The organism is Photobacterium sagamiensis (assembly GCF_050337085.1).
In the GTDB taxonomy this organism is placed as follows: Bacteria; Pseudomonadota; Gammaproteobacteria; order Enterobacterales; family Vibrionaceae; genus Photobacterium; species Photobacterium sagamiensis.
In genome coordinates, this window is sequence record NZ_JAKJSP010000040.1 from 1 (window position 1) to 57,671 (window position 57,671).

53 protein-coding genes, 1 tRNA gene and 1 rRNA gene (1 of these 55 running past the window's edge) are annotated in these 57,671 nt (G+C 47.1%); 42 read left to right on the plus strand and 13 right to left on the minus strand.

Annotation, left to right across the window (positions count from 1 at the left end; translation table 11 throughout):
* From rrf to mepA, 4 genes are all read left to right on the plus strand, one after another.
* A 5S ribosomal RNA gene (gene rrf, locus L4D76_RS18720) occupies window positions 1–68 on the plus strand; the annotation flags it as partial.
* A gap of 31 nt (window positions 69–99) precedes the next feature.
* A tRNA-Asp gene (locus L4D76_RS18725) sits at window positions 100–176 on the plus strand.
* A gap of 1,063 nt (window positions 177–1,239) precedes the next feature.
* The gene (locus L4D76_RS18730; RefSeq protein WP_428442409.1) at window positions 1,240–2,220 is read left to right on the plus strand and encodes a sugar-binding transcriptional regulator; all 981 of its coding nucleotides are present in this window, start codon (window positions 1,240–1,242) and stop codon (window positions 2,218–2,220) included.
* Between the two features lie 138 nt (window positions 2,221–2,358).
* Entirely contained in the window at window positions 2,359–3,147 is a 789-nt protein-coding gene (gene mepA, locus L4D76_RS18735) for a penicillin-insensitive murein endopeptidase (protein ID WP_428442463.1), read from the plus strand.
* Window positions 3,148–3,227: 80 nt separating this feature from the next.
* Here mepA and L4D76_RS18740 read toward each other — a convergent pair whose 3' ends face one another.
* The 3 genes from L4D76_RS18740 to rdgC form a co-directional block, all read right to left on the minus strand.
* Window positions 3,228–3,482, minus strand: a complete 255-nt coding sequence (locus L4D76_RS18740; RefSeq protein ID WP_428442410.1) for a YfhL family 4Fe-4S dicluster ferredoxin — start codon at window positions 3,480–3,482, stop codon at window positions 3,228–3,230.
* A gap of 4 nt (window positions 3,483–3,486) precedes the next feature.
* Window positions 3,487–4,893, minus strand: a complete 1,407-nt coding sequence (gene trhP / locus L4D76_RS18745; RefSeq protein ID WP_428442411.1) for a prephenate-dependent tRNA uridine(34) hydroxylase TrhP — start codon at window positions 4,891–4,893, stop codon at window positions 3,487–3,489.
* A gap of 208 nt (window positions 4,894–5,101) precedes the next feature.
* On the minus strand, window positions 5,102–6,013 hold the full coding sequence (gene rdgC, locus L4D76_RS18750) for a recombination-associated protein RdgC (RefSeq protein ID WP_428442464.1): 912 nt from the start codon (window positions 6,011–6,013) through the stop codon (window positions 5,102–5,104).
* Window positions 6,014–6,436: 423 nt separating this feature from the next.
* Here rdgC and phoB point away from each other — a divergent pair, with 423 nt between their 5' ends.
* From phoB to L4D76_RS18765, 3 genes are all read left to right on the plus strand, one after another.
* Complete coding sequence (phoB, locus tag L4D76_RS18755) at window positions 6,437–7,126, plus strand: phosphate regulon transcriptional regulator PhoB (protein ID WP_428442412.1); 690 nt, start codon at window positions 6,437–6,439, stop codon at window positions 7,124–7,126.
* Window positions 7,127–7,166: 40 nt separating this feature from the next.
* Window positions 7,167–8,471: a phosphate regulon sensor histidine kinase PhoR gene (gene phoR, locus L4D76_RS18760; protein WP_428442413.1), complete on the plus strand. Its 1,305-nt coding sequence runs from the start codon at window positions 7,167–7,169 to the stop codon at window positions 8,469–8,471.
* 109 nt (window positions 8,472–8,580) lie between these two features.
* Window positions 8,581–9,555 carry a PstS family phosphate ABC transporter substrate-binding protein gene (locus L4D76_RS18765; RefSeq protein ID WP_428442465.1) on the plus strand — a complete coding sequence of 325 codons (975 nt, stop codon included), beginning with the start codon at window positions 8,581–8,583 and terminating at the stop codon, window positions 9,553–9,555.
* A 22-nt stretch (window positions 9,556–9,577) separates the two neighbouring features.
* Here L4D76_RS18765 and ppx read toward each other — a convergent pair whose 3' ends face one another.
* The 3 genes from ppx to L4D76_RS18780 are packed head-to-tail and all read right to left on the minus strand — an operon-like array spanning window position 9,578 to window position 13,725.
* Window positions 9,578–11,083: an exopolyphosphatase gene (gene ppx, locus L4D76_RS18770; RefSeq protein ID WP_428442414.1), complete on the minus strand. Its 1,506-nt coding sequence runs from the start codon at window positions 11,081–11,083 to the stop codon at window positions 9,578–9,580.
* Window positions 11,067–13,172, minus strand: a complete 2,106-nt coding sequence (gene ppk1, locus L4D76_RS18775; RefSeq protein ID WP_428442415.1) for a polyphosphate kinase 1 — start codon at window positions 13,170–13,172, stop codon at window positions 11,067–11,069. The genes ppx and ppk1 overlap by 17 nt, the downstream gene beginning before the upstream one ends.
* A gap of 40 nt (window positions 13,173–13,212) precedes the next feature.
* On the minus strand, window positions 13,213–13,725 hold the full coding sequence (locus tag L4D76_RS18780) for a glycine cleavage system transcriptional repressor (RefSeq protein ID WP_428442416.1): 513 nt from the start codon (window positions 13,723–13,725) through the stop codon (window positions 13,213–13,215).
* A gap of 331 nt (window positions 13,726–14,056) precedes the next feature.
* On the opposite strand from L4D76_RS18780, the gene L4D76_RS18785 reads away from it, so the two are divergent.
* The 4 genes from L4D76_RS18785 (at window position 14,057) to phoU (ending at window position 19,559) form a co-directional block, all read left to right on the plus strand.
* Window positions 14,057–16,285 (plus strand): ABC transporter permease subunit, encoded by a 2,229-nt coding sequence (locus L4D76_RS18785; protein ID WP_428442417.1) that lies wholly within the window; start codon window positions 14,057–14,059, stop codon window positions 16,283–16,285.
* Between the two features lie 69 nt (window positions 16,286–16,354).
* Entirely contained in the window at window positions 16,355–17,992 is a 1,638-nt protein-coding gene (gene pstA, locus L4D76_RS18790) for a phosphate ABC transporter permease PstA (RefSeq protein ID WP_428442418.1), read from the plus strand.
* A 26-nt stretch (window positions 17,993–18,018) separates the two neighbouring features.
* Window positions 18,019–18,837 carry a phosphate ABC transporter ATP-binding protein PstB gene (gene pstB, locus L4D76_RS18795; RefSeq protein WP_428442419.1) on the plus strand — a complete coding sequence of 273 codons (819 nt, stop codon included), beginning with the start codon at window positions 18,019–18,021 and terminating at the stop codon, window positions 18,835–18,837.
* Between the two features lie 11 nt (window positions 18,838–18,848).
* Window positions 18,849–19,559 (plus strand): phosphate signaling complex protein PhoU, encoded by a 711-nt coding sequence (gene phoU, locus L4D76_RS18800; protein WP_428442420.1) that lies wholly within the window; start codon window positions 18,849–18,851, stop codon window positions 19,557–19,559.
* A gap of 39 nt (window positions 19,560–19,598) precedes the next feature.
* Here the strand turns inward: phoU and ppk2 are convergent, their stop codons facing one another.
* Window positions 19,599–20,408, minus strand: coding sequence for a polyphosphate kinase 2 (gene ppk2, locus L4D76_RS18805; protein ID WP_428442421.1), 810 nt, complete (start codon window positions 20,406–20,408; stop codon window positions 19,599–19,601).
* On the opposite strand from ppk2, the gene L4D76_RS18810 reads away from it, so the two are divergent.
* Window positions 20,407–20,640, plus strand: coding sequence for a hypothetical protein (locus L4D76_RS18810; RefSeq protein WP_428442422.1), 234 nt, complete (start codon window positions 20,407–20,409; stop codon window positions 20,638–20,640). The two genes, ppk2 and L4D76_RS18810, sit on opposite strands and share 2 nt — an antisense overlap.
* 83 nt (window positions 20,641–20,723) lie before the next feature.
* Here L4D76_RS18810 and L4D76_RS18815 read toward each other — a convergent pair whose 3' ends face one another.
* Entirely contained in the window at window positions 20,724–21,461 is a 738-nt protein-coding gene (locus L4D76_RS18815; protein WP_428442423.1) for a copper homeostasis protein CutC, read from the minus strand.
* Window positions 21,462–21,724: 263 nt separating this feature from the next.
* Window positions 21,725–22,327, minus strand: coding sequence for a peroxiredoxin C (locus L4D76_RS18820; RefSeq protein ID WP_428442424.1), 603 nt, complete (start codon window positions 22,325–22,327; stop codon window positions 21,725–21,727).
* A gap of 132 nt (window positions 22,328–22,459) precedes the next feature.
* Between L4D76_RS18820 and L4D76_RS18825 the strand changes: the two genes are divergently transcribed.
* The 3 genes from L4D76_RS18825 (at window position 22,460) to aceA (ending at window position 26,952) form a co-directional block, all read left to right on the plus strand.
* Complete coding sequence (locus tag L4D76_RS18825; RefSeq protein ID WP_428442425.1) at window positions 22,460–23,356, plus strand: hydrogen peroxide-inducible genes activator; 897 nt, start codon at window positions 22,460–22,462, stop codon at window positions 23,354–23,356.
* A 604-nt stretch (window positions 23,357–23,960) separates the two neighbouring features.
* Window positions 23,961–25,574: a malate synthase A gene (gene aceB / locus L4D76_RS18830; RefSeq protein WP_428442426.1), complete on the plus strand. Its 1,614-nt coding sequence runs from the start codon at window positions 23,961–23,963 to the stop codon at window positions 25,572–25,574.
* Between the two features lie 73 nt (window positions 25,575–25,647).
* Window positions 25,648–26,952 (plus strand): isocitrate lyase, encoded by a 1,305-nt coding sequence (aceA, locus tag L4D76_RS18835; RefSeq protein WP_428442427.1) that lies wholly within the window; start codon window positions 25,648–25,650, stop codon window positions 26,950–26,952.
* A gap of 160 nt (window positions 26,953–27,112) precedes the next feature.
* Here the strand turns inward: aceA and L4D76_RS18840 are convergent, their stop codons facing one another.
* Together L4D76_RS18840 and L4D76_RS18845 are read right to left on the minus strand one after the other, a co-directional pair.
* Window positions 27,113–27,700 carry an acyl carrier protein phosphodiesterase gene (locus L4D76_RS18840; RefSeq protein WP_428442428.1) on the minus strand — a complete coding sequence of 196 codons (588 nt, stop codon included), beginning with the start codon at window positions 27,698–27,700 and terminating at the stop codon, window positions 27,113–27,115.
* Between the two features lie 24 nt (window positions 27,701–27,724).
* Window positions 27,725–28,174: a CBS domain-containing protein gene (locus L4D76_RS18845; RefSeq protein WP_428442429.1), complete on the minus strand. Its 450-nt coding sequence runs from the start codon at window positions 28,172–28,174 to the stop codon at window positions 27,725–27,727.
* A 216-nt stretch (window positions 28,175–28,390) separates the two neighbouring features.
* Between L4D76_RS18845 and L4D76_RS18850 the strand changes: the two genes are divergently transcribed.
* The 6 genes from L4D76_RS18850 to secF all read left to right on the plus strand — a co-directional run bounded on the left by L4D76_RS18850 (window position 28,391) and on the right by secF (window position 35,205).
* Window positions 28,391–29,476 carry a trypsin-like serine protease gene (locus L4D76_RS18850; RefSeq protein WP_428442430.1) on the plus strand — a complete coding sequence of 362 codons (1,086 nt, stop codon included), beginning with the start codon at window positions 28,391–28,393 and terminating at the stop codon, window positions 29,474–29,476.
* Between the two features lie 101 nt (window positions 29,477–29,577).
* The gene (gene queA / locus L4D76_RS18855) at window positions 29,578–30,630 is read left to right on the plus strand and encodes a tRNA preQ1(34) S-adenosylmethionine ribosyltransferase-isomerase QueA (RefSeq protein ID WP_428442431.1); all 1,053 of its coding nucleotides are present in this window, start codon (window positions 29,578–29,580) and stop codon (window positions 30,628–30,630) included.
* 249 nt (window positions 30,631–30,879) lie between these two features.
* The gene (gene tgt, locus L4D76_RS18860) at window positions 30,880–32,007 is read left to right on the plus strand and encodes a tRNA guanosine(34) transglycosylase Tgt (RefSeq protein WP_428442432.1); all 1,128 of its coding nucleotides are present in this window, start codon (window positions 30,880–30,882) and stop codon (window positions 32,005–32,007) included.
* 22 nt (window positions 32,008–32,029) lie between these two features.
* Entirely contained in the window at window positions 32,030–32,365 is a 336-nt protein-coding gene (gene yajC, locus L4D76_RS18865; protein WP_428442433.1) for a preprotein translocase subunit YajC, read from the plus strand.
* Window positions 32,366–32,391: 26 nt separating this feature from the next.
* The gene (gene secD, locus L4D76_RS18870) at window positions 32,392–34,245 is read left to right on the plus strand and encodes a protein translocase subunit SecD (RefSeq protein ID WP_428442434.1); all 1,854 of its coding nucleotides are present in this window, start codon (window positions 32,392–32,394) and stop codon (window positions 34,243–34,245) included.
* Between the two features lie 12 nt (window positions 34,246–34,257).
* Window positions 34,258–35,205 (plus strand): protein translocase subunit SecF, encoded by a 948-nt coding sequence (secF, locus tag L4D76_RS18875; RefSeq protein ID WP_428442435.1) that lies wholly within the window; start codon window positions 34,258–34,260, stop codon window positions 35,203–35,205.
* A 311-nt stretch (window positions 35,206–35,516) separates the two neighbouring features.
* Here secF and suhB read toward each other — a convergent pair whose 3' ends face one another.
* Window positions 35,517–36,317 (minus strand): inositol-1-monophosphatase, encoded by an 801-nt coding sequence (gene suhB, locus L4D76_RS18880; protein WP_428442436.1) that lies wholly within the window; start codon window positions 36,315–36,317, stop codon window positions 35,517–35,519.
* Between the two features lie 210 nt (window positions 36,318–36,527).
* On the opposite strand from suhB, the gene trmJ reads away from it, so the two are divergent.
* The 21 genes from trmJ (at window position 36,528) to L4D76_RS18985 (ending at window position 56,724) form a co-directional block, all read left to right on the plus strand.
* Window positions 36,528–37,259 (plus strand): tRNA (cytosine(32)/uridine(32)-2'-O)-methyltransferase TrmJ, encoded by a 732-nt coding sequence (gene trmJ, locus L4D76_RS18885; protein ID WP_428442437.1) that lies wholly within the window; start codon window positions 36,528–36,530, stop codon window positions 37,257–37,259.
* A 112-nt stretch (window positions 37,260–37,371) separates the two neighbouring features.
* Window positions 37,372–37,878, plus strand: a complete 507-nt coding sequence (gene iscR, locus L4D76_RS18890; protein WP_428442438.1) for a Fe-S cluster assembly transcriptional regulator IscR — start codon at window positions 37,372–37,374, stop codon at window positions 37,876–37,878.
* A gap of 31 nt (window positions 37,879–37,909) precedes the next feature.
* Window positions 37,910–39,124 carry an IscS subfamily cysteine desulfurase gene (locus L4D76_RS18895; RefSeq protein ID WP_428442439.1) on the plus strand — a complete coding sequence of 405 codons (1,215 nt, stop codon included), beginning with the start codon at window positions 37,910–37,912 and terminating at the stop codon, window positions 39,122–39,124.
* Between the two features lie 45 nt (window positions 39,125–39,169).
* Window positions 39,170–39,553, plus strand: a complete 384-nt coding sequence (gene iscU, locus L4D76_RS18900; protein ID WP_428442440.1) for a Fe-S cluster assembly scaffold IscU — start codon at window positions 39,170–39,172, stop codon at window positions 39,551–39,553.
* A gap of 152 nt (window positions 39,554–39,705) precedes the next feature.
* Window positions 39,706–40,029, plus strand: a complete 324-nt coding sequence (iscA, locus tag L4D76_RS18905) for an iron-sulfur cluster assembly protein IscA (protein ID WP_428442441.1) — start codon at window positions 39,706–39,708, stop codon at window positions 40,027–40,029.
* Window positions 40,030–40,111: 82 nt separating this feature from the next.
* Entirely contained in the window at window positions 40,112–40,627 is a 516-nt protein-coding gene (gene hscB, locus L4D76_RS18910; protein ID WP_428442442.1) for a co-chaperone HscB, read from the plus strand.
* A 38-nt stretch (window positions 40,628–40,665) separates the two neighbouring features.
* The gene (gene hscA / locus L4D76_RS18915; protein ID WP_428442443.1) at window positions 40,666–42,519 is read left to right on the plus strand and encodes a Fe-S protein assembly chaperone HscA; all 1,854 of its coding nucleotides are present in this window, start codon (window positions 40,666–40,668) and stop codon (window positions 42,517–42,519) included.
* A 2-nt stretch (window positions 42,520–42,521) separates the two neighbouring features.
* On the plus strand, window positions 42,522–42,860 hold the full coding sequence (fdx, locus tag L4D76_RS18920; RefSeq protein WP_107284967.1) for an ISC system 2Fe-2S type ferredoxin: 339 nt from the start codon (window positions 42,522–42,524) through the stop codon (window positions 42,858–42,860).
* Between the two features lie 72 nt (window positions 42,861–42,932).
* The gene (gene iscX, locus L4D76_RS18925) at window positions 42,933–43,133 is read left to right on the plus strand and encodes a Fe-S cluster assembly protein IscX (protein WP_428442444.1); all 201 of its coding nucleotides are present in this window, start codon (window positions 42,933–42,935) and stop codon (window positions 43,131–43,133) included.
* Window positions 43,134–43,521: 388 nt separating this feature from the next.
* Window positions 43,522–44,811, plus strand: coding sequence for an aminopeptidase PepB (pepB, locus tag L4D76_RS18930; protein ID WP_428442445.1), 1,290 nt, complete (start codon window positions 43,522–43,524; stop codon window positions 44,809–44,811).
* A 13-nt stretch (window positions 44,812–44,824) separates the two neighbouring features.
* Window positions 44,825–46,105, plus strand: a complete 1,281-nt coding sequence (gene pepB / locus L4D76_RS18935; RefSeq protein WP_428442446.1) for an aminopeptidase PepB — start codon at window positions 44,825–44,827, stop codon at window positions 46,103–46,105.
* Between the two features lie 73 nt (window positions 46,106–46,178).
* On the plus strand, window positions 46,179–46,607 hold the full coding sequence (ndk, locus tag L4D76_RS18940) for a nucleoside-diphosphate kinase (RefSeq protein WP_107284963.1): 429 nt from the start codon (window positions 46,179–46,181) through the stop codon (window positions 46,605–46,607).
* A gap of 291 nt (window positions 46,608–46,898) precedes the next feature.
* Window positions 46,899–48,020, plus strand: a complete 1,122-nt coding sequence (gene rlmN / locus L4D76_RS18945) for a dual-specificity RNA methyltransferase RlmN (protein WP_428442447.1) — start codon at window positions 46,899–46,901, stop codon at window positions 48,018–48,020.
* 61 nt (window positions 48,021–48,081) lie between these two features.
* Window positions 48,082–48,837 (plus strand): type IV pilus biogenesis/stability protein PilW, encoded by a 756-nt coding sequence (gene pilW / locus L4D76_RS18950; RefSeq protein ID WP_428442448.1) that lies wholly within the window; start codon window positions 48,082–48,084, stop codon window positions 48,835–48,837.
* A complete protein-coding gene (gene rodZ / locus L4D76_RS18955; protein WP_428442449.1) occupies window positions 48,827–49,804 on the plus strand; it encodes a cytoskeleton protein RodZ in 978 nt (325 codons plus the stop codon). Before pilW ends, rodZ begins: the two co-directional genes overlap by 11 nt.
* Window positions 49,805–49,816: 12 nt before the next feature.
* Window positions 49,817–50,932, plus strand: a complete 1,116-nt coding sequence (gene ispG / locus L4D76_RS18960; protein ID WP_428442450.1) for a flavodoxin-dependent (E)-4-hydroxy-3-methylbut-2-enyl-diphosphate synthase — start codon at window positions 49,817–49,819, stop codon at window positions 50,930–50,932.
* A 103-nt stretch (window positions 50,933–51,035) separates the two neighbouring features.
* On the plus strand, window positions 51,036–52,304 hold the full coding sequence (hisS, locus tag L4D76_RS18965; RefSeq protein WP_428442451.1) for a histidine--tRNA ligase: 1,269 nt from the start codon (window positions 51,036–51,038) through the stop codon (window positions 52,302–52,304).
* A 13-nt stretch (window positions 52,305–52,317) separates the two neighbouring features.
* Window positions 52,318–52,929, plus strand: a complete 612-nt coding sequence (locus L4D76_RS18970; protein ID WP_428442452.1) for a YfgM family protein — start codon at window positions 52,318–52,320, stop codon at window positions 52,927–52,929.
* Between the two features lie 12 nt (window positions 52,930–52,941).
* Window positions 52,942–54,099, plus strand: coding sequence for an outer membrane protein assembly factor BamB (bamB, locus tag L4D76_RS18975; protein WP_428442453.1), 1,158 nt, complete (start codon window positions 52,942–52,944; stop codon window positions 54,097–54,099).
* Window positions 54,100–54,269: 170 nt separating this feature from the next.
* Complete coding sequence (gene der / locus L4D76_RS18980) at window positions 54,270–55,751, plus strand: ribosome biogenesis GTPase Der (protein ID WP_428442454.1); 1,482 nt, start codon at window positions 54,270–54,272, stop codon at window positions 55,749–55,751.
* A 97-nt stretch (window positions 55,752–55,848) separates the two neighbouring features.
* Window positions 55,849–56,724 carry an alanyl-tRNA editing protein gene (locus tag L4D76_RS18985; protein ID WP_428442455.1) on the plus strand — a complete coding sequence of 292 codons (876 nt, stop codon included), beginning with the start codon at window positions 55,849–55,851 and terminating at the stop codon, window positions 56,722–56,724.
* A 366-nt stretch (window positions 56,725–57,090) separates the two neighbouring features.
* Here the strand turns inward: L4D76_RS18985 and L4D76_RS18990 are convergent, their stop codons facing one another.
* A protein-coding gene (locus tag L4D76_RS18990; protein ID WP_428442456.1) for a LacI family DNA-binding transcriptional regulator crosses the window boundary here: on the minus strand, window positions 57,091–57,671 show its 3' portion. The gene runs 412 nt beyond the window's last position; 581 of the gene's 993 nt are visible here — the last part of the coding sequence; its start codon lies beyond the right edge, outside the window — the gene reads right to left on this strand; it ends in the stop codon at window positions 57,091–57,093.

Below are 57,671 nucleotides of genomic sequence, written 5' to 3' on the forward strand. Positions count from 1 at the left end.
GAAGTGAAACGCAGTAGCGCCGATGGTAGTGTGGGGTCTCCCCATGTGAGAGTAGGTCATCGCCAGGCGCCAAATAGCTTTATGCTGAATAGACACTGCGGAGTGGTAGTTCAGTTGGTTAGAATACCGGCCTGTCACGCCGGGGGTCGCGGGTTCGAGTCCCGTCCACTCCGCCACGTATTAAAGCCTCAGTCTAACGACTGGGGCTTTTTTACGTTTGTAGCAATATGAATAGACACAGCGAAGTGGTTGTTCAGTTGGTTAGGCTTTTTATTGGAGAGCTTAGCGGCCTGTCACGGCAGGGGACGCGCTGATTTCAAGGAGTGGCAAGTCCCGTCCACTCCGCCACTTATTAAAGCCTCAGTCTAACGACTGGGGCTTTTTTACGTTTGAACAAAAGCAAAAACCTCGTCATTCCCTACAGCGAGGCACGAGCGAGATAGGGAATCCACAGCCTCGGTCGATCAACGCGCGAGGGATCCCCGATAATCTCGTCCCTCGATTTCGAGGATGACGCGGTATGGCTTGTCGCGATCTATTACTGAGAGGCATGATATAAGCGAGCCGGCCTGTCACGCCGGGGGACGCGCTGATTTCAAGGAGTGGCAAGTCCCGTCCACTCCGCCACGTATTAAAGCCTCAGTCTAACGACTGGGGCTTTTTTACGTTTGTAGCAATATGAATAGACACCGCGGAGTGGTAGTTCAGTTGGTTAGGCTTTTTATTGGAGAGCTTAGCGGCCTGTCACGTCGGGGGCGCGCTGATTTCAAGGAATGGCAAGTCCCGTCCACTCCGCCACTTATTAAAGCCTCAGTCTAACGACTGGGGCTTTTTTACGTTTGAACAAAAGGAAAAATCTCGTCATTCCCTGACGTGAGGTACGAAGATGAGATAAGGGATCCATCGTATTATGTGCTCGCTTCAGCGGTTCTCTAATGTCTTAGTTTCTCGTTTCTTCATTAATGTACACCCTTTTAAGCTTTCAGGTTCCAATGGTTAAAAAGCTGCACAAGCTACTATACTGATAATTATCAACGCCTTATAAGTGATTTATCTATGGTGTTACTGTAGCTGTAGGGAGTGAACATCTTTTATGTGATCTGTTTTGTAAAAGGTGTACGTCCATTTTCTTCTTGATGTATAAGATAGATTTCAGGCTTTCTGATCCATTTCGACGCAGGCATATAGTAATATTGACCGCAGTGAATTAGCTGAATTGCAGTTAGAAAGGATAGTGCGATGAGCGTAAATGCAAATGACAACACAAACATTGATAGTGATTTACTTACCGAGATTGCCATTACTTATTATCAGGATGGTGCTACTCAGGAAGAAATATCGCAGAAATTTGGAATGTCTCGGGCTAAAGTGGGCCGTTTGCTTCGTCGTGCACGCGATGAGGGGGTGGTTGAAATTACTGTTAAATATCACCCGGTATTTAGTGAAAAGCTCGAACAGCAGCTAATTGAACGATTTAACCTTAAGCGCGCTTTGATTGCACTCGATCAGCCGGATGAAGAAGCTCAGCGGCAACAGGTGGCGAGTCTTGTTTCCAGTTATCTATCCACTATTTTGACTGACGATATGGTAGTAACTGTCGGTCAGGGAAGGAATATTGCGTCTATAGCTAGTCATGTTGGCGTGGTGCCTCACCGTAAATGTCGCTTCGTTTGTGGTATTGGTGGTACTCACCGCTCAGGTAATGCGATTAATGCAGATCACATCTGCCGCCAGTTAGCAAAAAAATATGATGGTATTAGCGAGACATTGTACGCCCCAGCTTATGTTGAAGACATCAAAGTCAAAGAATCATTTATGAAGAACGGTACCGTGAAGGAAACCCTAGATCGTGCTCGCCGTGCCGATGTGGCTTTAGTTGGTGTCGGTGATATGAACGAAAACAGCCACATGGTAAAACTGGGTTGGTTTACGCCTCAAGAGATCGTTGAAGCCCGAATTCGTAAAGGTGTTGTCGGTGATATTGCAGGTTATGATTTTTTCGATAGCCAGGGGCAGCAGGCTGATACCATGATGAGTGATCGAGTTATTGGCCTAAGTATGGAAGAGTTACGTCATATTCCGACGGTAGTGGTTACCGCTGCAGAAAACAGTAAAGCGTTGGCGTTATTGGGAGCATTACGCTCTGGTATTGTGGATGTCCTTGCAACAAGTGTAAGTAATGCACTGACTATTCTAAATCTGGATCAACAGATGAAGTAGCCATGTTGAATAAAAGTTTGTCACAGATGGAGGCTGCATGATGTGCAGCCTTTTTTTTGCTTGCTATGCTTTCAGGGTGGCTTTAAGGAAAAGGGTATAGTCTTGAGAACAATAATATTTTTGGTGGCATGGCTTGGTATGTCGACAACTGTTTGGGCTAGCCCATGGGAAAAGGTGAACTCGCCAAGTACAGGTAAATCAGAATCTATCGGTACCTACAATAATGGTTGCCTGGCGGGTGGTGAGGATTTGCCTTTGCAGGGGGATGGTTATCAGGTTATGCGTTCTCACCGGGGCCGTTATTATGGTCACCAGAGTATGATCCAATTCCTCCATGACCTATCTAATGGTGTGCAGCAGCTAAATATTGGTCAGCTACTCGTCGGGGATATCGCCATGCCACGTGGAGGACGCTTTTCATCGGGGCATGCGAGTCATCAAACTGGTCTAGATGCTGATATCTGGCTGAAGCTAACCGATCAGCCATTGACCAATGAGGAACTGGTTGATGTTCAGCCGCTACCGATGGTTCACATTAAAGACTATAAAATTAATCAGGATAATTGGGGCGAAGAGCAGGCTTTACTGGTGCAGTTGGCGGCTGTTGATGACAAGGTTGCCCGGATTTTTGTTCATCCTGTTATTAAACAGCAGCTGTGTAAGCGCGAATGGACGGATCGCTCTTGGTTGCGCAAAGTACGTCCCTGGTGGGGCCACTATTACCATTTCCATGTCAGGCTGCATTGCCCCGAAGGCGATGGCAGTTGCAAACCTCAGACGGCTCCTCCCGCCGGTGATGGTTGTGGTGCAGAATTAGCGTCTTGGAAGCCTAAGCCGAAATCGAAGCCTGACAAAAAGAAAGTAGTGAAAACGAAGAAAAAAATACCACCCAAGCCCCCGGAGCAATGCTTGGCTTTACTGAGGTAGCGGTGACTTTGGTCCTGAGATGTTTGAGCTAATAAAAAAGCGCCTTTCGGCGCTTTTTTGTTTTGCAATCACACAGACAATTAAGCCAGCCCCTGCAGGGTCACGAACTTTTCGAGCAGTTCGTCATCGGTTTCGATATGGGCAGGATCCGTAATAATGCAGTTGGTAATAGGACAAACTGACTGACAAGTTGGCTTGTCATAGTGTCCTTTACACTCTGTACATTTATCCGGATCGATCTCGTAGATCTCGGCACCCATGGTGATCGCTTCGTTAGGGCACTCAGGATCACACATATCGCAGTTGATGCACTTATCATTAATGAGCAATGCCATCGAATTATTTACCGTCTGCAGAACCGTGAGGGCTACGGGTGTCTTGACCGTTGCCTAGGTTACGCATTAGTAGACCATAATCTAAGTCCATATCCGCAGGTACTGGGATAAAGACAAAGTGACCGTTACCTTTCGCATCATCAACAGATTCTGACTTACGGTTTTCCATCATTTCAAGATTGAAAACAACGTTACCTTGCGGTGTCATGACTTCAAGGCTGTCACCAACCATGAACTTATTCTTTACGTCTATTTCTGCAAGGTCACCACGGCGTTTACCTGTAAATTCACCAACAAATTGTTGAGTATCAGAAATTGAATAACCGTATTCGTAGTTCTGGTACGCATCATGTGTGTGACGACGTAAGAAGCCTTCTGTGTATCCACGGTGTGCCAGGCTTTCCAGTGTGCCCATTAGGCTTTCATCAAATGGTTTACCCGCTACTGCATCATCGATTGCTTTGCGGTAGACCTGAGCGGTACGTGCACAGTAGTAGAAAGATTTAGTACGACCTTCTATTTTCAGTGAGTGCACACCCATCTTCGTCAGACGTTCAACATGCTGGATAGCACGTAGATCTTTCGAGTTCATAATGTAAGTGCCGTGCTCATCTTCAAACGCCGCCATTTTATCTTCAGGGCGGTGTGATTCAGAAAGAAGAACCACTTCATCCGTTGGCTTACCAAGACCTAGTGTGTTGTCAGGGCGAGCTTCTTGAACTTCTACTTCCTGAACTTGAACGCTAGCATCAACAGGGTTCGCTTCAACGATTTGACCATTATCGTCTTCTTTTGCAGCTACTGCTTTGTATTCCCAACGACAAGCGTTAGTACATGTACCTTGGTTCGGATCGCGTTTGTTCATGTAACCAGATAGAAGGCAACGACCTGAATAAGCCATACAAAGTGCACCATGAACAAAAATTTCTAATTCTGTTTCAGGGCAGTGTTCGCGAATTTCTTCGATTTCTTCCAGAGATAATTCACGAGAAAGAATCACTCGCTCAACACCTTGGGTAGACCAGAACTTTACGGTTGCCCAGTTAACTGCATTAGCTTGTACAGATAGGTGAACAACTACATCTGGGAAGTTTTCACGTACCATCATGATAAGACCCGGATCAGACATGATTAGCGCGTCTGGGCCCATTTCTACGATTGGTTTCAGATCGCGAATGAAGGTTTTCAGCTTTGAGTTATGCGGCTGAATGTTACATACCACGTATAATTTTTTTCCTTGGGCATGAGCCTCGTCGATACCGATCTTCAGGTTCTCATGGTTGAATTCGTTATTACGAACTCGAAGGCTATAGCGAGGTTGGCCAGCATAGACTGCATCAGCGCCGTACGCGAATGCGTAACGCATGTTTTTAAGGCTGCCGGCAGGGGATAACAATTCAGGTTTAAACATAGCTCATAATTCTCAGTGTCTGATTCCAAATCAGGCCGCAATCACCTAGTGATGCGGAAGGAGGCGGGATTTTACTGTGATCCGTACCACGAAGGCAATTAAAACTGGGTTTAGATTCGAGTAGAGAGATGCGAGTGGAGAGGGGATTGTAGAAGATGGGAGGTACGAAGACTCGAAACTAGCCACTCGTACCTCGGCACTTTTAAAATTATTCTTTAACTTCCAGGCCGCCAAGTACTTCAAATACATTTGGCAGGAAGGCTGAGAATTCGCCACACATCAATGATAAATCGGCATCGATACGTGCTGCGATTTCTTCGCGGTCGATATCTTCATTCTGATCTTTGATTTCATCAGAGAACTTCAGGCGCTTGATGCCAAGATCCGCTTCAAGAACGAAGTCGATACGATCTTGCCAGTTCAGGGCCAGCTTGGTTACCAGTTTATCGGCTTCGATGTGCGCAAGGATTTCATCACAGCTTAAATCTTGCTGCTTACAGCGGATCACGCCACCGTCTTCTAAGATGGCTTTAAGCTCAGCTTCTTCACCCACGGTAAAGCCGTTTGGTGAGGTGTTTGAACGTACCCATTCCGTCATGGTCAGTTCTGCAGGCTTTTCTGGCGTTACAGGTACAACGGGTAGAGAACCAATCGATTTACGCAATAGTGCCAATAAATCTTCAGCTTTTTTGTAGCTACCTGCATCGACGATGATGAAGCCTTCTTTCGGCATGATCAACGCATAGGTTTGCGAGTGACGGCTGAATGCGCGCGGCAGTAAATCCATCACGATTTCATCTTTGATGGTGTCTTTTTCGCTCTTCTTCAGTTTACGGCCATGCTCTTGTTCCTGCATTTCCACTTTGGCATTAAGTGATTCCTTAATTACCGATGCTGGCAGCATTTTTTCTTCTTTACGCACACAGACAAGGATATTGTCGCCCACTACATGTGTGAACATATCGCCGTGTTTGCCTAGTGCATGTACCCAACCGAATTTTTGGATGTCTTGGCTACCACACGGGGTAAAGCGGAACTCTTCCAGTTGTTTTTCGATTTGATCTGGATTGAGGTCGATTTCACGGGTAAAGCGGTAGGTTAATACGTTTTTAAACCACATCATGGTAGTTACAAATCCTAGGGTTGTGCATTTAGCTGACAATCTTATTGTATTGCTATTGGTTTGTCGCAACTTTTCTGCCCCCAGTTATCAGCGATATTGAGGTTAGTGGGGTACAATCGAGGTCACTTTTTTACATACCCTAACGACGCCTTAAATACCTCTGTCTGCCCTTCAATTGAGGTAACTGGTTATACAGCTTGTTGTCGAAGTCGTTGGCAGTGGTTGTATTCAGGCGGCAATCAGAGGGTGAAATCTAAGCCTCTGAAATCATTTGGACTGTTCGCAATGAAATAAGATACTGGATGCATTTTGTATTGATAATACACTTGGTTACGATTTTATGTCATGGGGTCACAAAAGTGTCATAATTAACAAACATAATGGCCCACGAAGACAGCAACTACTTAGGTAAATATAGCTATGGGAAGACGGATTCTTGTTGTAGAAGATGAAGCACCAATTCGCGAGATGTTGTGTTTTGTACTAGAGCAGAAAGGCTATCAGCCAATCGAAGCTGAAGATTATGACAGTGCTCTGGATAAGATTTGCGAGCCTTATCCTGAGTTAATTCTGATGGACTGGATGTTGCCGGGAGGCTCAGGGATCAACCTGATTAAACACCTGAAGCGTGATGAGATGACTCGTCAGATCCCGGTAGTAATGTTGACGGCTCGTGGTGAAGAAGAAGATAAGGTACGCGGCCTTGAAGTCGGTGCCGATGACTACATTACCAAACCGTTCTCACCCAAAGAGCTGATGGCACGTCTTAAAGCGGTAATGCGCCGTTCTTCTCCAACGTCTTTGGATGACATAATTGATGTTCAGGGTTTAAAACTGGATCCTGTTTCCCATCGCGTTACGTGCAATGATGAGCCATTGGATATGGGACCAACAGAGTTCAAAATGCTGCATTTTTTTATGACTCACCAAGAACGCGTTTATAGCCGGGAGCAGCTACTGAATAATGTGTGGGGCACCAACGTGTATGTTGAAGATCGTACTGTCGACGTTCATATTCGCCGCTTGCGTAAAGCGCTGGAAATGGGCGGATACGATAAGATGGTACAAACCGTTCGTGGCGCGGGTTACCGATTCTCGACACGTAAGTAACTGAGATAATACGAGCGTGTCCGTTATCATGGAGTTGTGAATGGTCGAACGGCTGTCGTGGAAAAAGCTGGTTTGGGAACTGACCTTGTTTTACTTGCCCTGGGTAATTCTGGGGCAGATTTTCGGCTATTTGCCGTGGTTCTTACTGGTCGCGACCTGGATCCAGCTGATCTGGCATTTTCATAATCAATTAAAAATGTCTGACTGGTTATGGAAAGAGCGTAGTCTGACGCCACCTTCCGGCTCTGGTAGTTGGGAGCCGCTGTTTAATGGCATGTACCGCTTGCAACAACGAAACCGTCGTCGTCGCAAAGAATTAGCAACACTCATTCGCCGCTTCCGTAATGGTGCTGAATCCCTGCCTGATGCTGTGGTTGTCTTTCGCAGTGAAGGGAATATTGTCTGGTGTAATAAGCTGGCTCAGCACCTGCTCGGTTTTCGCTGGCCGGATGATGCGGGTCAGCCGATCAGCAATTTACTCCGTAGTCCTGATTTTGTTCGCTATCTTGCGAAACAGGCATTCGAGTCTCCGCTCGAAATCACTTCGCCGCTGAATTACGACCGTACTTTGGAATTGCGAATTATGCGCTACACCGAAGGTGAGTACCTGATGGTTGTGCGTGATGTGTCACAGCTGAAACAGCTCGAAGGCATGCGGAGTAACTTCTTTGCCAATGTCTCCCATGAACTGCGTACGCCGATGACCGTGTTGCAAGGTTATCTGGAAATGTCGAAAGACCCGGAGATGCTGGTGGGGCCGATGTGGGACAAAGCACATGGCGTCATGACCGAACAGCTGGTGCGGATGAATTCACTGGTCGCACAGTTGCTGACGTTATCAAAAATTGAAGCCGCACCGAATATTGAGTTAGAAGAAACGATCAATGTGCCAGCGATGCTGGATATTTTAGAGAAAGAAGCCATCTCGCTCAGTGGTGAAAAGAACCAGCAGTTTACGTTTGATGTCGATAAGTCGTTGCAAGTCTTAGGTGATGCCGACCAGCTACGCAGTGCGGTTTCTAATTTGGTATACAATGCCGTGAAGCATACTCCCGATAATGCATCGATTTCGGTTCGCTGGTATTTGACGGCGGGTGGGCCGCGGCTGGAAGTGGCCGACAGTGGTGACGGTATTGCACCGCAACATATCCATCGCCTGACTGAGCGTTTTTATCGGGTGGATAAGGCGCGTTCCCGAGAAACCGGGGGCAGTGGCTTAGGTCTGGCGATTGTGAAACATGCGTTAAGCCACCATGACTCGCAACTTGAAATTGAAAGTATGCCAGGCGAAGGCAGTACTTTCTCGTTCACCTTGCCGCAGCGGCTGGTGACGAAAGCTGCGTGACATAATTGTGTGCTCCGTATGAAGGGCGGAACATAGAGGCGGTCAGTGAAGGTCGCTTTTGTCGTTACATTACAATTATTACGAAAAGGATGAAGTCTGTTCTATGGCCATGATGTTCCGCATCTCAGAGGGGATGTTTCGTATTGTATTGTTATCGCTGGCCGTGCTTTTCGGCCGTTCAGCCTGGGCTGCAGAGGCTGAATTACCGGAATATAAAAGGGTGAGTGGCATTGCCGGCAACCTTTCTTCGGTTGGTTCAGACACGCTGGCGAATCTGATGACCTACTGGGGGGAAGAGTTTAAACGCCAGTATCCGAATGTGAACATTCAAATTCAGACTGCGGGATCATCCACAGCGCCGACGGCTTTGACTGAAGCAACGGCGCAGCTGGGACCTATGAGCCGCCAGATGAAGTCGAAAGAAGTTCAGGCTTTTGAACGTGAGTATGGTTATAAACCCACAGCCATTCGCGTTGCGATCGATGCGCTGGCAGTATTTGTCCATGAAGATAATCCATTGCAGGGAATAAATTTCGAACAGCTCGATGCGATTTATTCCCGAACATTACGATGCGGTGGCACGCAACCGATCACTCGTTGGGGGGCGTTAGGGCTGACGGGAAAATGGGCTGTGCGTGATATCCAATTGTTTGGCCGTAACTCGGTATCTGGCACCTATGGGTATTTTAAAAAGCGAGCGTTATGCCAGGGCGATTTTCGCAATAATGTGAATGAACAGCCGGGCTCGGCATCAGTGGTTCAGTCGGTATCGACCTCGCTAAACTCAATTGGTTATTCTGGCATCGGGTATAAAACCACGGGAATACGCGCTATTCCGATTGCCAGAGAAGGGACTGATTATGTTGATGCCACCATCGAAAATTCGATTAATGGCCGCTATCCGCTGGCGCGTTATCTCTATATTTATGTCAACAAGCACCCGAACAAACCTTTGGCTCCTATGCAGGCGGAGTTCATTAAATTCATCCTGTCTCGTAATGGCCAGCATATTGTCGAGAAAGATGGTTATATCCCTTTACCTGCCGCGGTCGTGGAAGTGAATTTAGCGGGTTTAGGGCTTTAGTGCGTGATGGGTTAATAGTAAATTAAGAACTAATAGCGAGTTCCCATCCGGCCTTTGCCCAATACTCTTGTTCTTGCCGTAAGTCAGCAGCCAACAGCTTGTTATTTTCTTGCCAGCCCGCCGGCAGGGTTAATTCCCATGATTCTTTATCTGCTTTGACATTTATCTTCGGAAGCGGCTCATCGGCTCTCTGACCATTTAACGCAACAGCCAGCCGCAGAGTACGGATCAATGGATAAAGGTGTTTGCGCTTATAAATACTGAGTTCCGGCATCTCTTCCAGCTTCAGTGCCTTGCGCTGAAAGCGGACTAAGGTTGCCAGTACCGTCTGTTGTTCCAAATTAAAACCCGGCATGGTGCTGTAGCGCAGTAAGTACGCAGAGTGGCGATGAAAGCCTGGATAACTGATGCTTAGTCCGACTTCATGTAACAATGCCCCCCAGCCGAGCAAAGTTGAGAGTTCAGATTTAGCCGGCCCGGGTTGTGGTTCGATTTGAGCGTAAAGATCTTCCGCACACTCTTTCACTCTGGTCGCCTGATCAAGATCGACATGGTACTGGCTTGCCATTGCGCTCGCGGTGCGGGTTCGGATATCGCTGTGGCGGAACCGGTCTTCCATCTCATATAACAGGCCTTCACGTAAAGCACCGTCAGAATAGATCATCTCTTCAATTTTCAGCGATTGGAATACTGCCGCTAATATGGCAAGGCCGGCGGCAAACACCGGTTTTCGATCATCACTCAGCCCGGGTAAGTCCAGTTCATCGTTATTTTTAAACGACAGCACCTGCTCAACCAGCTGATTGAGTCGTTTATTGGTGATCATCCCGTCGCTGTATCCTTTAGCAATCAACACCCCGCGAATAGCCTTAATGGTCCCCGATGATCCGATCGCCTTACCCCAGGCTTGCCTGTGGTATTGGCTGGCAATACTCTCCATTTTTTGCTGAGCTGCCAGTTGGGCTGACGCCATATTTTTGCTGCTGATTTTACCTTTCGCAAAGTAGTGTTGGTTGTAGCTCACGCATCCCATGTGCTTGCTATAGAGCAGTCTGGTATCAAAGTTCTCGCCAACAACTAATTCGGTACTGCCACCGCCGATATCGACCACCAGCTTACGACCGCTTTCTGGCTGAGTGTGAGCGACGCCTAAATAGATCAGACGGGCTTCTTCAGTGCCCGGAATGATCTCGATGGGGTAGGGCATGATACTTTCAGCACGCTTCAAAAACAGATGAGCATTGTTAGCCTGGCGCAAGGTATAAGTGGCAGCAATACGAACATTTTCCGGTTCAAACCCTTGCAGGCGTTCGGCAAACATTGCCAGACAAGCCAAGCCGCGTTCAATGGCGGCTAGATCGAGGTTTTGCTGTTCATCCAACCCTGAAGCCAGATGAACACGTTGCTTATGCCGGCTGATGATTTGCAGGCTTTGCCCGACAACTCTGGCGACGACCATATGGAAACTATTCGAACCAATGTCGATAGCGGCTATTTCACGATGGCGTTGGTTATGATCCGGTATCATTATTATTAATCGCTTTTTCTGCCTGTTTTTTAAGCTGTTTTTCGCTTTGCTTAAGGTAATCGTAAATGGCTATCTGCGACCGTATCTTTCGTCGGTTGCCTCGCGGTACGTACTGGTTGCTCATCTCTTTGTCGAGTACCCGTGCTTTCACGGTATCGGTAAGCTGAATATTCAGAATATCGATGGTTTTTTTCTTCAGTGCAGGATCACGGATCAGGCAACCGACCTCAATTCGGTTATCGATATTACGGGTCATCCAGTCGGCGGAAGAGAGCATGACATCCGGATCGCCATTGTTTTCAAATACCGCTACCCGAGGATGTTCAAGGAAGCGATCAACAATGCTGATTGCAGATATATTGTCACTGATCCCTTTGATTCCGGGGATCAAAGCACACATACCACGAACAATGAGCCTGATTTTTACGCCATGACTGCTGGCTTGATAGAGCATGTTAATCAAGTCTTTATCGACCAGATTATTAACCTTAAGTGTAATACCAGATGAGAGATTCTGCCGAGCATGGGCAATTTCACGATCGATCAAATCGTACAGGCGTGAGCGCGAATTTAGTGGCGATACGATCAGGTGCTCAAATTGTACCGGCCGATACGGGTTTTCAATGTATGCGAAGACCTGCCGGACTTCATTGGCAATTTCCTGATCACAGGTCATTAATGAGAAATCTGTATAGGTTCGGGCAGTTTTTTCATTGAAGTTTCCAGTACCAATATGTGCGTAGCTAACCAGCTTGTCGTCCTCCCTGCGAGTGATCAGGCATAGTTTTGAGTGAATTTTTAACCCCGGCACGCCAAATACCACATGAACCCCGGCTTCGGTTAAGCGGTGAGAACATTCAATATTGGCTACTTCATCAAATCGTGCCTGCAGCTCGATCACCACGGTGACCTGTTTGCCATTGTTGGCTGCATCAATCATGGAATCAATGATCCGGGAGTGTTTGGCGACTCGGTAAATACTAATCTTTATGCTGTGTACCTTGGGATCGTAAGATGCCTGACGCACCAGTTCGGTGACGTGATTGAAGGTGTGATAGGGATAGTAGAGCAGAATATCTTGCGCTTTGATGGCATCAAAGGCATTGCGCGCACGGGTAAACTGATAGCTCTGGAGCGGAGGCAGAGATGGGTTTTCTAAGTATTTTCGCCCGACATTCGGAAAGTCGATAAAGTCTTTAAAGTTATGGTAGCGGCCTCCGGGAATGATACTGTCATAGCTGGAAACTTTAAGCAGGCTGCACAGTACGTCGATCATATTACCCGGCATATCTCGCTGATAGACAAAGCGTACCGGCATCGCGGTCAGGCGCTGGTTCAGGCCTTCTGACATCTGCTCAAGCAGGCTGTGTTCCACCTCCTGGCTTAAGTCGTATTCCGCATCACGGGTCATCTTCATCGAATAGGCTTTAAGTCTGTCATATTCAAAGAAGCCACTGAAGATATCGTCGAGGCAGAAGCGGATAATATTATCTAGTAGGATTAGGGTATTACGACGCCTTCCTTTAGGTTCTGGAAGCTGAATAAAACGAGGTAGCTGATCGGTAGGAATTTCAATTAATGCATAACGCTTGTTCTCCCCCAGTTGCATTTCAATCGCCAGATAAGAATATTCATCCTTTAGAAATTGCAACAGGTTGATCTCATCGGTGAGCAGGATCGGAGTTATATGAGGCAAAATCGTATTGCGGAAATATCGGCGTAGCCAGCTTTGCTGATTTTCTTCAAGCTGAAGCTCATTGATCAGAAAGATATGACGCCTTGCCATCTCCAGCAGAATTTCATTATATAAAGTATCAAAATCCTGATTCATTTTGAGTACCCGGCTCTGGATCTTGCTGAGCAGGTGCTTGGCGCTTTCATCTCCTCCATGTACCTGACTGATCAGGATACGGCGCTTGATGTCGGCAAACCTGACTTTATAAAACTCATCGGTATTGCTGGAAAAGATCCCTAAAAAACGGACGCGCTCTATCAGAGGTACCGACTTGTCGGCAGCCTCTTGCAGAACACGTTCATTAAATGAAAGCCAGCTTAGCTCTTTTTCAATATAAAGGGTTTCCGTACTCATTTTCCTTCCTGCAAAACAGCGAGGCGAAATGTTTTACGATTTATGCCTGTGTAGCGTCATCAAAATCGATCGTTAGATCATCAGCAAGTTTTTCAAGCTCTTGCTGGACAAAACCGAGTTCAAGGTTGGCAGGCATTTCTAATAGGAAATGCGCCTTAAAAATAGGGTAGCCCCAGTTAGGTGCACTTTGGGTGTCGGTTTTTAGTTTATGGATGTTGATACCCAGTTGATTCAGCAGAGTTGTTACCTCTTTGACAATGCCGGGGCGATCATTAACGGTGACAGTGAGCTGATGCAGTGTCAGTGATGGCAATGCCTGGCTTTGATCTTCCACAATGTGGATCTGGAGTTCATCAATTTGAGACAACGCTTTGCTTAACACCGAAATGTGTTTGGTGGCGACTTCGACTTGCAGGATACCGGCAAATTGCCCCGCCAGTTTACTCAGACTACTACTGAGCCAGTTACCTTTATTCTGGTAGACCGTATCTGAAAGCAGTTCAACTAAGCCTGGGCGATCTTTACCAATAACAGTGATGATGATGTGCTTCATAACGAATTTCCTTTTCCGCGGTAGGCAAATGTTTGTGTAAACGGTTTACACAAGACACTAATTCATTATCAGAGCATGTTTTCATTCTGTCCAGATCCACAGAGGATCCTGCGATTTAAATCAGTCTGGGGTCATAAATGATTAAGAATAATGATATTTTATTGTAACTTTATGTCATTCTAATTGACGGTCAACAGGTGGACTGAATACAGTTGTCACAAAAATGTCATTAAAAAGACATAATATACCCAAGCCACCTTAAGACGCAGAATTCTCGCATCTTGAGGTGGCTTAGGTATATCAGTAAACATGAAGACGGTTTGAGGTAATAATGGCAGACGCCAGCGCATTTTTGATGGGAGAAAGCCGTAGTCGACGTTTAAAAGACCGGTTTGTGCGTTATGGAGTGACTGCTGGTGGCATTTTTGTACTTCTTACCTTAGTGCTGATTTTTTTCTATTTGCTGTATGTTACCGTGCCTATCTTCTCGTCAGTGACCGTAAAACAGCAGCAGACTTTTACCCTTCCTTTTTCTGATACCGTCGCAGCAATGGGTATCGAAGAGCATAATGATCTGGCTTATCGCCTGTCACAGCAGGGTGAGTTGAGTTTTGTTCGGCTGATGCCACAAGAACAAGCCGGCGAGATCATTAGCCAACATACTGTCACTGAACAACCCACGAGCTTCGCTCAGAGTTTACCGCGTGATGCCGTATTTGCGTTTGGCAACCACGATGGACGAGTCACGATTATAAAACCCGTATTTCGGGTGACATTTCCAAACAACCAAAGAGTCACAACGCCAGAGATTGACTACCCGCTAGGACAACCATCTTTTGTACTGGATCCACAAGGACAGGCTATTACGCAACTGGCCATATCGGTACGAACAGACAACGCGCTTGTCGTAGGTGTAACGGCAGATCACCGTCTTGTCGCGCTGACATTCGCCGGACAAGATAGTCTGTTAACCCGGCAGGTGGAATGGCAGAGCAACTTATTTGAAATTAGTGATATTCCGGACAAGGTTACCGATCTGGTTGTCACGCCTGATGGGCGTACCTTGTATCTGCTGAGCGGCAATTATCTGTATGTGGTGGCGATTAACGGTCCGGGCTCCCAAACTCGTGAGGTCGTTGATGTCAGTGACGGTCAGGGCAAGCCTTTAAAAATTGATTTGTTGTCAGGTGCCAACTCATTATTGATCACCACCAGTAGTAATACGGTATCACAGTGGTTTGAAATACTGGCCAAGGGTAAACGATCCCTGGTAAAGGCACGGGACTTTTCTTTATCAGATAGTGCGTTAGTGCAGTTGGTGCCGGAATATTACCGTAAGGGCTTTTTTGCTATTCAGCAAAACGGGATGTTGTCGGCGTACTACACGGCGGATAAGAGCGCTTTGTATCAAGAGAAGCTGTTTACCGCTGCGCCGGATACGGTGGCCATTTCCCCCCGGGCTGATCGGCTGTTGGTGTTAACGGGGGATGAATGGCAAACCTATGCGGTTAACAATACCCACCCGGAAATTGGTTTCTCATCGTTATGGCAGGAAGTCTGGTACGAAGGGTACTCCGAACCGGATTATGTCTGGCAATCCACTTCAGCCAGTGATGAATTTGAGCCTAAGCTTAGCTTAGTCCCGATTATATTCGGTACCTTAAAAGCCGCGTTCTATGCAATGTTCTTTGCTATTCCGCTGGCATTGGGCGGGGCAATTTATACCGCCTATTTTATGTCATCAGCAATGCGAAGTGTGGTTAAGCCGACGGTGGAGATCATGGAAGCGCTGCCCACCGTGATTTTAGGCTTTCTGGCAGGTTTGTGGCTGGCACCGATTGTTGAAGATTTCTTACCGGGGATCGTGATGAGCCTGATCATGCTGCCACTGATGATTCTGCTGGTGGGGTGGAGCTGGTCTGTACTACCGGGGCAATGGCGTCATAAATTACCTAATGGTCTGCACATTGCGATTCTGATGCCGGTCATTGTGTTATTGGGATATGCCTGTTTTACGGCGAGTCCGTATGTTGAACAGTGGTTGTTTGACGGTGATGTTCGCCACTTTTTAACCAATGAATGGGGAATTGGCTACGATCAGCGCAATGCCTTGGTCGTTGGTATTGCGATGGGGTTTGCGGTGATCCCGACTATTTTTTCTATTGCCGAAGATGCAATTTTTTCGGTGCCGGGACACTTAACCAGTGGCTCGCTGGCATTAGGGGCGACGCATTGGCAGACCTTAACCAAGGTTGTGCTGTTAACGGCCAGTCCGGGTATTTTCTCGGCCATCATGATGGGGTTAGGACGGGCTGTTGGTGAGACGATGATCGTGCTGATGGCGACGGGTAACACCCCGATTATGGACTGGAATGTATTACAAGGATTACGCACACTATCGGCGACGATTGCGATTGAAATGCCGGAGTCGGAGGTAGGCAGCTCTCACTATCGGGTATTATTCCTTGCTGCCTTTGTGCTGTTTATTGTTACCTTTCTTTTCAACACCATTGCCGAACTGGTTCGCCAGCGGCTACGCGAAAAATACAGTTCGTTATAATGTCGCTGTTCACCCTAGTAGAACAGTTACCGGAATGTGCGGAATAATTACGATTAAAGTGAATTCTTGATGGGAAAGTGGTTTAAATCAGGCTCGCCCTGGATATGGCTAACAGCCGGGGCTGTAAGTCTGAGTCTGATTGCGGTATTAGGTTTGCTGTTGTTGATTGGCTGGAAGGGGCTCAGTTTCTTCTGGCCGGCACCTGTGTATCAGTTTGATGTCACGCTCGATGGCAATAAGCAGGTGATCATCGGGGAAATCTATGAACGTCAGCGTATTCCGGTTGACCAATTAGCAGAGGCGGGGGTTGATGTCTCTGCGGTTGAAGGTAACAGTGTTACCCGTTATCTGATTAAAACAGGCAACCGAGAGCGGGTTGAACTCGATTTTATCACTCTGCTGGATATTCAGATTGACCATCAGGCCCTCGCTTATAATATTGCGGTGATAGATCGTGATAAAAACGGTAAGTTTTATGGTTATCCGGTTGGTTTAATCAATGAAGATCAACCGCGTCATGTCAGTGAGTTATCACAGGGGCTGGCCGAAACGGCGCAGGTTCGCACCGAACGGGATAACTTGCAGCAAACTGAAATTGACAATATTAACTGGCGGCTGGAACAGCTGCGGTTAAAAGAACGTAATCTGTTGCTAAGTAACCAGTTGGATGATACTGCCAGGCAGGCGATAGCTCTGGAGCAGCAACAACTGCAACAAGACTATAGTCAGATTGAGCAGCGCTTGTTCGCATTGCAACAAAAGCTGGTGGATGGTGCATTAGTCGTACGTGACATGGACGGCGTTGAGGTCAGGCTTCCTATGGAGCAGATCTTAGATGTCTGGTATCCGAACGATCTGACATTCAGCGGTAAAATTGCCCATTGGGGAAGTCAGGTGGTGAAGTTCCTGACCGAAGACCCACGGGAAGCTAACACTGAAGGCGGGGTGTTTCCAGCCATTTTTGGCACCGTATTTATGGTGTTACTGATGAGCATTATTGTCACGCCATTAGGTGTCATGGCTGCCATTTATCTTCATGAGTACGCGGGTAAAAATGGTTTTACCAAATTGATCCGCGTCGCCGTGATTAACCTCGCCGGTGTACCCTCCATTGTTTATGGTGTGTTTGGTTTAGGTTTTTTCGTTTATATGGTGGGGGGAACCATTGATGAGGTGTTCTTCTCGGCTCAACTCCCGACGCCAACGTTTGGTACACCGGGTATTTTGTGGTCTGCGTTAACCCTGGCGATTCTGACGCTGCCTGTTGTGATTGTCTCGACCGAAGAAGGGTTAGCTCGAATTCCTAATTCGGTACGTCATGGCTCTCTGGCTTTAGGGGCAACCCAAGCGGAAACCTTATGGCGCATTGTACTGCCAATGGCCAGTCCGGCGATCATGACCGGATTAATTTTAGCGGTGGCCCGAGCGGCCGGCGAAGTCGCACCTCTCATGTTGGTGGGAGTGGTGAAAATGGCACCGACCCTGCCAGTCGACAGCCATTTTCCATATGTGCATTTGGATCGTAAGTTCATGCACCTTGGCTATCATATTTATGATGTCGGTTTTCAGAGTCCCAATGTGGAAGCGGCACGCCCGCTGGTTTACGCGACGTCATTTTTATTGGTTACGGTGATTGTTGGATTGAATTTAACAGCGATCGGTATTCGAAATCATCTGCGTGAGAAGTTCCGCTCGTTGGAGCAGTAACGAGTCGAGCAATAGCGAGTAAATACATGCTTTCAGTTAACACAACAATGGGTTTTTTTGAGCCATTAGATTTAGCCTCGTTACCCGAAGAGAAAACCGCGCTGTCGATTGAAGGGCTGGATCTGCATTACGGTACTATGCAGGCACTGTTTAATATTAATATGCGGATTGCCAAAGGGCAGGTGACCTCCTTTATCGGCCCGTCGGGGTGTGGTAAGTCAACCTTACTACGCTGTATTAACCGGATGAATGAGCTGGTTGAAGGCTGTCGGGTCAATGGGGAAATCATGCTTCATGGCCAGAATATTTATGATAGCAAGGTCGATGTGGCCTCGCTACGCCGCCGAGTTGGCATGGTATTCCAGCGCCCCAACCCGTTTCCAAAATCAATTTATGAAAATGTGGTTTATGGTCTGCGACTGCAAGGGATCCGCGACCGCCGAGTCTTAGATGATGCGGTAGAAAGCTCGCTACGGGCCGCCGCCTTGTGGGATGAAGTGAAAGATCGACTGCATGAAAATGCGTTTGGTCTATCGGGTGGTCAGCAACAGCGTTTGGTGATTGCCCGGGCGATAGCGATTGAACCTGAAGTATTATTGCTCGATGAACCTACATCAGCACTGGATCCGATTTCAACGCTGACGATCGAAGAGCTGATCAATGAGTTGAAAACCAAATATACGGTGATCATTGTGACTCATAATATGCAGCAGGCGGCAAGGGTGTCAGATCAAACAGCCTTCATGCATATGGGGGAGCTGGTGGAATACAGCAATACGAATGATATTTTTACCACCCCTAAAGAGAAACGCACCGAAGATTACATTACCGGCCGATACGGTTAAGGAGTCACAACATGTTGGATAATTTAAGCCTTGGCCGACATATATCAGGCCAGTTTAATGCTGAGCTGGAAAGTATTCGTACCCATGTATTAGCCATGGGGGGATTGGTTGAGCAGCAGTTAGCTGATGCGCTGAAAGCGATGCACCTGCAAGATGCTGAATTGGCTAAGCGGGTCATAAAAGGTGACCACAAGGTCAATGCCATGGAAGTGGCAATTGATGAAGCTTGCACCCGTATTATTGCTAAACGTCAGCCAACCGCCAGTGATTTACGCCTGGTGATTGCGATCATCAAAACCATTACGGATTTGGAACGTATTGGCGATGTCGCGGAAAGCATTGCGAAAGTGGCGCTGGAGAATTTCACCAATAAGCAATACACCTTATTGGTATCGCTGGAATCTCTGGGTCAGCATGCCGTTAAAATGTTGCATGAGGTATTAGATGCCTTTGCCCGTATGGACGTGAAAGCCGCGATTGAAGTCTATCAGGAAGATGATCGCATTAATCGTGAATACGAGGCCATTATTCGCCAGCTGATGACCTATATGATGGAAGATCCGCGTTCTATTCCGAATGTTCTGCAGGTGATGTGGTCAGCGCGTTCAATCGAGCGCGTCGGTGATCGTTGTCAGAATATTTGTGAGTACATTATTTATTTCGTTAAGGGTAAAGATGTCCGGCACACTAACCCGGATGAATTTGAAAATGTCTTAAAATAAGACGCCTGCCATCGATTTATTAACTTCGCATTTTGCGCCTTATGGCTTATGGCCAGAAAACCGGTCAGGCACAAAGGTCTGGCTGTCTGCCGGGGCACGAACATATCCCTCTTTGTTTACCTCAGGCAGTTCAATATGAGGGTAGTGGATTTCTTCATAAGGGATATGAGAGAGCAAGTGTGAGATACAATTGATCCGCGCCTTCTTTTTGTCATCTGCATCTACCACCCACCACGGGCATTGTTTGGTATCGGTATAGGCAAACATTTTGTCTTTTGCGGCTGAGTATTCTGCCCAGCGATCACGAGAATCAAGATCCATCGGGCTGAATTTCCAGCGTTTGATCGGGGTATGAATGCGCTCAAGGAAGCGACTTTCCTGCTCATCATCGGAAACCGAGAACCAGTACTTCAGCAGTATAATTCCGGAACGCAGCAGCATGCGCTCAAACTCAGGGCACGAACGGAGAAACTCTTCGTATTCCTCATCAGTGCAAAACCCCATCACTTTTTCGACTCCTGCCCGGTTGTACCAGCTGCGGTCAAACAGCACGATTTCTCCCGCAGAGGGAAGGTGGGCGACATAGCGCTGGAAATACCATTGGGTTTTTTCTTTCTCGGTCGGTTTGGGCAAGGCTGCGATACGGCATACCCGAGGGTTAAGTTTTTCCATGATCCGTTTTATTACCCCGCCCTTCCCCGCGGCATCCCGCCCTTCAAAAATGACGGCCACTTTAAGCCCGCAGTGCTTAATCCATTCTTGCAGCTTGACCAGCTCAACCTGTAACCGTTCGAGCTCACGATCATAATCTTTCTTTTTAAGTTTTTTGGCTGATGGATTATTGGTCATGTCAGACTCCGCGTGGTTATTACACTCCTCATTGTTATTAAGAGTAATGCCAGATCTGCATGGTGACGAATTAAGAGCAGTTTTCGTGGCGATTTTCTGTGGTGTTGATGCAGATAATCCCGCTTGGAGTAATGGGGAAAAGAGTTTGTTACATGGCCCGGTATTTCGGAAAGTAATAATTGCACGACATGGTATTATTCGCCCTGCAGTGGTTGCGAATAACAATAATTAAGGATGAATGATGTATCGGTTGGTAACCGTATATAGAAAAAGAGCCTGCAATAGCAGGCTCTTTTTGATCGTGTTATTGAATTATCATTGGATTGCTCTTACCACGGCCGCAATTTTCTCGGCAGATGTTACCGGGATACAAAAGTCATCAATGTCAGCACTGCCCATATGTGCCTGACGGCCAACGTTGATCATATGGCTGGCTCGGGTGCTTTTACCGGAAAGGTGGATCTCTTTGATACCGCTTTTAGCGATGATTTCAACGGCATTATCCGCCGTAACACCGGCACCGGCCATGATACTCAAATGATTTCCACAATGTCGAACCATACGGGCAATGGTTTCAGCACCTTCTAGAGCATTGGCTTCAAGCCCTGATGTAAGTACTCGCTCACAACCTGCAGACATAATCGTATCCAGCGCTTCAAAAGGCGCCAGACACTGATCAATCGCGCGGTGGAAGGTAACGCCTAATCCCTTGGCCTCTTTCACCAGCGTTGCTAGCGTATCTCGATTGATCTGGCTTCGGGGGGTTAAAACACCGACGACGACACCTTGCAGACCAGCTTGTTTGGCGGCATGAATATCTTCCAGCATCAGCTCGATCTCGTCATCTGAAAACAAAAAATCCCCCTGACGAGGGCGGATCATTGCATACACAGGAATATGAGCATGTTTAACGGCTTGCTTCATAAAACCGACGCTGGGCGTTAAGCCACCAAGAGCCAGCGACGAGCACAGTTCAATGCGGGTCGCGCCACCCTGTTGGGCATAATGCAACGATTCAAGGTTATCAATACAGACTTCAATATGTTGGAACATAGAATTAACCGACAGGGAAGGAAATAGGGCAGTAGTCTATAACAAAAAGGGTGGGGGGAAATATGCTTCAGTGGCGAGTGGCATCTGGTGGGTATTGCTCGTATCTCGTTTCTAGATACTCGTACCTTTTAAACTAAAAAGGGCCCGGTGGTCCGGGCCTCATTATTTTTTTGCCTTGCGGCTGACTTTGGCTTTACGCTATTGCGTTTGTTGCCACAACACCGTTGAGCGGGGTGCTGCTTATAGTATTCTGGTGCTAAGACTTATAGGTCTGCAGTGTGCTCAGACAGGTAGTCTGCAACACCTTTTGGAGATGCATCCATACCAGCTTTACCTTCTTCCCACTGTGCCGGGCAAACTTCACCGTTTTTCTGGTGGAAGTTAAGCGCGTCAACCATACGTAGCATTTCGTCGATGTTACGGCCTAGTGGAAGGTCGTTAACTACCTGGTGACGTACTGCACCGTCTTCGTCGATTAGGAAAGAACCACGGAAAGCAACACCGGCTTCTGGGTGCTCAACATCGTAAGCTTTGCAGATTTCGTGCTTAATATCAGCAACCAGAGGGTATTTAACCTGACCGATACCGCCGTTTTCAACAGCAGTGTTGCGCCATGCGTTGTGAGAGAACTGAGAATCGATAGAAACACCGATAACTTCAACGCCTTTAGCCTGGAAATCTTCAAAACGCTTGTCAAAAGCGATTAGTTCAGATGGGCAAACAAAAGTGAAGTCTAGTGGGTAGAAGAAAACTACCGCTTTTTTACCTTTAGTAAACTCTGCAAAGTTGAAGTTATCAACGATTTCGCCGTTACCTAAAACAGCTGCAGCAGTAAAATCTGGTGCTTGACGACCTACTAGTACCATTTTGGTGCTCCTAGAATATTCGGTTTGGTGCCGACCTTTTCGGTGGGCTCCTTGTTTGGACGAGACAAACTATAGCGAAACTGGTAGATTGAAAAAAGCGGAATAAACAGATTGAAGTAATCGAAAAAAACGATGACAAAGTTTCCCTCTCTAAAACAGCTTCACTATCTGGTGACACTGTTTGAAACCCGTCACTTTGGTGATGCGGCAAAAAAATGTTTTGTGAGTCAGTCTACATTGAGTTCAGGCATTCAGAATTTGGAAGAGTTGCTGAGCTGTCAACTGATCGAGCGTGATAATAAATCTCTGGTCTTTACCTCAATGGGCGAAGAAGTGGTTACCCGATCCCATGAGTTACTGGCGCGTAGCCAGGATTTAATGGAACTGTCTAAATGTACCGGTGATGGTATGGAAGGGAAGTTGCGAGTGGGTTGTATCCCGACGATTGCGCCTTTTCTTTTGTGTGACTTGGTGCAAGAGGTAAACCGCCTGCATCCAAATCTTCACTTATTGTTACGAGAAGATACCACGACGAATCTGCTGGCAGCGCTGCGAAATGGTGAAATGGATGTCTTGATCCTCGCTTTGCCCATTGAGATTAACGGTATGCATAGCAAGGTTGTTGGCCGTGATGCGTTCAAAATGGTGATCAGTAAAAATCAGGCGGAAAAAGTGAACGTTCCACTTCGATATGCTGATTTACCCGATGAATCTGTTTTTTTACTGGAGAAAGAACATTGCTTAACTGAACACGCGGTTTCAGCGTGCAAACTGACAACCAAAGAGAAGATTAATCCTTTTACCGCAACCAGTTTGCATACATTAGTCCAAATGGTGGCAAATGGTTTAGGTACAACCTTTATCCCCCAGATGGCGATCGACCATGGTTTGCTGGATAACCAAAACCTAGTCGTTGTCGAACCCCCGGGCCAGGCAGCTTATCGTCAAATTGGCTTAGTTTGGCGGCCGACGTCAAGTCGGCTTCAAACATTTAATGGTTTGGCAGATATTGTTGAGGGGCTTTTATAGCAACGTTGAGGCCGTGTTGTCAGAACTCCCTTTTTGACAGCATGATATCCTTTTGGTTTATCGGTTATTGGTATATTCCATCTTACTAAAGGCGACGTAAATGTAGCCATTTTGTAGGTTTATTCTGTTTCGCTTCGCGAATAAATGAAACAGGATGAATAATCAACCACACTTATAGCGTATAAAATGCGAGCAGGTTGTATTTATAACCACCTGTTATTTATTCATTTTTGATCTCCCTTTCACTCATTTCATGTTTAAAACGATTTTTACTTCCGCAATAGAATTCATCATTCGTGTAATTGAATTACGTAACTAATTACATTTTCGCCTTTGATAGGTGAGTATCATGCCAACCGAGCTTTTTCCTGATTTTTGTTTTAATTTGGTGTTTTGAGTTTTTACTCTACACTTATTAAACTACTGTTTTTATTGCCATCAAGTGTGGTCGGTCTGATGTGCGGCAAAAATATTTACTTGCTTTTGCTGATTTGTTACGGCAACGTAAATAAACCGTTAAGGTGAGTAATGGCATAAGAGTGATCTCTGTCATTACTGATAAAAGTAGTGATTAAGTTACAAGTGAAGGTAGGGGGAGGTAGCGATGACGGAAAAAGGAAGTGCACCGAATCACCATGTAAAGCTGTCATTACAGACGACGCTGACATCAGAACAACAAGAGATCCTTAACGATGAGGCTCTGCAGTTTTTAGAGCGTTTAGTACAGCGCTTTGCTTCCCGAGTACCTGAACTGTTGGCTGCGCGAGAGACTCGTCAGGCTGCAATCGATGCCGGTACGCTACCGGATTTTCTTCCTGAAACCTCGCATATTCGTGATAGTGACTGGACGATTCAGGGTATCCCTGACGATCTACAGGATCGCCGGGTCGAAATTACCGGTCCGGTCGATCGGAAAATGGTGATCAATGCCTTGAATGCGAATGTGAAAGTGTTCATGGCTGACTTTGAAGATTCCTTTGCACCTGGCTGGAATGAGGTACTGGATGGGCAGCGAAACCTTCGCGACGCCATCAACGGAACGATCAGTTATACCAATCCGGAGAATGGTAAAGAGTATAAGATCTGTGATGATCCAGCGGTGTTGATTTGTCGTGTTCGCGGCCTTCATTTACCAGAGAAGCACCTGTTGTGGCAGGGAGAGATGATCCCTGGTGCATTATTTGATTTCGCCTTGTATTTTTTCCATAACTACAAACAGCTGCTGGCTAAAGGCAGTGGTCCCTATTTTTATCTGCCTAAGTTGCAAGCTTATCAGGAGGCGGCTTGGTGGAGTGATGTGTTCAGTTTTGCTGAGGATGAATTCGGCCTTTCTCGTGGCACCATTAAAGCCACGGTATTGATTGAAACCTTGCCTGCTGTTTTTGAAATGGATGAGATTCTCTACAGCCTGAAAGAACACATTGCGGGCCTGAATTGTGGCCGATGGGATTATATATTTAGCTATATCAAAACATTAAGAAATTATCCTGACCGAATCCTGCCGGATCGCCAAGCGGTTACCATGGAGAAACCCTTCCTTAATGCTTATTCACGATTACTGGTGCGAACCTGCCACCGGCGAGGGGCGTTTGCGATGGGAGGCATGGCTGCCTTTATTCCGTCCAAAGAACCTGAGCGTAATGAATGGGTGCTGAATAAAATTCAGACAGATAAGTCGCTGGAAGCGAAAAACGGCCATGACGGCACCTGGGTTGCACACCCCGGGCTGGCAGATACGGCAAAAGCTGTTTTTGATAAAGCGTTAGGTGATCGTACCAACCAGCTAGACATTAGCCGCGAACAAGACGCCCCTATTACAGCCGCTGAATTACTTGAGCCGTGTGAGGGCGAGCGTACCGAAGAGGGGATGCGCCATAACATTCGCGTTGCGGTCCAATATATCGAATCCTGGATCACCGGCAATGGTTGTGTACCGATCTACGGTTTGATGGAAGACGCCGCCACCGCGGAGATTTCGCGGGCATCAATCTGGCAGTGGATCAAACACGGAAAGTCGCTGAGCAATGGTGATGTTGTGACCAATGCCTTGTTTGAACAGATGCTACAAGAAGAGATGATCGTGTTGGAACTGGAACTGGGACGGGACACGTTCCAACAAGGACAATACCAGGAAGCGGCGAATTTAATGTCGCGACTCACTACCAGTGATGAATTAGTGAACTTCCTGACAGTACCCGGCTATGAATACTTGTCGTAACCATTGCCAAAGAAAGCAAACATTAACGATTGCGTTAAGCTGATTATCGCCAAATGAAACGAGGGACATCATTATGACATTGACTCGCCAGCAGCAAATTGAAGCTATTGAAAAAGACTGGGCTGAAAATCCACGTTGGAAGCACGTAAAGCGTACTTACACCGCAGAAGAAGTGATAAATCTACGTGGTTCATTTGCCCCGGCTAACACGATTGCCCAGCGCGGTGCAGATAAACTGTGGGATCTGGTCAATGGCTCGGCGAAAAAGGGATATGTTAACTGTCTTGGTGCGCTAACCGGTGGTCAGGCGGTTCAACAGGCAAAAGCCGGAATTGAAGCGATTTATTTATCTGGCTGGCAAGTCGCTGCTGATAATAATACCGCATCGACGATGTACCCCGATCAATCACTGTATCCGGTTGATTCCGTACCCGCCGTAGTAACCCGCATCAACAATTCATTCCGTCGTGCAGATCAGATCCAATGGGCAAATGGCGGCAGTCCGGAAGAAGGTATTGATTACTTCTTGCCGATTGTCGCAGATGCCGAAGCCGGTTTTGGCGGAGTGCTGAATGCCTATGAATTGATGCGTAATATGATTGACGCCGGGGCGGCTGGTGTGCACTTTGAAGATCAGCTCGCGTCAGTGAAGAAATGTGGTCATATGGGCGGCAAGGTACTGGTCCCCACTCAGGAAGCGGTGCAAAAGTTAGTCGCCGCACGTTTAGCGGCTGACGTTGCGGGTACCACAACACTTGTTATTGCCCGTACTGATGCTAACGCGGCTGATCTGTTAACGTCAGATTGTGATTCATATGATAACGACTTTGTCGTCGGTGAGCGTACCGCAGAAGGTTTCTACCGTGTACGTGCGGGTATTGACCAAGCAATTTCTCGTGGTTTGGCCTACGCACCATACGCTGATCTTATCTGGTGCGAAACCGCAAAACCTTGTCTGGAAGAGGCGCGTAAGTTTGCCGAAGCCATTCATGCTCAGTATCCGGATCAGTTGCTGGCCTATAACTGCTCGCCGTCCTTTAACTGGGAGAAGAACCTTGATGCTGAAACGATCACTAAGTTCCAGCAAGAGCTGTCAGACATGGGCTACAAGTATCAGTTCATTACACTGGCAGGTATTCACAACATGTGGTTCAACATGTTTGAGCTAGCACATGCTTATGCTCAGGGTGAAGGAATGCGCCACTATGTTGAAAAAGTACAGCGTCCAGAGTTTGCCGCTGCTGAGCGTGGCTATACCTTCGTTGCACACCAGCAGGAAGTGGGCACGGGTTATTTCGATAAAATGACCAATACCATCCAGGGTGGCCAGTCGTCAGTCACCGCGCTGACCGGCTCAACGGAAGAAGATCAGTTTTAATCGCGCTGGTTTTGTAAATCTATCCTAGCAAAACGTTGTTATCATTTTTTTGGTAAGTCAGGGAGCTCTCGTTGCTCCCTTTTTTTATGCGGGTTATCCCCAAATCACCTCAAGAGACGAGATTTAGGGCTTTCTCTGTATGTTGAGCTGGTTGGTTATATTACCGCTGGCGTTTGCGTTGCTGTTTAGCGGCAGCGATCAGCTGCGGGTAGATGAGGTGGAATGTTTGTTCGAGGTACCGGTAATGCGTGTCGATTTGTGGTGAACATAAGGCGAGTTGGTACAGTTTGGGCCGGCGGATAGCCATGCGTTGCAGAACATGTCCGATACTGCTTCTTTCACGGTATTGCAGTAACCATTGTTGCCGCCACATGAGTGAACTCATGTGTTGATAATGCTCAGGCAGGTTGGATTGGTACTGGCTCACCGTGTGCTCTGCAGCCTGAACAAAACACTCTAATGATTGGGAATGGTATTGCTGCCAGTGACTAGCCAGAAAGTGATCCCAGACGATATCTAACGCAATGCCACTGACCCGGCGCGTGCCAGGGCTAAACCGCTGTCTGCACGCTTTGACTTCAGGCATGCCATCAACATAGCTGTCAACAAAACGGTGTAACTTAATACCATCCGCGACATGCTTGGGATGCTGTTTGTAAGGATCACCGCGTACAAAATCAGCCAATAGATTCCCTGCCATATCGCTATGGCAAATATCAGCAAGGTGCAGGTGAGCTAGGAAATTCACGGTTTATAACAAAAACAAAACCAGTTAGGCTTCGTCTTCATTCAGCGGTTCAATTTCTTCCTGAATTTCTAGCAAGTTTATCGCGATAGACACGAAATCGGTATCGGTAATGATCCCCACCAGCTCCTTCTTATGAGTAACAGGCAAACAACCAATGTTATGCTTTTGCATATAGGTGGCCGCTTCTTTCAAACCAGCATGAGAATTTACGCTGAGCAGCGTGCGGTTCATACATTGATCCAGCGAGGTATCTAAGGTGGAGATCGCGTTGGTTTTGGTAATATGTTCTAAACTTGAATCCTGTGCTGATAACACATCCCGCTGAGTCACTAAACCAACCAGGTGGTTTTCACTATTGGTGATCGGAATATGTCGTATCCCTAACTCTGCCATCACTTTTTTGGCATCCGCCAGGGTATGAGAGGGACTAAGCGTATGAGGATGAGGAGTCATCATATCTGAGACAGTAAACATACAAACCTCCTGCAGCTCCTGCTGCAATTAGACAAAAATTATTCTTTCCTATTCTTTCCTTGTCCTCTTTGAATGTAGCTAATATTGACGTAACTACCTATGACCATAGTCAAAAAAATGCAAAGTTACTATTTGGTTTGGCCGGTGTTATTTAACGGTTAAAAATTGATTTGTGTCATATAATCAATGAACGGCATCCCAAATGGGTATTATCCCATGATTAAGTTGTTGCTAGGCTTTCTGTTGTATTGGAATACGTTGTTCGCTATTCAGGTGTTTGCTGCTGAGCAGACGGTGACCCCGAAAATAATCGGAGGAATTGAATCATCCACCAATGAAATTCCATGGCAGGTTTACCTTAATATGACCTTTCCTGGCCCCACGACATTCGTTTGCGGTGGTGTCGCTATCACACCGACGATCGTGCTAACTGCTGCGCACTGTATGCAAAATGGTTCAACGACGGTGTTAGCTGAAAATATCCAGGTCTGGGCTGGCATTACCAGTATTTTCAGTGCAAATAGCGCGAATGCAATCTCTGTGGATGAAATAGTGCCACACAATAAGTTTAACCCTACAAGCTTTAAGAATGATATTGCAATTCTAAAGCTGGCAGCTCCCTTGCCTGCCACTGCGATACCTATTCAAATTGCAAATACCGAGACCCAGGATCGGGCTGATAAGGAGTTTGACATTAGCTGGGTTGCAAACAGTGACAGACCGGCCAATTTACTGGTCTCTGGCTGGGGAAGTACGGATCCTGATAACCCCAATAACTCAGGCTCAACACAATTAAGGCAGACCCTATTATCAGGCGTGCCTGATCCCACCTGCGCCAGTATGTGGGAACCAAATATCACTCCGAGTGACGCCAGTATTTACGTATGCGCGAGTTCACCATCGCCGTTGTTAGCCCGGGATAGTTGTTCTGGTGATTCGGGCGGCCCTTTGGTTTGGCAAGATCCGCAGGCTGCCAGTGACAGTGATTTTGGCTTACGGTTAGTCGGTCTGGTTAGTTTTGGTCAACAAGGCGGTTGTGCGAGAGATCTACCCGGCGTCTATACCGAGGTCGCGAATTATTACGGCTGGATTGACACCTGGATTAAAAGTGAGACGGATACCACGATTGCCGAATTACCGGCTCCGGCTTTTAGCATTAATCCGTTCCTGTCGGATTATAGCAATGCAGGTATCCCCAAGCCTGTCGTCGAGTCAGACAGCGGTGGCAGTGTCGGGATGACGAGTCTGCTGCTACTTATGCTAGCTGCGTATCGGCGGCGAGTTTCAGTCGCTTGGATATAAACAGGATATATTCGTAAATTGGCCCGCAAATCCCATCTTTCCTTGAAATTGCAGTAAGGCAGCCTATACTAGCTGCCTGCTGTAATTTGAGGCATATAACGATGCAAGTTTCTGATTTTCACTTTGACCTTTCTGATGAGCTGATTGCTCGTTATCCACAACCTGAGCGTACAGCGAGTCGCCTTCTGCAACTCACAGGCGATACGGGTGAGATCCAGCACAAAGGCTTTAAAGATGTGCTTGATCTGGTTCAGCCTGGTGATTTGCTGGTATTCAATAATACGCGAGTGATCCCAGCCCGGATATTTGGCCGCAAAGCATCAGGCGGCAAATTGGAAGTACTTGTTGAGCGTATGCTAGATGACAAGAGCATTCTGGCGCATGTGCGCGCATCAAAATCGCCAAAGCCGGGAAATGAGTTGCTGCTGGGTGAAAATGACGAATACCAGGCAGAAATGGTAGCCCGCCACGATGCACTGTTTGAAATTCGTTTTAACAGCGATAAAACAGTCTTGGAAATTCTGGAAGATGTCGGTCATATGCCGCTACCTCCTTATATTGACCGCCCTGACGAAGATGCTGATAAAGAGCGTTATCAAACGGTTTATAATGCCAAGCCGGGGGCCGTTGCTGCCCCGACGGCGGGGTTGCACTTTGATGATACCTTAATGGATGCGCTCAAAGCGAAAGGGGTTAATTTCGCCTTTGTAACGCTGCATGTCGGGGCTGGTACGTTCCAGCCGGTACGCGTTGATAATATTGACGATCACCACATGCATGCCGAATATGTCGAAGTACCGCAAGAGGTCGTTGATGCGATCAATGCAACCAAAGCTAACGGCGGCCGTGTGGTCGCGGTGGGAACGACTTCCGTCCGTTCACTGGAAAGTGCTGCCCAGGATGCGGTTACAAAGGGTACTGAGCTGAAGCCATTTTTCGGCGATACCGATATTTTTATCTTCCCTGGCTATCAATTCCAGCTGGTGGATGTATTGGTAACGAATTTCCACCTGCCCGAATCAACATTGATTATGCTGGTGAGTGCATTCGCAGGCTATGAACATACGATGAATGCTTATCTTCAGGCGGTTGAAAATCAATACCGCTTCTTCAGTTATGGCGACTCGATGTTCATCACCAAAAAAAACAACTGAACTTAGGTTGTTAAATCAGTGTCTCTTAAGGCTGCTTTTGTTAAAATCGCAGCCTTTGTCGGCTTTATAGTATCGGCAAAAGAGCGATGGCAAATTGGATGGGTGATTTGCCATGACTATTTACTTTCATCCGCTAGGCTTTATGGCGTGGCGATAAATGTAACACGCACATCAGGCAAATGGCCTTTTGTGCTTAAGTCCTTTCGTGGGAATTGATGTCAGATTGTTTCTCTGGCTTTTGGAGGTTTAGTGAAATTTGAATTAGATAAAACTCAGGGACGCGCACGTCGCGGTCGCCTGCAGTTTGAACGTGGTACGGTTGAAACGCCGGCATTTATGCCTGTGGGTACTTACGGTACGGTTAAGGGCATGACACCGGAAGAGGTGCTAGATACCGGTGCACAGATCATTCTCGGTAATACTTTCCACCTGTGGCTTCGCCCTGGTCAGGAAGTCATGAAAATGCATGGTGATCTGCACGACTTCATGCAGTGGAAAGGTCCTATCCTGACGGATTCAGGCGGTTTTCAGGTATTTAGCCTCGGCGATATTCGCAAGATCACCGAAGAAGGTGTACATTTCCGTAACCCGGTAAACGGTGACAAGATTTTCATGGACGCCGAGAAGTCGATGGAAATCCAGTACGACCTGGGTTCTGACATTGTTATGATCTTTGACGAGTGTACGCCATATCCAGCGACACATGACGAAGCGAAGCAGTCAATGGAAATGTCACTGCGCTGGGCACAGCGCAGCCGTAACCAGTTTGATAAGCAAGAAAATAAAAATGCACTGTTCGGTATTGTTCAGGGAAGTGTCTATGAAGATTTACGCGACGTTTCTGTTGAAGGGCTGACTAACATTGGTTTTGACGGTTATGCGGTTGGCGGTCTGGCGGTTGGCGAACCCAAAGAAGACATGCATCGTATTCTAGAGCATACCTGCCCTAAATTACCTGAAGATAAGCCTCGCTACCTGATGGGGGTGGGCAAACCTGAAGACCTTGTTGAAGGTGTACGTCGTGGTATCGACATGTTCGATTGCGTTATGCCGACCCGAAATGCCCGTAATGGACACCTTTTTGTGACCGGTGGTGTGATCAAGATCCGTAATGCGAAACATAAAACGGACACAACCCCTCTGGATCCGCATTGTGACTGTTACACTTGTCGCAATTATTCAAAGGCGTATCTGTATCATCTGGATAAGTGTAACGAAATCCTGGGATCGCGCCTTAACACAATCCACAACTTACGTTACTACCAGCGTTTGATGGCAAGTATTCGTAAGGCGATTGAAGAAGATCGTTTCGATGCGTTTGTAGAAGAATTCTACGCGCGTCGTGACCGTGAAGTTCCACCACTAAAAAACGCTTAACAATAAACGAGGACGTTATTAAATGAGTCTTTTCATTTCTCAGGCACACGCCGCAGCTGAAGGTGCTCCACAGGGTGGCAGCATGCAGCTATTCATCATGCTAGGCCTTTTCGCCGTTATTTTTTTCTTCATGATTTATCGTCCGCAGGCGAAGCGTGTTAAAGAGCACAAGAGCCTGATGTCTTCTATGGGCAAAGGGGATGAAGTACTAACGAGCGGTGGTTTACTTGGTAAAATCACTAAAGTTTCAGAAGAGAGCGATTACATTGTTATTGCCCTGAATGACAGCACTGAAGTGACAATCAAGAAAGATTTTGTTTCAGCAGTTCTGCCAAAAGGCACAATGAAATCTCTGTAATTTATTCGCTTTGAAGGATCATAACAGTGTTAAACCGTTATCCCTTGTGGAAGAATTTGATGGTGGTGTTTGCACTGCTCATCGGTTTGCTTTATGCACTTCCCAATGTTTACGGTGAAGATCCAGCGATTCAAATCACCGGGGCGCGTGGCGCCTCGGTTGATATGTCTGCATTGGATACTGTCACCGAAGATTTAGAAAAAAACCAAATCTCCTACAAATCTGTCGCTTTCGAAAACGGCACTGTACTGGTCCGCTTTAACGACACTGATACTCAAATCAGTGCTCGCGATATTCTTAATGATCAACTTGGCGAAGATTACATTGTTGCGCTGAACCTGGCAGCATCAACACCTGACTGGCTTGAATCCATTGGTGCGACGCCAATGAAGCTGGGCCTTGATTTGCGTGGTGGTGTCCACTTCTTAATGGAAGTGGATATGGACGCGGCAATGGACAAGTTATTTGGTCAGCAAGAAGAAACTTTCCGTACCGAACTGCGTGAAGCCAAAATTCGCTATCGTGCGATCAGCAAAACCGATTCATCGGTAGAAGTGCGTCTGCGTAATGCGGAGCAGCTGGATGAAGCGAAAGTTGCACTGGCTAAACTGCATCCGGATATGCTGTTCACTGACAGTGACAGCAATGGTCGTTTCGTGCTGACTGCAGTATTTACAGAAGCACGCCTGAAAGAGATCCGTAACTACGCGGTCGATCAGAATATTACTATTCTTCGTAACCGTGTGAATGAATTAGGTGTTGCTGAGCCTCTGGTACAGCGTCAGGGTGCAAACCGCATTGTTGTTGAACTGCCAGGTGTTCAGGATACTGCTCGAGCCAAAGAAATTCTTGGTGCAACAGCAACACTTGAATTCCGCGAAGTTGACAGTTCTGCAGATCTTGCGGCTGCCGCTGCAGGTCGTGTACCGGCAGGCAGTGAAGTGAAGTACACCCGTGACAAGCGTCCGGCAGTACTGAAGAAACGCATTATTCTTGCGGGCTCTCACATCACAGATGCAAGCTCAAGTGCTGATGAATATGGCCGCCCTCAGGTTAACATCTCGCTAGATAGCGAAGGTGGTAGCAAGATGACAGCATTCTCACGTAGCAACGTGGGTAAGCTGATGGCAACGGTGTTTACCGAGTATAAAGACAGCGGTAAGCGTAACCCGGACGGTAGGGTTATTCTTCAGAAACACGAAGAAGTGATCAACCAGGCAACTATCCAGACTGCACTGGGCCGTAACTTCCGTATTACCGGTATTGATTCACAGGCTGAAGCACACAACCTGGCACTACTACTGCGTGCAGGTGCATTGATTGCGCCAATCTCTATTGTTGAAGAGCGTACCATTGGTCCGTCAATGGGCCAGCAGAATATCGATATGGGTATTCAGGCATGTATCTGGGGCATGATTGCAGTAATGCTGTTTACCCTAGTGTACTACCGTAAGTTTGGTCTGATTGCCAATATGGCGTTGGCGATGAACCTGGTGTTGATTATCGGTGTTATGTCGATGATCCCGGGGGCAACCATGACCCTTCCAGGTATTGCCGGTATCGTACTGACGGTGGGTATGGCGGTTGATGCTAACGTACTGATCTTTGAGCGTATCCGTGAAGAGCTACATGAAGGCCGCAGCCCTCAGCATGCGATTCAGCAAGGTTACGCAAATGCGTTTAGTACGATTGCCGATGCTAACATTACGACCTTAATTACTGCAATTATTCTGTTTGCGGTAGGTACAGGTGCAATTAAAGGCTTCGCTGTTACCCTTTCAATCGGTATTCTGACTTCTATGTTTACTGCGATTGTGGGTACCCGTGCCGTAGTTAACTTTATCTATGGCGGTAAGCGCGTAGATAAGCTGTCGATCTAAGGAGACGCTGACATGTTTCAAATATTGAAAGCGGGTAACGCGATCGACTTTATGCGCTGGTCGAAAGTGGCTTTTGCTTTTTCGATCTTAATGATTGTGGGTGCGATTGGCACCGTTGCGACTCAAAAGCTTAACTGGGGGCTGGATTTTACCGGCGGTACCCTGATTGAAGTGGGCTTTGAGCAGCCAGCAGATTTATCTCTGATCCGTGAGTCGCTGGAAGGCGCAGGCTTTGGCGATGCAATCGTGCAGAGCTTTGGTACTGCACGTGATGTGATCGTCCGTTTGCAACCGCGAGAAGATGCCAAAGGTGCGAAACTGGGTAACCAGATCATCGATGCATTGAAAGCGGGTACTGGCCAGAACGTTGAAATGCGCCGTATCGAGTTTGTTGGTCCTAATGTGGGCGATGAACTGGCAGAAGCGGGCGGGTTGGCAATTCTGGTCGCGCTGATCTGTATTATGCTTTATGTGTCGATGCGTTTTGAATGGCGTCTGGCAGCTGGTGCGGTACTGGCACTGGCTCACGACGTGATCATTACCGTTGGTATATTCTCGCTCATGCAGATTGAAATCGACCTGACGATTGTTGCAGCCTTGCTAACCGTTGTCGGTTACTCGCTCAACGATACGATTGTTGTTTTCGACCGTATTCGTGAGAACTTCCGTAAGATGCGTAAAGGTGAGCCGGCTGACATTATGAACAGCTCAGTCACCCAAACGCTGAGCCGTACACTGATCACATCTGCGACGACCTTATTTGTGGTTATTGCGCTGTTTATGAAAGGCGGCAGCATGATCCACGGTTTTGCCGCGGCATTGCTTATCGGTATTACGGTTGGTACTTACTCGTCTATCTACGTTGCTTCGGCACTGGCACTGAAATTGGGTATCACTCGTGAACACCTGATGCCACCGCAAGTAGAGAAAGAAGGCGAAGAGTTTGATGCGATGCCGTAACTCAGGTTCGAGTATCGAGTTTCTAGTTAACTCGTTATAGTGAATCAGATAAAACAAACGGAGCCGAAAGGCTCCGTTTTTTGTCTCAAAAAGCGGTTCTATGGTCCTATGGGAAAGGTGCGAGTTTCGAGTTACGAGATTCTAGAAAGAGCAGGGTCTCTGTTCTGGGAAGAAAACAGCAATAACTTGATAGTATTATTCGCTTTTAGAACCTTTTTCTCGCCACTCGTCCCTAGAAACTCATCTCCTTAAAAACAAAAAGCCCCGGCATTGCTGCCGGGGCTTTCGAATTTTTGAATCGTTATGAACGATTACTTAGCTAATGCTTCGCCACCGTGTTCACGGATTTTAGCCAGCATTGGCTTAACTACGCGTGCATTACCAGCAACGATGTTGCCAGATGTCAGGTAGTTAGTGTTACCAGTAAAGTCAGTACAGATAGCACCCGCTTCACGTGCAATAAGCTCACCGGCCGCTAATTCCCAAGCCTTCTGGCCTAGTTTGAATACGCCGTCAACGCGGCCAGCTGCCAGGTAGCAAAGATCAAGTGCTGTACAACCAGATTGACGCATGTCGTCACATTCAATGAACATTGCGTTTTGAATCTTGAAGTAGCTTTCAGAGAATTGCTTAGTGGCGAAAGGCAGGCTTGTTGCTATAACAGTACCTGTTAGGTCGCGTGGCTGAGAAACTCGGATGCGTTGGCTGTTAAGCTGAGCGCCTGAACCACGAGTTGCCGTGAATAGTTCGTTACGAGATGGGTCGTAAACTACGGATACTTCAGTACGACCACGCATGCGTAGTGCAATTGAAATAGCGTAATGAGGATAACCGCGAACGAAGTTTTTGGTGCCATCCACAGGGTCGATGATCCACTGACACTCTTTGTCACGGCCTTCTTTAGTACCCGACTCTGCTGCAATGATGCAGTGGTCAGGATAAGACTTAAGAATTGTATCGATGATGATAGCTTCAGCTTCATGATCGATGTTGGTAACAACATCATTACCTTTATTGGCAACTTCAATGCCCTGAGGTTTTTCTAACGATTTAATGACATGGCCACCAGCCTTTCGCGCAGCGCGAATGGCGATATTAAGCATCGGATGCATAGGATCTTCCCAACGGATGTTAAAGAACTAAAAAGCGGCGGCGAGTATAACAGAGCTTACGCAAAAAGGAAGTGGTTATTTTTTGGCCGAGCTCACCTTATGTCAAAGGTTTTACAAAAACACGGGTTAGTTTTGCATGTTTTCCCCACTTTTTTAGAGGCTGTGCTAAAATCTCCACGCTTTTAAAAATAGTCGGAAAATTGCTACGCCATGTTAGATAAAATCAGCGTTGTTTTAATTGGTACCTCCCATCCGGGCAATATTGGTTCGGCTGCCCGAGCCATGAAGGTGATGGGCTTAACGAATCTTGTTCTGGTTGATCCTGCTTGTGAAATTGATGAAAAATCCATCGCTTTGGCGGCGGGTGCGGCAGATATTGTAGCTAATGCGAAGATTGTTAAGACGTTAGATGAAGCGGTTGCCGATTGTGGTTTAGTGATTGGTTCAAGTGCCCGTTCTCGTACTCTGGAATGGCCACAGCTTGATCCACGTGAATGTGGTGTTAGATCAATCAATGAAGCGGCTTCTCATCCGGTTGCGATTCTGTTTGGCCGCGAGCGTACTGGCCTGACAAATGATGAATTACAAAAATGTCACTGCCATGTCTACATTCCGGCTAACCCTGAATATAGCTCTTTAAACCTGGCGATGGCTGTCCAGACGGTCAGCTATGAAGTCCGAATGGCTTACCTCGAGCAGCAGAAGTTCGCTGGTGAACAGAAGGTTGAAGAGTATCCTCGTGCAAAAGAATTGGAAATGTTCTACGAACACCTTGAAAAAGTCATTTCAGGAACCAATTTCATTAATAAGAAGCACCCAGGCATGGTCATGGCCAAACTTCGCCGTTTATTTACTCGCGCTCGTCCCGAGCAGCAGGAGCTAAATATTTTGCGAGGCATCCTTACTTCAGTCGAAAGAACCTTACCAAAAGACGAAAAATAGCCACATTAGTGATAAGGTTAAAAGTCCGACTAAATTAGTCAGGTAAATACTTGACCGATTTGGTCGGGTATGTAACACTCCCTCCATATACATAAGTGGGTAGCGGTGTGTTATGAGATTGACTTCAAAAGGAAGATATGCGGTTACAGCGATGCTAGATGTCGCCCTGCATTCTCAAGGTGGTCCAGTACCTTTAGCTGATATTTCTGAGCGCCAAGGTATTTCACTGTCTTACTTAGAACAACTTTTTTCACGCCTACGTAAAGCCGGCCTGGTGGCTAGTGTTCGTGGCCCAGGCGGTGGTTACCGTTTAGGTGAAGATGCGAATGACATCGCCGTAGGTATGGTTATCGCAGCTGTTGATGAATCGGTTGATGCTACTAAATGTCATGGTAAAGGTGGCTGTCAGGGCGGTACCCGCTGCCTGACACATACGCTATGGCATGATCTGAGCTCTCGCATCAGCGGCTTTTTGAACAACATCACGCTCGGTGAGCTGATGAAAGATAATGACGTACAAGAAATTTCTGGTCGCCAGGATCAGGTTCTACAAAAAACGTCATTTGGACATAAAAAAACACACGACAGCGCCACAATAGGTGTCGATGTCCGCTCCTAGAGACCAGACGTCCGTGTTTTCGGAGATGATAATGAAACTGCCTATATATTTTGATTATTCCGCTACTTGCCCGGTAGATCCTCGCGTTGCAGACAAAATGATGCAATGTTTGACTATGGATGGTAACTTCGGTAACCCGGCTTCTCGTTCTCACCGCTATGGTTGGCAGGCAGAAGAAGCTGTTGATACAGCCCGCGAAAATATTGCTAATTTGCTAAATGCAGACCCACGTGAAATTGTTTTTACTTCAGGTGCAACTGAATCTGATAACCTGGCAATTAAGGGTGTAGCACACTTCTACGGCAAGAAGGGTAAGCACATTATTACTTGTAAAACTGAACACAAGGCTGTTCTCGACCCATGTCGTCAGCTAGAGCGTGAAGGTTTTGAAGTGACTTACCTGGAGCCTGAATCAAATGGTCTGATTGATCTTGCGAAACTGCGTGATGCAATTCGTGAAGATACAATTTTGATGTCAATCATGCACGTGAATAACGAAATCGGCGTCATTCAGGACATCAGCGCGATTGGTGAAATCTGTCGCGAAAACAAAATTATATTCCACGTTGATGCCGCTCAGTCTGCGGGTAAATTACCTATCGACGTGCAAGAGATGAAAGTTGATCTTATCTCTGTGTCTGCGCACAAAATTTACGGTCCTAAAGGTATTGGTGCTCTATACGTACGTCGTAAGCCACGTATTCGTCTGGAAGCGCAAATGCACGGCGGTGGCCATGAGCGTGGTATGCGTTCTGGCACCCTTGCAACTCACCAGATCGTCGGTATGGGTGAAGCATTCCGTATTGCTAAAGAAGAGATGGAACAAGATCGCCAGCATACTTTAGCCTTACGTACTCGTCTGCTTGATGGCCTTAAAGACATGGAAGCCGTTTATATTAACGGTGACTTAGAACAGCGTGTAGCCGGTAACCTGAATATCAGCTTTGCCTTCGTCGAGGGTGAATCGCTATTGATGGCACTGAAAGATCTTGCCGTTTCATCGGGCTCTGCATGTACATCTGCAAGCCTGGAGCCTTCTTACGTACTTCGTGCACTTGGTCTTGATGACGAACTGGCACACAGTTCTATTCGCTTCTCTTTCGGTCGCTTCTCGACGGAAGAAGAAGTCGACTATGCAATCGGCCAAATCCGTACTGCGGTAGAGAAACTACGCGAAATGTCTCCACTGTGGGATATGTACCAAGAAGGCATTGATTTGAACACCGTTGAGTGGGCACACCACTAATCTTGCGGTCATAACTTGTGACATAAACATGTCGAGGAAATTATCATGGCATATAGTGAAAAAGTCATCGAGCATTATGAGCACCCGCGTAATGTGGGCTCATTTGATAAAAACGACAAGAACATTGGTAGCGGCATGGTCGGTGCCCCTGCTTGTGGCGACGTGATGAAACTTCAAATCAAGGTGTCTGATGACGGCATTATTGAAGATGCGAAGTTTAAAACGTACGGCTGCGGTTCCGCTATCGCTTCAAGTTCACTAATCACCGAGTGGGTGAAGGGCAAGAGCCTTGATGAAGCCACTGCTATTAAAAACTCAGCGATTGCTGAAGAGCTTGAGCTTCCACCGGTAAAAATTCACTGCTCAATTCTTGCGGAAGACGCAATTAAAGCCGCAGTAGCTGATTACAAAAAGAAACATCAAGAGTAACTTTCGCCGCATTGCTATTTCGCTCAATAGCGGTATCGAAATTGTCATTTTATACTAATAAAGTGCGCGCTTTTCTTTACTCTTGACCGAAATAGCAGCGAGCTGAACAGCAGCGAAAGTCTGCTGACTAAATTAATTTCCGAGGTTGTTGTATGGCCATTACTATTACTGAAGCGGCAGCACGTCGCGTAGCTACTTTCCTTGAGAACCGCGGCAAAGGCTTTGGCCTGCGCTTAGGGGTCCGTACCTCAGGATGTTCAGGAATGGCTTATGTTCTCGAATTTGTCGATGAAGTGAATGAAGAGGACCAGGTATTTGAAGAGCGAGGCGTAAAAATCGTGATTGATGCGAAAAGCCTTGTTTATCTTGACGGTACCGAACTGGATTTTGCCAAAGAAGGGCTAAATGAAGGGTTTCAATTCAACAACCCGAACGTATCAAGCGAGTGTGGTTGTGGTGAGAGCTTCAACGTATAGTCGCCAAAGTTGTTTTAACTGAACCTGGCTGTTACGCGATAAGTGGCGGTCAGGATTAGAACCTACAGATACCAGACGCGATATGAATCATTTCGAATTATTTAGGCTACCTTTCCAATTTGAATTGGATGGTAGCCTTCTTTCAACTCAGTTCCGGGAACTGCAACGTCGTTTCCATCCTGACAATTTCGCTACAGCCTCAGAACGCGATCGCCTTATGTCGGTTCAGAAAGCGGCGCAAATTAACGATGCATTTCAAACGCTAAAGAATCCGATCTCTCGCGCAGAGTATATGCTGTCTGAGAAAGACGTAGATATTCGCGGCGAGCAAAAGACGTTACACGATCCTGAGTTCTTAATGCAGCAGATGGAGCTGCGAGAAGCACTCGAAGATATTCCGTATGGCAGAGATCCTGAAGATGCGCTATTCGATTTTGAAAAGCAAATTTCAGTATTGTATAAATCACAGCTTGCGGATCTTGAAGGATTGTTAAATCAGGAAGATTGGCAGCAGGCGGCAGATGCCGTGCGAAAGCTGAAGTTTATTGATAAGCTGCGTTATGAAATTGAACGTCTTGAAGAGACGTTACTTGATTAATCTTTTCTCACTCGCGCACTAACTCCACAGGAACGATAATGGCACTGTTACAGATTGCTGAACCAGGTCAGAGTGCAGCACCGCATCAACATCGATTGGCGGTGGGTATTGATTTGGGTACCACAAATTCTCTCGTTGCTGCTGTGCGCAGCGGCGTTCCAGAAACGTTAAAAGATGAGCATGGCCGTTCGATTCTGCCTTCAATTGTTCACTACGGTGAAGAAGCCCTGCTTGTTGGTCATGATGCACGAGAGCTTGCTCAGCAAGATCCGGTCAATACTATCTTTTCAGTAAAACGCATGATCGGCCGCTCGCTGGCGGATATCCAGCAGCGTTACCCTCATATTCCGTACCAGTTTGAAGCGTCAGATAATGGCTTGCCGCAGCTTGTGACACGTGGCGGAAGCGTCAACCCGATCCAAGTCTCCGCTGAGATCCTGAAGTCACTGAGTGAGCGCGCGAAAGCGGCCTTAGGTGGTGATCTGGAAGGTGTGGTGATCACTGTTCCTGCGTATTTTGATGATGCACAGCGTGCTGGTACAAAAGATGCCGCTAAGCTGGCAAATTTGAATGTACTTCGCCTTTTGAACGAGCCCACTGCGGCTGCTATTGCCTATGGCTTAGATTCCGGTCAGGAAGGGGTCATTGCGGTTTATGATTTAGGCGGCGGTACGTTTGATATCTCTATTTTGCGTCTGTCTAAAGGGGTGTTTGAAGTATTGGCGACCGGCGGTGACTCAGCGCTGGGAGGTGATGACTTTGACCACTTACTTGCGGATTGGATCAAAGAGCAAGCAGGTTTCTCCGGTGATTTAACCGCGCAACAGTTACGTATTTTGCAAGATGCCGCGACAGATGCAAAAGTGGCACTGACCGATGCCGAAGAAGCCCCGATTGATGTGCTTGGCTGGCAGGGCTCCGTGAGCCGAGAGCAGTTTAATGCGCTGATCCAGCCGTTAGTGAAGAAAACCCTGATGGCATGTCGTCGTGCCATTAAAGATTCCGGCATTGAGATCGACGAAGTGATCGAAGCCGTTATGGTGGGGGGCTCTACCCGTATCCCACTGGTACGTGACATGGTCGGTAACTACTTTGGTAAAGAACCTCTGACATCGATTGATCCGGATAAAGTCGTTGCGATTGGTGCTGCTATTCAAGCTGATATCTTAGCGGGCAATAAGCCAGATTCAGATATGTTATTGCTTGATGTGACCCCGCTGTCTCTGGGCATTGAAACCATGGGCGGAATGATCGAGAAAATTATTCCTCGTAACACCACTATCCCTGTTGCGCGCGCACAAGAGTTCACCACTTTCAAAGACGGTCAGACAGCGATGTCTGTCCACGTTGTGCAAGGTGAGCGTGAAATGGTGAGTGATTGCCGTTCATTGGCTCGTTTCGCCTTGCAGGGTATTCCCGCAATGGCGGCAGGTGCGGCACATATCCGTGTGACCTACCAGGTGGATGCGGATGGCCTGTTGTCGGTAACGGCGATGGAGAAGAGCAGTGGCGTGCAGTCATCGATCCAGGTGAAACCGTCTTATGGCTTAACCGATGATGAAATTGCAACAATGCTCCGTGAGTCGATGACTCATGCTCAGGAAGACAAAGATGCACGTACACTTGCCGAGCAGCAAGTGGAAGCTGATCGCGTCCTTGAGGGGCTGATCACCGCTCTGGCTACCGATGGTGAGACCTTGCTATCGAAACAAGAGCGTGAAGCTCTGGAAACAGTAATGATGGAACTTGTTCAATTGCGTCAGGGTACTGATACCCATGCGATTGAAGCAGGTATAAAGAAAACAGATAAAGCAAGCCAGGAATTTGCGTCACGTCGAATGGATCAATCTATTCGTCAGGCACTGGCTGGTCAATCGATTGATGAGGTTTAGGCATGCCTAAAATTGTTGTATTACCCCATGAAGAACTTTGCCCTGAGGGTGCAGTTTTAGACGCCGAAACCGGTGAAACGGTACTTGATGTCGCACTACGTAACGGTATCGGTATTGAACACGCCTGTGAAAAATCCTGTGCGTGCACGACCTGCCATGTTGTTATTCGCGAAGGGTTTGATTCGCTGGAAGAAAGTGATGAACTTGAAGATGACATGCTCGATAAAGCATGGGGTCTTGAGCCGGAATCACGCCTCGGTTGTCAGGCTAAAGTGGCAGACAATGATCTGGTGGTTGAAATTCCACGTTACACCATTAACCTGGCGTCAGAAAAACACTAATGTGAGTGAGCATTTCCTAACAGAAAGGCTAGACTTCTCGTAAGACGGTAACATTAACAAAAAGGCAGTATCATGAGCTTAAAATGGACGGATTCTAGAGAAATAGCGATTGAACTGTCTGAACGTTTTCCTGACATTGATCCGCAAACGGTTCTGTTTACCGATCTTCGTCAATGGATCATGGAGTTAGATGATTTTGACGATGATCCAAATCACTGTGGTGAGCGGATATTAGAAGCGGTTCAATCGTGCTGGATGGAAGAAGCTGACTAGTATGATCTTGCTCTTAGTCTTGATGTAAACAACTTGTTTACAGACGATTAAAAGGGCAAAGTAAGCGAAATATTTATAAAAGCGGACCTAATGGTCCGCTTTGTTGTATTTCAGCCAGTCATTATCTTGTAATTCCAACGCGTTATCCCCATAACTTGTTGTAGGATGAGTAACTGCGAAGCAACGAATGTTCTTCATATGTTACCGAGTAAGCGATGTCGAGCGAACGTGTACTCAGTTCGCGAGTGGAGGGGGAATGGTTTGGTAAAGGATCTCTATCCCATGTCTGTCTTATCCCTATTGGTATTAACTACGCTGAAATCTAAATCTATACCAAACTGAAATCATCCAATTGTTCAGTTTGGCATCAAAATCCAAGGAGTTTTTCATGTCTGCCAGTATGTCAGTATTCTTATCTCATGAAGCAGCAGCCGAGCAATGGGGTAAAAATGCCCTTATCTCTTTTGTTGCCGATGGCGTCACTATTCACCTGACGGATGAACACCAGCATAGCGCGCTACAGCGTGCGGGCCGTAAGTTAGATGCGCAAGGGATCAAGCACGTATCACTGGTTGGTGATGAGTGGGATTTGGACGCGATTTGGGCATTTGTTCAAGGTCACCATAATGCTAAACCGGGTAATCAAGTTTCCTGGAAAGCGTTAGATGATGATGAAGAAGCGGAACTGAAAGCACGTATTACAGCCACTCACTGGGTACGTGAAGTGATTAACCAGTCAGCAGATGTGGTTCGCCCGTCTCAGCTGGCATCGCGTGCGGGTGAGTTTATCAAGTCACTGGCACCTGAGCATGTGACGTATAAAATTATTAAAGGCAACGATCTGCTGGACGAAGGCTGGATGGGCACGCATACCGTAGGCCGTGGTTCAGAACGCTCAGCAGCGATGCTTCGTCTTGACTACAACCCAACAGGTGATGCCGATGCTCCGGTACATACTTGCCTGGTAGGTAAAGGTATTACTTTTGATTCAGGTGGCTACAGCTTGAAACCCTCTGCTGGCATGGCTGCAATGAAAGCCGATATGGGTGGTGCGGCAATGGCAACCGGTGGCCTGGCTCTGGCCATTTCGCGTGGTACGAATAAGCGCATTAAGTTGATCCTGTGCTGTGCAGAGAACATGATTTCAGGTCGTGCAGTTAAGCTGGGCGATATCATTACTTACAAAAACGGCAAGACAGTTGAAATACTCAATACCGATGCTGAAGGTCGCCTGGTCTTGGCTGACGGCCTGATCTATGCGAGTTCACAAAATCCGGAAGTGATCATCGACTGTGCCACTCTGACTGGCGCGGCGAAAAATGCACTGGGTAATGACTACCACGCCTTATTCAGTTTTGATCATGAGCTGGCACAACAAGCATTGCTGGCGGCAAGCGAAGAGCAAGAAGGGCTATGGCCGCTACCGCTAGCGGATCAGCACCGAAGCATGATGCCGTCTAACTTTGCTGATCTGGCCAATATTTCAAGCGGTGATTTTACACCGGGTGCCAGTACTGCGGCAGCTTTCTTATCTTATTTTGTTGAAGACTATAAAAATGGTTGGATGCACATTGACTGCAGCGGTGCCTACCGTAAGAGCGCAAGCGACAAATGGGCTGCGGGCGCTACCGGTATGGGTGTGCGTACACTAGCCAATATTCTGTCTTCAGAAGCGTAATACAGGAGCGGTCATGTTACGGATCACATTATCAGCTGAAGCTAACGCTGGTGCCTGGGGAGAAAAGGCACTGCTGAGCTACAAAGAAGATGGCGCTGAGGTTCATTTCAGTGGTGACTTCCCGTTGCGCCGTATTCAACAGGCTGCACGCCAATTACAATCACAAGGTGCCGTAAAAGCTAGCCTTGAAGGGGAAGGATGGAGCTATGAACGGCAGTGGGCGTTCTATTGTGGCTTTGCTGCAACCATGACTTCCGTAGAAATTAAGTGGGCGTCAATTGATGAAGATGAGCTGGAACTGTTAAATGCCCGTCGTAGCAGTGCTGACTGGGTACGCCAAGTGGTCAATGCGACACCGGAAGATATGTATCCGGAAAAGCTGGCGAATGACGCTGTTGCTTTCTTGTCTGCTATCGCGGGTGACAAAATCAGCCACTCGATGTTAATTGGTGATCAGTTACTTGATCATGGCTGGGTCGGCACTCACAGTGTGGGCCGTGCGAGCTGCCGTCCACCAGTGATGCTGACACTGGACTATAACCCGACAGGTGATGCCGATGCTCCGGTTGCTGCTTGTCTGGTAGGGAAAGGCATTACCTTTGATTCAGGCGGCTACAGCCTGAAGTCAAGTGCGGGCATGGTGACCATGAAGTGTGACATGGGGGGGGCGGCAACAGTGACGGCAGCTCTCGGTTATGCCATTGAACAAGGTTTGAATCAGCGTGTGAAGTTGATCTTATGTTGCGCAGAAAACATGGTCGCAGGTAACGCTTACAAGCTAGGTGATGTGTTAACGTATAAAAACGGCTTGACCGTAGAAGTTGTTAACACTGATGCAGAGGGGCGTCTGGTACTCGCCGATGGCCTGATTGCAGCAAGTGAAACAAATACACCATTGATCATTGATGCGGCCACCTTAACGGGCGCAGCAATGATGGCATTGGGAACGGATTACAATGCCATCTTTGGTTTTGATAAGCAGCTATTGCTGAAGATCCAGCAGCTATCAGATTTGGTGAATGAACCGGCATGGCCACTGCCATTAGAGAAATGGCATCAGGCAAATTGCCCGTCTTACTATGCTGATACTGCTAATAGCCGCTCGCAGAAAGGTGGCGGTATGGGCGGTGCATCAAATGCAGCGGCGTTTCTGTCTCGCTTTGTTGATAGCGAAACCAGTCGCTGGGTGCATTTTGATTTAGCCTCTTGCTTTCACGATAGTGCAAATAGCCGTTGGGCTGCAGGTGCAACAGGATTAGGCGTAGCCAATATCGCAGCATTGTTGTTGTCATAACCGTAGTGAAGCAGGCTGGCTCAGCTGCTTGGACATACTGTGATAATAACGAACAGACTCAAAAGGAAGAATAATGACAATTGAAAGAACTTTTTCGATCGTAAAGCCCGATGCGGTAAAGCGTAACTTAATTGGTGCAATCTACCAGCGTTTTGAAAATGCGGGATTGAACATTGTCGCGGCGAAAATGGTTCGCTTAGATGCGGCAAAAGCGCAGGGATTTTATGCAGAACATGAAGGTAAACCGTTTTTTAACGAGCTGGTTGAGTTCATGACTTCAGGCCCGGTTATGGTACAGGTGCTGGAAGGTGAAGGTGCTATTTATCGCTATCGTGAACTGATGGGTAAAACCAACCCGGAAGAAGCCGCGTGCGGTACAATCCGTGCAGATTTCGCATTAAGCTTGCGTTATAACTCAGTACACGGTTCTGATAGCCCGGAATCGGCTAAACGAGAAATTGCTTATTTCTTTGCTGATGATGAAATCTGTCCTCGCGACTAAAGTGCGGTTGAATTTCATATAAAACAAATTACTAACGGGAAGCTTCGGCTTCCCGTTGTTGTTTCTGAACGTTTTAAAGCGCTTTTTCTGAGGGATGGCGGTCGATTGCTAAAATAATACTAATCGGGAAAAGTATCTGACCTTTCAGCCTGCATCTTGAGGTAGTTTGGGTATACAGTGGAAACTAAAGGGTAAAGGCTGTACAATTTCGCGCCTTGAATTGTCCTGTGACATGCAGCCTGTGGGTTGCCAAGGCATAGAATCAGTCGTTTTATAATGAGGCAACAACCGATGACAACAGTCAAAACTAATCTGCTGGATTTTGATCGCAAAGGGCTGCGTAAATACTTTGCTGACGAGCTGGGTGAAAAAGCCTTTCGTGCCGATCAGATCATGAAGTGGATCTACCAATTCGGTTGTGATGATTTCGATCAAATGACGAATATCAATAAGAAATTACGCGAGAAGCTACACCGCGTTGCTGAAATTCGTGCACCGTTCGTGTCTGAAGCGCAGCATTCTTCTGATGGCACCATTAAATGGGCGATGCGCGTTGGCGATCAAGATGTCGAAACGGTGTACATTCCAGATGGTGACCGTGCGACGCTATGTGTCTCTTCTCAGGTTGGTTGTGCTCTGGCTTGTACATTCTGCTCAACAGCCCAGCAGGGTTTTAACCGTAATTTACGAGTGTCAGAGATCATTGGTCAGGTATGGCGCGCAGCAAAAGAGATCGGTATTGAAAAAGAAACAGGCCGTCGCCCGATCACTAACGTCGTCATGATGGGAATGGGTGAACCATTGCTTAACATGAAAAACCTGATCCCGGCACTGGAAATTATGCTGGATGATATTGGTTTTGGTCTGTCTAAGCGCCGTGTAACCGTATCTACATCGGGTGTCGTTTCTGGTCTTGATCAAATGACAGGGACTATCGACGTTGCACTGGCGATTTCGCTTCATGCACCAACCGATGAGCTGCGCTCTGAAATTATGCCAATCAATGACCGATTCAATATCGCGACATTCTTAGAGTCGGTTCGTAACTATATTTCTCAGTCAAATGCGAACCGCGGACGTGTTACCGTCGAATATGTTTTGTTAGATCATGTTAATGACGACATGGAGCATGCGCGCCAGCTGGCTGTACTGTTGAAAGATACGCCAGCGAAGATTAATTTGATCCCATTTAACCCTTATTCGGGTTCTCCTTATCGCAAGCCGAGCAATTCCCGTATTGACCGTTTCATGAAAACCTTAATGGAATACAATTTTACCGTCACGGTACGTAAGACTCGCGGTGACGATATTGATGCAGCCTGTGGCCAATTGGTCGGTGATGTGATTGACCGCACAAAACGAACACAAGCAAAACTGAACAATGCTGAACAAATCCCGGTAAAAGCAGTCTAAAAGTTAAAATCAGCCTAAAAACATAGGCATAGATTAGACATGGACGTAGGATTGGGAAAGTATGGTACGATGGACGGTGTATCCATTATTGTGTAGTTTATTGGTTGGTTGCGTCACCGTTAAAGAAACGAGCAATAAAAAAGAGTTTAACCGTATTGATGCATCAGAGGCCAGGATCGCTCTTGGTCTTCGATATTTAGAAACAGGCCAATGGCAACGTGCTCGCGAAAATCTTGAGCAGGCATTAAAATATGCGCCTAAGTATTATCGGGCACAAAATGCCATGGCTTATTATTTTCAGAAGGTGGATGAAAATGAAGCCGCTGAAGATATGTATAAGAAAGCCTTACAATATTCACCCAAAAATGGCGATACTTTGAATAACTATGGTGTATTCTTGTGTAGTGAGCAGCGTTACGACGAAGCCATTTCGGCCTTTTTGAAGGCAATAGAGCAACCAGATTACTATTTGACTTCAGCCAGTTATGAGAATGCGGCGTTATGCAGCCTGGATAATGGCGATACACAGCAAGCGCTACGGTATTTTGAAAAAGCACTGTCTCATGATCCATACCGGCCGAAGTCAATGTTGCAGCTGGCGCAGATGAAAATTGAATTTCAGAATTACAAAGACGCGCGCGCTATGCTTTTTAAATTTAATAAGAGATATGGGTACAAGCCGGATAGCTTGTGGTTACTCATTCAGTTAGAAAATCAGGCTGGACGACTAACTCAGGCAGATAAATACGCCGATTTGCTCAAAGAGCAATTCCCAGACTCTCAGCAATATCAGAAATATCTAGCCAATGAATACTGAACAGAACGAAGAACGAGCAACAGAAGAAGTCATTCGTCCCGGGGATATGCTGCGTCAGGCACGTGAGCAGCTTGGTTATTCTCAAAAGGATATTGCCAGCCGCCTGCGGTTACGAATTTCAGTTATCAACGACATTGAAGACAACAATTTTGAAAAATCGCAATTGGCCACGTTTACCCGTGGTTATGTGAGTTCTTATGCCAAATTTGTTGGATTAGACGGCAAGGATGTGCTGGCACAGCTCGATAAGCTTGGCCATGCTCAACCGCAAGAGCAGGAAATGCAAAGCTTTTCGCGCCGTACTAAGCGTGAAGCGCATGATAGCCGCATTATGAGCCTGACCTGGGCTTTGGCGGCCATTTTTGTTGGTTTAACGGCGGTATGGTGGTGGCAGAGTTTACAAATGGATCCAACTGATGAGATCCCGGCGGTGACCACAGAACAATCTCAGCCTCTGGATGAATCGCTTGCCAATTCGAATTTATCTGATCCAACGGGCAATGACGCGTCAGCATCTGATGTCAACGCAGCAGCAGAAGGTGCTGTTGTTGCAGAGAGAGCAAACGAAACCATTGAACCTGTTGAGACAGTTACCGATCTGCTGCCTGCTACTGATGATACTGAACAACCTGCTGTGTTTGAAGAGATGGGTGATGGCGATAGTTTTAGCGCTCAGCCTGAATCCGGTTCAATCGCAGAGGTTACCACAACCAATGTGGCGGAGATTATCGGAGATCTGCAAATCAGCTTTGCAGGAGACTGCTGGGTTGATATACGTGATGCGGATGGCAAGCGTCTGGATTCCGGGATCAAAAAATCGGGTGATGTTTTGAATCTAAATGGAACAGCACCGTTTAAAGTCGTGCTTGGAGCACCGAGTGTTGTTAAAATAAACTACAAAGGTGAACCGGTCGATCTGAGTAAATATCCTGCTGGGAAAGTAGCAAAACTCAAGCTGCCGCTGTAAAGAGTAAATCTAATGCATAACGAATCTCCAATTATACGTCGTCAATCAACCCGCATCTATGTCGGTGATGTGCCTATTGGTGATGGTGCGCCTATTGCCGTACAGTCAATGACCAATACGCGAACCACTGATGTTGAAGCAACAGTGGCACAGATCCAGGCGTTGGAAAAAGTCGGGGCAGATATTGTTCGTGTTTCTGTACCGACTATGGATGCTGCCGAAGCATTCAAGCTAATCAAACAACAGGTGAATATCCCCTTAGTGGCTGATATTCATTTCGATTACCGTATTGCGCTGAAAGTCGCTGAGTACGGTGTTGACTGCCTGCGTATTAACCCGGGCAATATCGGTAGTGAAGCTCGTATTCGTGCTGTGGTTGATTGTGCCCGTGATAAGAATATTCCGATCCGTATCGGGATAAACGGCGGTTCACTGGAAAAAGATATCCAGCAAAAATACGGTGAGCCAACACCGGATGCACTCGTTGAATCAGCCATGCGTCATGTTGATATTCTTGATCGCCTCAACTTTGATCAGTTCAAAGTCAGCGTGAAAGCTTCTGACGTCTTCCTGGCCGTAGAATCGTACCGTAAGCTGGCAGCCCAGATTAAGCAACCGTTGCACCTGGGGATCACCGAGGCGGGTGGTGCACGTGCCGGAGCCGTCAAATCTGCGGTTGGTTTAGGTATGCTTTTAGCTGAAGGTATTGGTGATACGTTACGTGTTTCACTGGCTGCTGATCCCGTAGAAGAAATCAAAGTTGGTTTTGATATTCTGAAATCTCTGCGTATCCGCTCACGTGGTATTAACTTCATCGCTTGCCCGACGTGTTCGCGGCAGGAGTTCGATGTTATCGGCACAGTCAATGAGCTGGAACAGCGACTCGAAGACATCACGGTTCCTATGGACGTATCGGTGATCGGCTGCGTGGTTAATGGCCCGGGCGAAGCAGAAATGTCACACCTTGGTATTGCTGGTGGTAATCGCAAGAGTGCTTTCTATGAAGACGGTATCCGTCAGAAAGAGCGCTTTGATAACGATAACGTCATCGACCAGCTGGAAACCAAAATCCGAGCAAAAGCATCAATGCTGGATGTCAGTAATCGCATTGATGTAACGGAAAAATAGCGAAATAAACTTAAATCACGCCTTGAATATCAGGGCGTGGTTCACTATTTCTGCTAGAACCTATATATTCGACTTAATTCCCCATCTGTTAACGAGAACAAACGTGGCGAAACAAATTCAAGCAATTCGAGGCATGAACGACTGCCTACCAACACAATCTCCTCTTTGGCAAAAAGTAGAAGGTACTATTAAGCAAGTAGTTAGCGCATATGGCTGTAGCGAAATTCGCATGCCTATCGTGGAATCTACCCATTTGTTTAAGCGGGCGATTGGGGAAGTGACGGATGTTGTCGAAAAGGAAATGTACACCTTTGATGATCGTAATGGTGACAGCCTGACTCTGCGTCCTGAAGGGACTGCCGGGTGTGTCCGAGCTGGCATCGAAAATGGTCTGCTTTATAACCAAGAGCAGCGTCTGTGGTACATCGGTCCGATGTTCCGCCACGAGCGTCCGCAGAAAGGACGTTACCGTCAATTCCACCAGGTTGGTGTTGAAGTTTTTGGCTTGAACGGGCCTGACATTGATGCTGAACTGATCATGATGACTGCACGTTTGTGGCGTGAGCTGGGTATTGACCAGCATGTTCGCCTTGAGCTGAACTCAATTGGTTCACTGGAAGCACGTGCAAACTACCGTGAAGCATTGGTCGCTTTTCTTGAGCTGCATCTTGATGTGCTTGATGACGACTGTAAGCGCCGCATGCATACCAACCCATTGCGTGTTCTGGATACTAAAAACCCAGCCGTACAGGAAATTCTGGTCGATGCGCCTAAGCTTTCTGAGTACTTAGATGAAGAATCTAAAGAACATTTTGCTGGTTTCTGTGAACTATTAGACGCTGCTGGCATCGAATATCAAGTAAATGAACGCCTTGTGCGTGGTTTGGATTATTATAACCGTACCGTTTTTGAGTGGATCACCGAAAGTCTGGGTGCCCAGGGCACCGTATGTGCTGGTGGCCGTTATGATGGCCTGGTTGAGCAGCTTGGTGGAAAATCAACCCCAGCAGTTGGTTTTGCAATGGGGCTGGAACGTCTGGTTCTGCTCATGGAAACCCTTAAGCTGACCGATATACGTCGTTCAGTAGATGTATACATTGTTACCGCTGGCGAAGGCACCATGATGGCAGGTATGAAGCTGGCTGAGAAGCTACGCGAAGAAATACCGGGCCTGCGCGTAATGAGCCACTTCGGTGGTGGTAACTTCAAGAAACAGTTTAAACGCGCTGATAACGTTGGTGCGGCTATTGCCTTAGTACTTGGTGAAAATGAAATCGCCGATAACACTGTGGTAGTAAAAGATCTGCGTGGTGGTGAGCAAAAAACCATGGCTCAGGATGAAGTCGCAGTACAGCTCACAGAATTGATTTAAGAGAGGACAGGAAGTGGAAGTCTACGAGACCGAAGAACAGCAGGTTGAAGCGATTAAGTCGTGGTGGAAAGAGAACGGCAAAGCCGTTGTTCTGGGTGCTGTGATTGGTTTGGGTGGTCTGTACGGCTGGCGTTACTATCAAGGTGAGATTCAGTCAGCAAAAGAGCAGGCTTCTGAAACATATACGCAAGCAATGAATACCTTAGACAGCGGCAGTGAAAATGCTATCGCTGAAGTAAAAGCATTCATCGCTGCCAATGAGAGTAGTCAGTACTCAGTACTTGCTGCACTTCAGCTGGCTAAAGCACAAGTGAAGCAAGGCGATCTGGATGGTGCGGCAGAGCAACTTACCTGGGTTGTTGGCCAGACGGAAGATGAAGCTATCTTACCTTTAGCTAAAACACGTTTAGCACGTATTTTAGCTGAACAGCAGAAATTCGATGAGGCTTTGGCTGAACTCGACAAAGTCACGATTGAAAGCTGGCAGGCGAAAGTCTCTGAGCTGCGTGGTGATATTTTTCTGCAAAAAGGTGATGCCATTGCTGCTCGTGAAGCTTACGTGAGTGCACAGCAGTTAGGCGCTTCGCCGGCATTGCAAATGAAGCTTGATGATCTAGCGCAGTAAAGGCGGATAAATATGCAAAAGGTGTTCAAGCAAGCATTATCCGTTGCGCTGACTCTTGGTGTTCTCGTCGGCTGTGCCGGCGAGGAAGATTCCATTCAAATGGCCCCATTACCGGTAGTCGAGAGCGCTTTCTCGCCGACTAAAATCTGGAGCCAAACCGTTGGTGACGGGGTAGCAGGTTACTTTTCTAATCTGTCTCCGGCTGAAGGCTATGGCAAAATTTTTGCTGCCGACCGTAACGGTATCGTAAAAGCACTGGATCCGGAAACCGGTAAGGTGCTTTGGCAACAGGATCTGGAAACCGATGTCACCGCAAAACTGTCAGGTGGTATTGTGTTGTCGTATGGCAAATTGTTCATTGGCACTGAAAACGCTGATGTTATTGCCTTAGATGAAGAGACTGGCGAAGAGATCTGGCGTACCAAAGTCGAAGGCGAAGTGCTTGCTGCACCTCTTGTTGACGAGGGCATGGTCGTTGTCAATACCAGCCGTGGCGTACTTCAGGCTCTGGATGCTGATACTGGCGAACAGAAATGGCAGCTCAGTAGCGAAGTTCCAACCCTGACACTACGCGGTGACAGTACACCGGTGGCTATCTCTGGCGGTATCTTCTGGGGACAAGCGAATGGCCGTCTGGCTGGCGCCCTCATCAATACCGGTCAAATGTTATGGCAGCAACCGATTGGTTCACCGAAAGGTGCGACTGAAATCGATCGTCTGGTTGACGCCGACGCCACCCCCGTGATTGCGGGCGAACGTCTGTATGCCGTGGGCTATAACGGTGCGCTGGTGTCGATTGAGTTAAGAACGGGTAAGGTTGCCTGGAAACGTAACTACTCGTCGGCAAAAGATTTCGTGATTGATGGTAGCCAGTTATACTTAGTGACAGATAAAGATCATATTGTTGCGGTCGATATTCGTAGTGGTACAGAACTTTGGCAGAACAAAGATCTGGAATACCGTTTACTGAGTGCGCCGGCTTCGATTTCTGGCTATGTCGTGCTGGGAGACAGTGAAGGTTACCTGCACTGGTTAGATCCTTACAGCGGTGAGTTTGTTGCTCAGCAGAAAACGGATGGTAGCGGTATTGCCATTCCGCCAGTGAAACTGAGTGATGGTTACCTGGTCGTGACGCGTGATGGCAGCATAAATAAAATGCAAACGCCATAGTCTTAACGTGTTAAGATTGAATCTCGGCCCCTGCTGTTTATACAGTCAGGGGCCGTTATTGTTATATCCGTTCCCTAAATTATTGTCGGTGATAGCCGAATAGTGATTCTGCTGAAGACAACAATAAACGGAATTAGTATCAGTAAAAATATTATAAGTAAGAGGTAGTTATGATTCCTGTTGTTGCCCTTGTCGGGCGCCCGAATGTGGGTAAATCGACGTTATTCAACCGTCTTACCCGCACAAGGGATGCGCTGGTAGCTGACTTTCCTGGCCTAACAAGGGATCGTAAATACGGTAAAGCTGAGCTCGAAGAGCATGAATTTATTGTTATCGATACCGGCGGTATTGATGGTACGGAAGAAGGTGTAGAAACCAAAATGGCTGAACAATCGCTAATGGCGATTGAAGAAGCTGATGTGGTGCTATTTTTGGTTGATGGTCGTGCGGGCTTAACGGTATCGGATGAAGCAATCGCCAAACACCTTCGCAGTCGTGAAAAGCCGACTTTCCTTGTTGTGAACAAGATCGATGGCATTGATGCTGATAGCGCTTGTGCTGACTTCTGGAGGTTAGGTGTCGATGCGATGTATCAAATCGCAGCTGCTCAGAACCGTGGTGTAACGGCTCTGATGGAGCGTGCACTGGCACCGTTTGCTGAAAAAATGCAGGAAGACGAAGAAGAAGGTCTGGTTGATCTGTCTTCGGTTGAAGACATTGAAAATGCGAACCTGACAGAGGAAGATGCAGAAGCTGCATACAAACGCCTGCAGGAGCAGCCGATCAAGCTGGCGATCATTGGTCGTCCAAATGTCGGTAAGTCGACACTAACGAACCGTATTCTGGGCGAAGAGCGTGTTGTTGTGTATGACATGCCGGGTACGACTCGTGATTCTATCTATATCCCGATGGAGCGTGATGGACAGGAATACGTACTGATTGATACGGCAGGTGTCCGTCGTCGTAAGAACATGAATCAGGCTGTTGAGAAGTTCTCTGTTATTCAGACGCTAAAAGCCGTTGAAGACGCCAACGTGGTACTGCTGGTCATTGATGCACGTGAAAACATCTCCGATCAGGATCTGAGCTTACTGGGCTTTGTTCTTAATGCAGGGCGTTCTCTGGTGCTTGCGGTGAATAAGTGGGATGGTCTTGATAATGAAGTGAAAGAGCGTGTTAAGTCTGAGCTTGACCGTCGTCTTGGTTTTGTCGATTTTGCCCGTATTCACTTTATTTCTGCGTTGCACGGCACGGGTGTCGGTCACTTGTACGAATCAGTACAGGAAGCGTATCAATCTGCGACGAAACGTATCAGTACTTCGCTACTGACTCGTATTATGCAGATGGCACAGGATGATCACCAGCCGCCATTGGTTCGCGGTCGCCGTGTGAAACTGAAATATGCTCACGCAGGTGGTTATAACCCGCCTATTATCGTTATTCACGGTAACCAGGTGAATGAGCTGCCGGGTTCATACAAGCGTTACTTGATGAACTACTACCGCCGTTCATTGGAAATGATGGGTACACCAATTCGTATCCAGTTCCAGAGCAGTGAAAACCCGTTTGAAACCACCAAGCAGAAGCTAACGGTCTCTCAAGCGCGTAAACGTAAGCGACTCACAGGTGCGATTAATGATCGTCGTAAGTAATATTGCTTACTAAGACTCAATGGAAGTACCCGGCCTGTGTGCTGGGTATTTTTTTATCTGTAATTTAGTTAATTGGTATTAAAGAGAAGGAGAGAAGATGTCTGTTGTTACCCCTACCCATGTGTTGTTTACCGTTCCGCAGTGGCAATCAGAAGCTGAGATCCAATTGTGTCGATCTGCGGTTCAAGGAGGAACCTGGGTTGTAACTAACCGGACACCTTTTCACCCGGTAAGCCATATATGGCCCGATCACCCTGCAGATAAAGGCTCTATTGCTGTTGGCGATGTAAGTTTTTCTGTTGCGGGCTGTTTTACCGGTGCCGTCGATTTAGCAACCAATACGCTTTATGTCGGTAGCGATATCCCCGTAAAACGTGATGAAGCTGGCTGGGCATTTGTCGTCGTTCATCATATTGCCGAGGGTGTTGAGTGCAAGACGGGTGATCGTGTTGTATTGAGTGTTGATCAAATCCATCAGCAAGCATTAAGCCGTGGTCACAGCGCGGGTCATCTCTCTTCTCTGGCATTAAATAAAGTACTGCATAGTGATTATTGGCGTAAAGATGCATCGCGCAAAGATGAACTCGGCCATTATGACTTCCATGGTTACGCTCAGCAGCAAAGTATCGTGAGTGAAGATTGCAGTACTGATACCTACCGCTTGGGTAAAACATTACGTAAACGTGGTTTGAATACGGCCGATATGCTGGAAAACCTGAACAGTGTCACCGAGCTAATCAACCAACAGCTAGAAGCCTGGCGTCAGGATGGTGCAGCGGTGATTATGCGTCGCGAGGGGCCGGCGTTAACCGATTCCCGTTACTGGCAGTGTGACTTGAAAGAGGGGGAGGTTATCGAGATCCCGTGTGGTGGTACCCATATACAGTCTCTTGCCGAGTACCGTACTCTATTTGTAGAGTTCCAACTGATCAGTGAACAAGAGCTTGTTATGATAACCCATACAAAAGCATAAATTCTTTCATTACGCAGCATTTTATACTAAACAGAAAGATCGCCTTCCGGGCGATTTTTTTGATCAAAACCAGGGATCTGAGGTCATCATCCAGCCTCTGGTAAAGCGTGAAACAGCCTTTATCGTCAAGTTGCCGGAGCTTTCACTGATTATGCAGGCGCTGGCAAGAAGCCTGTTATTACTGGGATTGTGGGAGATTGCTTTTGGATATTATGATATTTAGCTACTGCTGGATCCATAGGTTAAAATGCCATTACCGAGCATAATATATCGTCTAAAATCCAAATACAGCACATGTAACTTATGCTTTCGGGATGTGTATTGATAAATGTTCTTTTGAGACCAGATCGCTGATCACGATAGTTTTTACGGATGATCAACAGATTCACGAACGATCAAGTTGCCCGAAAAAAGCGCAATAGTGCTGATCTCTTGCCTTTCGATAAGTCGTAAGGCTTGTTCGATAGCCGAGCGTGCCATTTGCTCTATCGGAACCATGACAGTAGTTAAGCTCGGTATAGTGAATTCGCCTGCCGGGTCATTATCAAAACCGAATACTGAAATATCGTGTGGCACCTGCAACCCAGCTTCGTGCAGTGCGCGAATCGCCCCCATGGCCATATTGTCGTTTGCGGTAAAAATTGCGCTAAAAGACTGCTTACTTGCTAACAGATCATTACATGCGCGGTAACCACTCTGGCTAAAGTAATCGCCGCGATAGATACCGCAGGGTTGAAGTTGGTGTGCGGCTAATGTGTCTTTGAAGCCCTGCAGGCGAAGGCCTGAATTTGCTGACGAATCCGGTCCTGTAATGCAGGCGATGTCTTTATGGCCTTTGCTGAGCAGAAATTCTGTGGCTTGCTGCGCGGCCTGGTATTGATTAAAGCTGATGCAACGCTCTTCAAAACCTTCAACCTGCTGATTAATAACAATCAAAGGGATCGATA

Excerpts from the sequence above, each read along its gene's own strand:
- L4D76_RS18730 (WP_428442409.1), top strand. The coding sequence starts at position 1,240 with ATGAGCGTAAATGCAAATGACAACACAAACATTGATAGTGATTTACTT.
- mepA (WP_428442463.1), top strand. The coding sequence starts at position 2,359 with ATGTCGACAACTGTTTGGGCTAGCCCATGGGAAAAGGTGAACTCGCCA.
- L4D76_RS18740 (WP_428442410.1), bottom strand. The coding sequence starts at position 3,482 with ATGGCATTGCTCATTAATGATAAGTGCATCAACTGCGATATGTGTGAT.
- trhP (WP_428442411.1), bottom strand. The coding sequence starts at position 4,893 with ATGTTTAAACCTGAATTGTTATCCCCTGCCGGCAGCCTTAAAAACATG.
- rdgC (WP_428442464.1), bottom strand. The coding sequence starts at position 6,013 with ATGTGGTTTAAAAACGTATTAACCTACCGCTTTACCCGTGAAATCGAC.
- phoB (WP_428442412.1), top strand. The coding sequence starts at position 6,437 with ATGGGAAGACGGATTCTTGTTGTAGAAGATGAAGCACCAATTCGCGAG.
- phoR (WP_428442413.1), top strand. The coding sequence starts at position 7,167 with ATGGTCGAACGGCTGTCGTGGAAAAAGCTGGTTTGGGAACTGACCTTG.
- L4D76_RS18765 (WP_428442465.1), top strand. The coding sequence starts at position 8,581 with ATGATGTTCCGCATCTCAGAGGGGATGTTTCGTATTGTATTGTTATCG.
- ppx (WP_428442414.1), bottom strand. The coding sequence starts at position 11,083 with ATGATACCGGATCATAACCAACGCCATCGTGAAATAGCCGCTATCGAC.
- ppk1 (WP_428442415.1), bottom strand. The coding sequence starts at position 13,172 with ATGAGTACGGAAACCCTTTATATTGAAAAAGAGCTAAGCTGGCTTTCA.
- L4D76_RS18780 (WP_428442416.1), bottom strand. The coding sequence starts at position 13,725 with ATGAAGCACATCATCATCACTGTTATTGGTAAAGATCGCCCAGGCTTA.
- L4D76_RS18785 (WP_428442417.1), top strand. The coding sequence starts at position 14,057 with ATGGCAGACGCCAGCGCATTTTTGATGGGAGAAAGCCGTAGTCGACGT.
- pstA (WP_428442418.1), top strand. The coding sequence starts at position 16,355 with ATGGGAAAGTGGTTTAAATCAGGCTCGCCCTGGATATGGCTAACAGCC.
- pstB (WP_428442419.1), top strand. The coding sequence starts at position 18,019 with ATGCTTTCAGTTAACACAACAATGGGTTTTTTTGAGCCATTAGATTTA.
- phoU (WP_428442420.1), top strand. The coding sequence starts at position 18,849 with ATGTTGGATAATTTAAGCCTTGGCCGACATATATCAGGCCAGTTTAAT.
- L4D76_RS18810 (WP_428442422.1), top strand. The coding sequence starts at position 20,407 with ATGTCAGACTCCGCGTGGTTATTACACTCCTCATTGTTATTAAGAGTA.
- ppk2 (WP_428442421.1), bottom strand. The coding sequence starts at position 20,408 with ATGACCAATAATCCATCAGCCAAAAAACTTAAAAAGAAAGATTATGAT.
- L4D76_RS18815 (WP_428442423.1), bottom strand. The coding sequence starts at position 21,461 with ATGTTCCAACATATTGAAGTCTGTATTGATAACCTTGAATCGTTGCAT.
- L4D76_RS18820 (WP_428442424.1), bottom strand. The coding sequence starts at position 22,327 with ATGGTACTAGTAGGTCGTCAAGCACCAGATTTTACTGCTGCAGCTGTT.
- L4D76_RS18825 (WP_428442425.1), top strand. The coding sequence starts at position 22,460 with ATGACAAAGTTTCCCTCTCTAAAACAGCTTCACTATCTGGTGACACTG.
- aceB (WP_428442426.1), top strand. The coding sequence starts at position 23,961 with ATGACGGAAAAAGGAAGTGCACCGAATCACCATGTAAAGCTGTCATTA.
- aceA (WP_428442427.1), top strand. The coding sequence starts at position 25,648 with ATGACATTGACTCGCCAGCAGCAAATTGAAGCTATTGAAAAAGACTGG.
- L4D76_RS18845 (WP_428442429.1), bottom strand. The coding sequence starts at position 28,174 with ATGTTTACTGTCTCAGATATGATGACTCCTCATCCTCATACGCTTAGT.
- L4D76_RS18850 (WP_428442430.1), top strand. The coding sequence starts at position 28,391 with ATGATTAAGTTGTTGCTAGGCTTTCTGTTGTATTGGAATACGTTGTTC.
- queA (WP_428442431.1), top strand. The coding sequence starts at position 29,578 with ATGCAAGTTTCTGATTTTCACTTTGACCTTTCTGATGAGCTGATTGCT.
- yajC (WP_428442433.1), top strand. The coding sequence starts at position 32,030 with ATGAGTCTTTTCATTTCTCAGGCACACGCCGCAGCTGAAGGTGCTCCA.
- secF (WP_428442435.1), top strand. The coding sequence starts at position 34,258 with ATGTTTCAAATATTGAAAGCGGGTAACGCGATCGACTTTATGCGCTGG.
- suhB (WP_428442436.1), bottom strand. The coding sequence starts at position 36,317 with ATGCATCCGATGCTTAATATCGCCATTCGCGCTGCGCGAAAGGCTGGT.
- trmJ (WP_428442437.1), top strand. The coding sequence starts at position 36,528 with ATGTTAGATAAAATCAGCGTTGTTTTAATTGGTACCTCCCATCCGGGC.
- iscR (WP_428442438.1), top strand. The coding sequence starts at position 37,372 with ATGAGATTGACTTCAAAAGGAAGATATGCGGTTACAGCGATGCTAGAT.
- L4D76_RS18895 (WP_428442439.1), top strand. The coding sequence starts at position 37,910 with ATGAAACTGCCTATATATTTTGATTATTCCGCTACTTGCCCGGTAGAT.
- iscU (WP_428442440.1), top strand. The coding sequence starts at position 39,170 with ATGGCATATAGTGAAAAAGTCATCGAGCATTATGAGCACCCGCGTAAT.
- iscA (WP_428442441.1), top strand. The coding sequence starts at position 39,706 with ATGGCCATTACTATTACTGAAGCGGCAGCACGTCGCGTAGCTACTTTC.
- hscB (WP_428442442.1), top strand. The coding sequence starts at position 40,112 with ATGAATCATTTCGAATTATTTAGGCTACCTTTCCAATTTGAATTGGAT.
- hscA (WP_428442443.1), top strand. The coding sequence starts at position 40,666 with ATGGCACTGTTACAGATTGCTGAACCAGGTCAGAGTGCAGCACCGCAT.
- fdx (WP_107284967.1), top strand. The coding sequence starts at position 42,522 with ATGCCTAAAATTGTTGTATTACCCCATGAAGAACTTTGCCCTGAGGGT.
- iscX (WP_428442444.1), top strand. The coding sequence starts at position 42,933 with ATGAGCTTAAAATGGACGGATTCTAGAGAAATAGCGATTGAACTGTCT.
- pepB (WP_428442445.1), top strand. The coding sequence starts at position 43,522 with ATGTCTGCCAGTATGTCAGTATTCTTATCTCATGAAGCAGCAGCCGAG.
- pepB (WP_428442446.1), top strand. The coding sequence starts at position 44,825 with ATGTTACGGATCACATTATCAGCTGAAGCTAACGCTGGTGCCTGGGGA.
- ndk (WP_107284963.1), top strand. The coding sequence starts at position 46,179 with ATGACAATTGAAAGAACTTTTTCGATCGTAAAGCCCGATGCGGTAAAG.
- rlmN (WP_428442447.1), top strand. The coding sequence starts at position 46,899 with ATGACAACAGTCAAAACTAATCTGCTGGATTTTGATCGCAAAGGGCTG.
- pilW (WP_428442448.1), top strand. The coding sequence starts at position 48,082 with ATGGTACGATGGACGGTGTATCCATTATTGTGTAGTTTATTGGTTGGT.
- rodZ (WP_428442449.1), top strand. The coding sequence starts at position 48,827 with ATGAATACTGAACAGAACGAAGAACGAGCAACAGAAGAAGTCATTCGT.
- ispG (WP_428442450.1), top strand. The coding sequence starts at position 49,817 with ATGCATAACGAATCTCCAATTATACGTCGTCAATCAACCCGCATCTAT.
- bamB (WP_428442453.1), top strand. The coding sequence starts at position 52,942 with ATGCAAAAGGTGTTCAAGCAAGCATTATCCGTTGCGCTGACTCTTGGT.
- der (WP_428442454.1), top strand. The coding sequence starts at position 54,270 with ATGATTCCTGTTGTTGCCCTTGTCGGGCGCCCGAATGTGGGTAAATCG.
- L4D76_RS18985 (WP_428442455.1), top strand. The coding sequence starts at position 55,849 with ATGTCTGTTGTTACCCCTACCCATGTGTTGTTTACCGTTCCGCAGTGG.